Source organism: Dehalobacter sp. DCM, assembly GCF_024972775.1.
Taxonomy (GTDB): domain Bacteria; phylum Bacillota; class Desulfitobacteriia; order Desulfitobacteriales; family Syntrophobotulaceae; genus Dehalobacter.
The window spans coordinates 620,001-677,671 of record NZ_CP092282.1; the positions used below are offsets into that span (position 1 = coordinate 620,001).

Here is a 57,671-nt window from a genome sequence, read left to right on the forward strand (position 1 = left end):
ATGCTACAGAACAACGCGTTTTAGAAGAGCAAATGGAAACAGATCGAAAAACACTCAAAATGATCGTTCTTGCCGTTGCGAATAAAAATGACCTCATTGAAGTCATTCAAGAATTTTTATTATTCACTCAGGAAACGATCCACCAGTTACATGATACGCCCTGCTCATTCGATTCGGTGATGGTGGATATAAAAAGAACAGTCCATACATTTAAAGGATTATTCGGGCAGTTTGAAATATTTCGACTTGTTCGGTGTCTCCACGATGTCGAAGAGGAGTTAAAGATTTATGAAAAGCGGGAGATGCCTGACTGTTCCGGGTTGGGTGTACTCCTACACGGATTTGACCTTGAAGGTATTCTTAAAGATGAATTGAATATTCTTCAGACTGTACTTGGCATCGATTTCATGGGAAGTGAAAAAACTATTGAAATCCCTGAATCCAAATTGATTGAGCTTGAGGATCAAATAAGCGCGCATTTTTCGCCGGCCGAGGCAACCGTTCTGATTAATATGATCAAAGGACTACGGAATCGTATGTTTAGTGAACTTTTAGGGCTATATCCTAACTACGTTAAAGGATTAGCACTAAAGCTGGATAAGCCTATATACCCTCTTGAAATCATGGGCGGAGACTTTCCTGTGGATACGGCAAAATACAGAGCATTTACCAAGACTCTTGTTCACGTCTTCGCCAATTGTATTGATCATGGCATAGAAAGCAGGGAAGAACGCATCGTTAACGGGAAGGATGGCATGGGTAGGATCCTTTGCGAGATCAGCCGTGTTGGTGACAGCAGTATTGTGATAAAAATCGCGGATGATGGTAACGGTATAGATTATGAAAGGATCAGACAAAAAGCAGGTGAGCTCGGAGATAGTGGCGACGAAGTTGACACTGTAGTAGAGAAAGACGTTTATAAACTCATCTTTTTCGATGGTGTTTCAAGTAAAGAAGAAGCTTCAGATATTTCCGGACGGGGTATCGGTATGGCTGTAGTAAAACAGGAACTTGAGAAAATTGGCGGCCGTCTGGAAATTGCCTCAAGACCAGGCAAAGGAACTACATTGACATTTATCTTGCCAATCTAACAACTGAGGCAATCTATTGGAGGAAAAAATATGGCGAAAATTTTAATTGTAGACGACTCCGCGATTTTGAGAAGAAAGCTAGCCGCTATCATCCGCAATTGTGGGCATGAAGTCATCGGCGAAGCCAGTAATGGTCTTCAAGCCATGGTAGAATATGAAAATTCCCGCCCAGATCTCGTGACGATGGATATCAATATGCCCCTGACTGACGGGATAGAGGCACTGAGTATGATTCTTCGCAGACACCCTGAGGCTAAGATCATTATGATTAGCGACGTTAACCAAAAAAGTATGGTCTTTGAAGCCATTAAACTAGGAGCAAAGAATTATATCATTAAACCTTTTGAAGAAGAGAAAATCATTACCATTGTCAACAATGTCTTACGGAATAAGTAACAACAATAAATCAACAACAATAAATAAGAAATTGACGGAAAGAAATACCGAAAAAATATCGACTTATGACGGCTCAAGGATTATGCACTATATAAAAAAACTTGAAATAAAGCAGAGCACCATGATGAATGATGCTCTGCTTTGTATCGGTGTGTCTAATTTAGTTTTGACAGTTTACACTAGCCCGATTTTCAAAAGAGAGATAGCGCCATTGGTTAATGGCATACGTATGCCCCAGACCTTGGAGCTGAGCACGGGAAATCCCTAATTCCTGGCAAATGTCGGCAACAGTACGGCCGAGTTCGCCTGTCTGCTGCTCAAGCCAGGCTTTTTGTTCATCACCGGAAAGTTTTTTAAACTCATCAACAATCATTATCCACACCCCTTTCTTGATGTTATTGTTACATGATTAAGGTACGAAGAGAACTGTTCTGGAACCCAGTTCTTTCATCTTGAGGGCAAGGTCTTCCACTTTGCCGTATTCCATGACATGGGCGCAGCAATGCAAGACACAGGTCGGCGTTTTGCCTGCCTGAACCCTGTCTTCACAAAGATCGCAAAGCTTAGTTGGTACGGGCAGCCATTTGTATTCCCAGGTGTCCTCATCAATCTGCCAGGGCTTGTCGTCGATGAGTTTAATCCCATACTTCCCGTCGGGAAGATTTAGCCTTAATTTACAGGCGACTTCACAGCTGTGGCACCCGGTACAGTATTTATAGTCGATCAACAATCCATAGTCGGACATCATTCAAACCTCCTTAAATCGGGTACGAATACGATGTAGCCTCTAAACTTATCCATAATTTAGCGGTTACATGGTATTATGCCTTATAGATCTTGCACATCAGACATTTATATGGCGCACCGAAGCCCAGGATACCAACCGTCTTATACGGTGTCAGGTTATTGACATTCACCTCATAAACACCGAACAGTTCGGGCGCACTGGCATCACGTTCCGGATACCACCAGCCATGCTGAGCGGCTAAAGAGCCTTCTTTTTGACCGGGTTGCACGGAAGCTTTCATCTTGCATTTGCCGTAGGAGTTTTCCAGCCAGACCCAATCTCCGTCAATAATGCCGTATTTCTTGGCGTCTTTGGGATTGATCTCCACCAGCGGATCAGGCTCAACTTCCCGCCATTTCGGAACCTGGCGTCCTTCAGAATGAAAATAGGACCAGGTTCTTTGTCCAGTACTTAAAACGAGCGGGTATTCTGCTGCATATTCAGGAGTGGATACCGGGCTGGTCGGGGGTTCCTTGTAGTAAGGCATCGGGTCGTCGCCCCAGGCTTCAATCATTGTAGAATAAAGCTCGATTTTGCCGGTGGGTGTCATGAAGCCAGGAATTCCGTCCGCGCGCAGTTTGCCTTTGGCATATTTCTGGTATTCATAGTCGACATGCCACCAGCCATGCTCCCAAAGGTCTTCCATGGTGATGCCAAGTGTTTTTAGTTTCTGGTCATTGATGTATTCGACATCTGTGTCATATTGCCAAAGTTCCGGACGGAGCTTTTTGCCGAGGGTACGCAGGATTTCCACATCACTCTTGGCTTCACCGACGGTGATGGCTTTCTTGATGCCGCCGATCCAAAGCCCAACTGCGCCGTAATGCGTAGCGACATACATATCTCTTTCCGCATAGGTGGCTACCGGTAGGAAGAGGTCGCAGGTTGCCGAGATTGTCGGGGTCATAAATAAATCGGTAGCAACGTTGAATTCCAGTGTATTTAAAGCGTTTTCCCAGCGTTTGGGTACATTGCACGGATTGGCAATAGCGTTGGCTGAGGTGAAGAAGCCCATTTTTAGTTTGAACGGCGTACCGGATTCCAATTGGTCAAGAACACTGTCCGGATCGGTAAACTGGAGTGTCCGGACAAGGGCTGGGAATTCATCGACGCCGATTTGCTCGTTAATTTTATCCTGAGGATTTAAGTCGCTGTAGCCGGAACCTAAGCCCCCGATATCGATAGCGCCCATGACATTGCCGCCAGGGACGTCGATGCAGCCGCAAATCGCCATGATCGCGATCAGGCATTCACCCAGCTGAACGCCATTCGGATTTTGGTCAATAGCGAGGCCCCATTGGACTGCACCCGGTTTGCTCTTAGCAAAGAAACGGGCAGCACCAATGATCTTTTCTTCCGGTATGCCGCATATCTCTGCTGCCTTGGCCGGAGGCATATCCTGAATACGTTTAGCAAACTCTTCAAACCCGAAAGTCCAGTTTTCCACGAAGTCATGATCATAGAGTTCTTCATTGATAATGACATTGAGCATTGCCATCGCCAGTGCCGTATCCGTGCCCGGACGCGGCTGTAGCCAGAACTCCGAATTTGCAGCTTCAAATGTAAGTCTCGGATCTACCGTAATGAACTTTGTTCCTCTTTTCATCATATCGACGAGGGAATGGCCCCAAAAACCGTCCGGATTGGATTTGAGCGGTTCTTTTCCCCAGAGCAGAACGCATTCCGGAACCTGGTAACGCGGATCATCATAGCTGTCGGGAAACTGGGCTGCATAATCCACTTCCGGATACGGAGCGCCAAGCACGTAGGAGGTTACGGCCATACGCGGTCCATAGCAGGACCAGCCGCTTTGCATATAGCAGATATTCGGACTGTTGAAAACGCGGCAGGAAATCGTCGGTCCCCAGTTACCGGCCTCGCGGCCAGTCCCGACGAAGGTGATGATGGTATTGCTGTTAAATTGTTCGGTATACTCGTTGACTTTATTCACGATCATGTCATAGGCTTCATCCCAGGAAATTCGTTCCCAGGCGGTGTTATCACCGCGTTTTTTCGGATCGCGTTTCATCGGGTAGGTGATCCGGTCGGGGTTATAGACGTATTCGGGCAAAGCCAGCATCCGGATGGGCAGTGCTCCTTTTAAGATGGAATGTTCCGGGTCGCCTTCCACTTTCTCTAGGATACCGTCCTTGACGTAGAGCTTCATGCCGGCACCAGTCGGATGGTCGCCGGGTGCTGACCAGGAATTGGTCCGGGTTACGGTATAACCATCCTCTTCCCACTGAACAGGGGTACTCACTTTTCCAAAAGGCATTTGTTTTCGCTCCTTTCAATCTATCTATACCGTCTATCTGTACCGTCAAAACAAATTTCATTTACCGCGCTGCGTGGTATTCGGATTCTGACATCAGCAGCATTTGGGTGCAAAGAGTACGGACTTCGGGGTCACCTTCAGCTGCTCAGCCAGGTCGTCGATCGTGCCGTACTGCATGACTTTAGCTTGGCAATGGTGGACACAGGTCGGAAGTTTGCCTTCAGCGACACGCGGCGCGCAAAGAGTGCACAAGTCGGTCAGCATCGGCATATAAAAGAATTCCCATTTTTTACCTGAATTCTGGACAGGACCGTATTGGGCTACCTTGATCCCGAACTGATCCTGAGCCAGACCGAATTCTTTTTTGCAGGCCATTTCACAGCTATGGCAGCCCGTGCAAAAATCGTAATTGATCAAAAGCCCGTACTTTTGATTATCCAAGCCGTTTGCGCTCATATTTGAATCCTCCCTTATCGAGTACTTGGGCAGTCGGTGTAATCACGCTGTTTTCTTCTGTGCATTTGTAAATTTTGCAGAGCAGGCATTTATAGGCAGCACCGTAGCCGCTCTTACCGATGTCGCATTGTGTGGTCAGGTTATTGATGTTGGAATCGAAAACATTGAAAAGTCTTTCCGGATCGCTTTCCGGGAACCACCAACCATGTTCTGCGGCAACTACTCTCTTGTCCAGTCCGTTATTGTATTTGATCCGCTGACGGCAGCGCGAACGCTGGTTTTCGATCCAGACCCAATCTCCTTCTTCAAGTCCAAGATCCTTGCAGGTTTCGGAATGGACTTCGACCAACGGATCGGGATGGAAGGCCCGGATGGTCGGAAGGTTGCGGTGCTCGGAATGGAAGTATTCGTAGGAACGGGCGCCGGTTGTCAGGACCAGCGGATACTCTTTGTACAGTTCTGGCGTGGAATAGGGGCTCTCATGCGGTTCTTCGTAGAATGGTACTGGGGAAAGGCCGTTCGCTTCCAGCCAGTCCACCTTCAGTTCTATTTTACCGGTCGGTGTATTAAAGCCGGGCTGGCCGTCCCATCTAAGTAAGCCTTTCTCATGCTTGTAATAATGCCACTCCGGCCAGACAATGACTTTTTCTTTCAGATAATCAAAGTCAAAATCGGCATCAGAATGATTGGCCAGCAGGTCATTCACCCAATCAGCAACTTCGGTGCCGGGAGCCGCAGAGGGATTGAGACGGTTCACCAAGTCGAGCAGGATCTGCTCATCGCCATGCGCCTCATAGTAATCGGTAATTTTGCTAATAGCGCGCAGCGGCCACCACCATGCCCGAATGGAGTCACGTTCCGACCCCATCGCCGCAGGCAGCAAGAGATCGGCACAAGCCATAGCAGTCGGGGTCATTACCACATCAACAACAACATTGAAAGGTACTTTGCAGATAGCGTCATAAACACGTGGTGCTTCCGCTGCCATATTGGCTATCGGGTTACATCCTTGCATCCACTGCATCATGATTGGGTATTGCTCACAGTCATTGCTCGCACCGTCTGTTTCAATGGATTCCAGGACAACGTCGGTATGGGCCATCGCCGAGATGCCCGTTCCGCGCATCGGATATTTGTGCATGCCCAGGCGTTTTTCTTTTTGTTCATCGGTGATATTGTCTTCAAAACCTTCCTGGCTAAACAGGGAAATATTATAGGCACTCCGCGTGACTAAGGAACCGCCGGGGTTGTCGATCTGACCGGTTACAGCGGCGATACATATCAATGCCTGCCCTGCGGGGGTTGCACTGGGTTGCTGGTCGATAGCGACGCCCCAATGCATGGCCATTGGCTTAGCAGTCGCCATAAAGCGAGCAGCGTCAATAATATCCTGCTCCGGGATCCAGCAGATTTCAGAAGCGCGGGCCGGGGACATATCCTCGACCGCTTTGGCAATATCCTCAAAACCATAGGTCCATTTTTCAATAAAGTCATAGTCACAGAGCTTTTCCTTGATCATGACGTTTAAGATGGCCATAGCCAGCGCGGCATCCGTTCCGGGACGCAGTCTCAGCCAATGCTTGGCTTTCGCTGAAAGCCAGTTGATCCTGGGGTCGACCATCACCAGTTCCGATCCGCGCTTCATGGCTTCGACGATCCAGTGGCCAAGATAACCGTCACCGTTACTCATAATCGGGTTGCAGCCCCAAATCGTGATACACTGCGGGACAACCCATTCGTTGGACTCATAACGGTCAGGGAGCATCTGTGACATATCGGAAGTCAGATATTCACCGGACATCAGCGCCAGGATCGAGGAGCGCGGCGAATAGCAGGAATCTCCGCTTAAGAAGGCGCCGGTTTGGTTCGGGCTTTGCAGCCCGGCAAAGCATCCCCAAGGAACTTGCCACCATACATTTCGGCCTGTCCCTATTTCAGCAATGATGCTTTCATTGCCATAATTCTTTTGGATGTAACGGACTTTTTCTTCAATGATATCGTAGGCTTCATCCCAGGTTATTCTTTCCCATTTGTTTTTGCCTCGGTCTTCATAAGCCCTTTTCATCGGGTATTTGAGGCGGTTCTCATCATACATCGATTCCAGGATATCTAAACAGCGCATGCAGAGTGTTCCGCAGTTCCAGCCGTTTTGAGGGTCACCTTCAATTTTTTCAACTTTTCCGTCTTTTACATAAAACAATACACCACAACCGTTATGGCAGCCGGGGGCTGACCACTGCGTGGTGCGGAAAACCTGAAAATCGCCTTCTTGCCATGTGTGGTTGTCTTTGTAGATCTCAAGGTTATACGCATTTCCTTTAACGACCATTTTTTTACCTCCTCGTAAACTTACTTATCGAATGAGCACATCACGAAAACAGGTTAGGTATTCCTTTACTTCAAACGCATGACCTCCTATTCAAGTTGCCAAAAAGCACTTTGGTAAATATCATGTATGTGTGCATAATCCATGCCATATGCCTGTAAAAGAAAAAAAGCCTAAATAGGCTTTTTTAAAATTCCTTGAGCAGATAATTTTGTATCAGTGAACTAAAACGAACCGTCCTATTTCTGTTCACCGTAATTTATGAAGAAAGCAAAATATTTATTTTTTTTGGCGCTACCAACAAGAAGAAGTATCATCAATACAGTGGACGCAGATAGATTCTCTAGCTGTAGTTCAGATAGATTATTGCAGACGGTACTTTCGTAGTTTGCGGTAAAGTGTCGTCTTACTGATTCCCAGGATACGTGCTGTTAAGGATACATTTTTATCAGACTTCAGGAAAACGGCTTCAATGGCTTGCTTTTCTGCCTCTTCCAAAGATAGCTTGTCATTGGAGTCATTGCTCGACGGCGATATGATTTCTTTAAAAAGTCGTGGTTTCTCGCTCATAATATCTTCAGTGATTTCTAAAGGCAAATGTTCCGTTAATATCGTTTCACCGCGGGATATATTGACACTATAAATAATTGCATTTTCAAGTTGTCTCACATTACCCGGCCAGGTATAGGCATAAAGAATTTGCAGGACTTCCGGGCTGATATCCGGTATTTCCAATTTTAGTTTCCGGCAATATTGATTCAGAAAATACCGACAGAGCAGTTCGATATCGTCTTTTCTATCACGAAGCGGCGGGATATTAATTCTTAATACCGATAACCTAAAATATAAGTCTTCCCGAAACATTTTTTCTTTGACCATCTGCCGCAGGTCCTGATTTGTAGCCGCGATAAGACGAAAATCCACTTTGCGTGAGCTTTGCCCCCCAATACGTGTTACCCTTTTATCCTCCAGGACGCGAAGCAGAACGGACTGGATCTCGTAGGGCATATCCCCCATTTCATCGAGAAACAAAGTCCCGCCATGAGCTAACTCTATCTTTCCCGGCCGTCCGCTGCGGTTAGCACCGGTGAAGCTGCCACTTTCGTATCCGAACAGTTCGCTTTCAATCAGGTTTCTTGGCAATGCACCACAATTCAGGGCAATAAACGGGCCGTGCGGACAGTACGTATTGTGAACAGCTTGCGCAAACAGTTCTTTGCCAGTGCCGCTTTCACCAATCAGTAAAATATTTTCTGGCGAGAAGGCCAATTGTTTGGCAAGAGCAACCGTATTTTTAAATTGCTTACTGTCTCCGATGATGTCTGAAAAGGTGATACTTGCTTTGGTACCGGCTCTGTTCGCCGCTTTCATATTCATTTTATGAGCATGGTGAAGTCTTAATACGGCACCCTCAACCTCTGCGGTGGTTTGGTTAATAACAGGCAGAAGATTAATAATATAAGGCGGCTCTTCTTTTTTTAGTGTATCTTCAAAATCAACGGGATTCCCGCTTGTGAGCAATGGGATAACCTCATTGGATTTGGTGAGAAAGCTGCAGATATTATATATCCCGGATTTGAATGCGATGATATTCAGTATGCTCAGACCCTCTTTATTAATACTTGTAATCATCCCCGTGTGGTCCACAACAACGATACCTTCATCCAGTAAATCCAAAGTGATATTTAATTGGCTATGGGCAATACGTAAATTCTTATTAATTATTTCTTGTCTGTCTCGGCTTTTTTGCAGCATAAGCTTATTTTCCAGGGCGGTAGCCATGACGCTTAATAAGCTAAGTGTATGTGAACATATGGACTGAAAATGTGTATCCCATGGATTTGGCGGCAGGGTTTGGATCAATGATAGTATGGCAATAATGTCATTATTATCGTCAAGTATTGGTGCAGCTGAGACGATATAATCCTCATACTCCGTAGAATAATGCTCAGGCCCTTGCAATTGAATCGGTCGTTTTAAACGCCTGACAAGCATATGGGCGTTGGTGCCGATATCATTTTCATCAACGGATATACCCATTTTATTTTGCAGACCAAGGGGATAATCTCTATTTCCATCCCGTATTAAGGCTATTCCATCCTTATCATCCAAGCTTAACGTATATTCACTATTATCAGCCCAGTGGGTAAAGGTGGAAAAGAGGGGTTTAGTATGTTCGATTAGCATGCTGTTCCTGATTCTAGATTCAAATATACTGTCCGGGCTTAAAGGATGACCTTTAATGGGTTGGAAAGGATTTAAGCCTGCGTTGAAAGACATCATCCATGAGGCAGCAATTTCAGGTTCCAAGTAGGAACAAGCTGTATGGTCCTTGATTTTTCCTTCGACCAAATCTTTCTTGCATTGAATGATTCCTTCCCATCGTTCCTTGGTCATGGGCTGTCTTCCCATCTTCATTCCTCCGTTCAACTCTTTGGGGAAATATTTAAGATCGTGATAAAAATCACGAATTGCTTGTCAATGCGAAGGAGCCTGCAATAAACCGCAGGATTGCTAACACTATCCGCCAGGATATGTAAGACTTAGGGTTTACATGGTACTAGTATAGCATAGGAATTTTGAATATTCGAGAAATATAAAATACAGATTTTGGCGAAACACACTATGGAAAATATTTTTTTTCTAAGATAATTTTAAGTGGAAAAACGTATAGTAATACTGGAAGTAATTCGCTTATTTCTTCGCTGTTTTAACTGACGTCTTGTCAGCATGAAGGCGATATGAAAAAACTAGAGTGTGATAAGGAGATTGTTAATGGAATTGATTTCAACCTTTTTTAATATGCTGCTGCATATCGATAAATATTTAGACTTGTTAGTTCATAATTATGGCGGTTGGACATATTTGATCATATTCTTAATCGTATTTTGCGAAACTGGACTTGTCATTACGCCGTTTTTGCCTGGAGACTCCCTGCTTTTTGTTATAGGTGCCCTTGGGGCTTCCGGAATTATGGATATTAAGTTAGCAATGCTTCTTTTACTCATTGCGGCATTTTCTGGGAACATGACCAACTACTTTATCGGGCGGTTCATCGGGACCAAGGCATTTGATTTTAAAGACGGCAGATTGTTTAAAAAACGGTATTTAATTCAAGCACATGATTTCTACGAAAAATACGGTGGAAAAACGATTTTTCTTTCGCGTTTTCTGCCCATTATTCGTACCTTTGCTCCTTTTGTAGGAGGAATCAGCCGGATGACTTTATGGCGTTTTATGTTGTATAACTTCCTTGGGGCTTTATGTTGGATATTAGTTTTTATGTTAGCCGGTTATTTTTTTGGGAATATACCCGTTGTCGAAAAGAACTTTTCCCTGATTGTACTGGGAATTATCGTTGTTACAATATTACCCAGTGTATTTATTGCCCTGCGTCAAAAATTCTCCCGTGTCCGTTTTTAAGTCCTGAACAATCATTTAATGACCGGAATTATTACCGGAACTGATTATCAGCAGTTTAGCAATAGAACTGACCAGGAGAATAATATGGACACAGAGTAAAAAGGTAAACCCGAGGGTCAGCAGGTAATGCTGCATCCTCGGGTTTTTATGTTGGTCGATTAATGTCCCTGATCCGGATTACTAAACCGGGGGGCTTGAGGTGCAATTAGTTCGTTAAAATATTTGCCGGGTGTTGACAGATCGAAATATACTTTAGAATCCTGTGTAACTCCCCAATCCTGAAGCGAGCCGGTGTTCTGAAGGGTGTTAAATGCTTCTCGGAATAGGGTATTATGGGCTTCTTCCCGGTTCAGCAGAAAATCGATTGTTTCGCGGACACCTTTATCGTTGATCTGCCGGTAAAGGTATTCGTAGACCACCTTTGCCCGTGATTCAGCAGATATGTCCGACAACAAGTCTGCAGCAAGGTCACCCGTACATTCGATATAGGCACCTGTCCAAGGGTAGCCGGAGGCATTAGTCAGCATCGGTGCGAGACCGCCGCTGACATGGGTTTCCACCGTACCGACGTTTGTATGCATACCTTCCAGCGTATGCCCGTTCAGTAAATTGATGGTTTGAGCTACCATTTCCATATGACTTAATTCTTCTGAAGCAATATCCAAGAATAGGTCTTTTATTTTAGGATCTTTGATACGGTAACTTTGGGATAGGTACTGCATGGCGGCTTTCAGTTCACCGTGCGGTCCGCCTAATTGGTCTTGTAATAAAGAAGCATAATTCGGATTCGGACCATCGACTTTGACATCTTTTAAAAGCTGTTTATCATGTTTAAACACGGAATATACCCTCCATTTCATTTCGCAAAACTTATATTATTGAAATTAGTCTTTCTTGATCTCAATCGAATATACGAGGAAAACATAGTTAAGGGTACAAATTCCTTGCATAATTAAGCTTATTTTTCAGCAAAATATAGATGCAGTTCACAGGCATTTTAGTGCCAAACTCATGATTAAAATGGAGGGATTATTATGCAGCTCAGCCAAAAAGAACGTACTTTGCTAGAAGACTCCAAAAGCCATGAAGAGTTATGTATCAAAAAATACAATAATTATGCCAGCCAAGCTCAAGACCCACAGCTTAAACAATTATTTCAAGATTTGGCCCAAAAAGAACAGGAACATCTATCGAGCCTCGACCAGATCTTAAACGGTACTGTCCCCACTATCGGACAGGGCCAGCAACAAGGCCAGCAGCAGTATCAGTTTTCCGGAATGGGGCAGACTGGTATGGTCAACCAGCAGGATGCGGATCTATGCCATGACATGCTATCCACAGAGAAGCATATTTCCTCGGCCTACAATACTGCCATTTTTGAATTCAGAGATGGAAATATCCGTAAAGTTTTAAATCACATTCAAACAGAAGAACAACAGCATGGCGAAGCGATATTTAATTATATGCAGAGCAGAGGTATGTATCAGGTACATTAAGATTGTAAAGCAGAGCGAGGACTTCTCCGCTGTTCTGCAGAAAAAACAAGCGGTGCCACCATACTATTAATATTAGTAAGGCGGCATCGCTTATCCTCTATCGATGACTGGAAAGTTTCGTTGTTGGTGTTTTGTATCCCAAGAATAATACGTAATACAATCAGCATTTATAATTATACGTAATACATTTTGGACCTTTGTTGACTTTACCTAAGAGATCCTCTATAGTATTGACAAGAGTAATTACGGAATTTCAAGCAACGATGCTTTCCCTTTATTTTACAGAGAGGGAAAGTTTTTTTAGTATATCAGAAAGTAAATTAATTAAATTGGCTTCGCTATAATTACAGTTAAGCAAAGGCGCTTTTCACAGGTATGACCTGAATGAAAAGGGCCTTTTGTTTTATAAGAAACAATCAGAAGGAGGTATTTCAAATGAAAATGGTCAGAGCAATTGTCAGACCGGAAAAAAGCGAAAGCATTGCGGAGAAGCTAGCGGAATTTGGTATTGTATCCATGACGAAGATGCATGTATTCGGACGCGGAAAAACCAGGGGCCTGCAGGTCGGCGATATTACTTATGATGAATTCCCAAAAGTAATGCTGATGATCGTTGTTCCGGATGACGAACTGGAAAGAACAATTGACGTTATTCTGCAAAATGGAAAGACAGGTAACATCGGTGACGGAAAAATATTCGTATCTGCGGTTGAAGCAGCATACACAGTACGTACTGGTGAAGCGTCACTGTAAGGAGTGGGAACAAATGAAAGAAATTATTGCCATCGTAAGAAGACATCAGGTGCCTTCTTCAAAAAAAGCGCTGGAGGAAGCTGGATTCAATGCACTCACGATTCAAAGTGTTGAAGGGCGCGGTAAACAAAGAGGCGTCGGCGGGTGGGCTGCCGAGATCGATCCGATGCTGAATCCGTTGCTCAAATACGAAACACCGGTGCCTGAAGCCATTATGAAGTGGATCCCGAAACGGATGCTGCATCTGGTTGTTCAGGATGATGAGGTTGAAAGTGCAATTAAGGTATTAATCGAAGCTAATCAGACGGGGCATATTGGAGACGGCAAAATCTTTGTATGCCCGTTAGAAGAAGTACTGAGAGTGAGAACGGGTGAAAACGGTCCGAGAGCAGTATCCTAAAACACGGATGAATCTTCCGTTTCGTAAAATTGTAAGCAGGATAATTGCCAGATTATTTGAGAGGAGAAATGACTTATGAGACAGATTGCTATCTACGGAAAAGGGGGAATCGGCAAGTCCACGACTACCCAAAACACAGTGGCAGCTTTAGCCGAGATGGGAAAAAAGATCATGATTGTCGGCTGCGATCCTAAAGCAGATTCGACACGACTTATACTTAATATTAAAGCGCAGACCACCGTCATGGATATGGCCAGAGATAAAGGTTCAGTCGAAGATATTGAATTAGAGGATGTTCTCTATACGGGATACGGCAATGTTCGATGTGCTGAATCCGGAGGTCCCGAGCCAGGAGTCGGATGTGCAGGACGCGGGGTTATCACAGCGATCAACTTCTTGGAAGAGAACGGTGCCTATACCCCTGATTTAGATTATGTATTTTATGACGTTTTGGGTGACGTTGTCTGCGGCGGATTTGCTATGCCGATCAGGGAAAATAAAGCTCAGGAAATCTATATCGTTTGTTCCGGTGAGATGATGGCGATGTATGCAGCCAATAACATTTCTAAAGGGATCTTAAAATATGCTACATCCGGCGGCGTTCGGCTGGGAGGGCTTATCTGCAATAGTCGAAACACAGACAAGGAGTATGAACTGATTGACGCTTTAGCCAAGCGTCTGGGTACCCAACTCATTCATTTCGTTCCGCGCGATAATGAAGTTCAAAGGGCCGAACTACGCAGACAGACAGTGATCCAGTATAACGATAAGCATCCCCAGGCAGATGAGTATAGGGCTTTGGCCAAAAAGATCGATGAAAACAAGAATTTGGTGATTCCAACGCCGTTGACAATGGATGAGCTTGAAGAGCTGCTAATGGAGTTTGGAATTATCGAAGATGAAGATACGGCTGTAGCGAAATTAGGATAACGTATCTTTTATTAGAAGACATTAAAATGTAACGGAGGTGATCGCGGTGATTGAAAGACCAAATGAGGCAATGATTGAAGATATTTTATCTGCCTATCCGGAAAAGCCCCAAAAACTTAGAGCAAAGCACATAGCTATCAAAGACGAGGGCTGCTCTTGTGCTATTAAGTCAAATATCAAATGTATTCCCGGATTGATGACTGCCCGCGGTTGTGCATATGCTGGGGCAAAAGGGGTTGTATGGGGCCCGATTCGAGATATGATCCATATATCTCATGGGCCAATCGGCTGTGGTTATTATTCTTGGGGAATGCGCCGCAACCTGACTTCAGGTACCGTCGGCGTGGATACCTTTTCACCCATGATGTTTTCTTCGGATTTTTCAGAAAGCAACATCGTTTATGGCGGTGACAAGAAACTGGCCCAGGTTATGAAGGAAGTTAAAGAGTTATTTCCGACAGCTCAGGGTATTTCGATCTGTTCCGAGTGTCCGGTTGGATTGATCGGTGACGATATTGAAAGCGTAGCTAAAAAAGCCACAAAAGAACTGGATATGCCGATCGTGCCGGTTCGCTGCGAAGGATTCCGCGGCATCAGCCAATCACTTGGCCACCATATTGCCAATGACGCGGTTCGTGACTATCTGCTCGGTAAAAAGGAACGCCCCGAAGAAGTGGGACCTTACGACATTTCCCTGATCGGTGACTATAATATCGGTGGAGATGCGTGGGCTTCCAAAAAAATTCTTGAAGAAATGGGTTTGAACGTCAAAAATGTATGGACCGGTGATGGTACGACGGAAGGCATGATGGCGGCTCATCAAGTCAAGCTGAACCTTATCCACTGCTACCGCAGTATGAACTATATCTGCCGGCATATGGAAGAGACGTATGGTATACCCTGGATGGAATTTAATTTCTTTGGGCCAACCAAGATCGCAGAATCCATCCGCAAAATTGCGGCCATGTTTGATGAAACCATCCAGAAGAAAGGGGAAGAAGTTATTGCCAAGTATCAGCCTATAATGCAGAAGGTCATTGACACCTATCGTCCCCGACTGGAAGGGAAAAAAGTCATGCTGTATGTAGGAGGCCTTCGTCCCCGTCATACCATTGGTGCTTATGAAGATTTGGGTATGGAAGTCGTTGGAACGGGTTATGAATTTGCACACAAAGACGATTATGAACGCACATTCCCAGAAATGACCAATGAAACGGTTATTTACGATGATATTACCGAATACGAACTCGACGAATTTGTAAAAAGAATCAGACCGGATTTAGTCGGTTCAGGGATTAAAGAGAAATACGTTTTTGAAAAAATGGGTGTTCCTTTCCGTCAAATGCATTCTTGGGATTATTCCGGGCCCTACCATGGTTATGATGGTTTCCCTATTTTTGCCAGGGATATGGATATGGCGATTAACAACCCGGCACGGTTCTTAATAAAAGCACCGTGGAACAAAGATAAGGAGGTGTAAAAGTGGGCAAAGCTGAAAATACTTTAATCAATAAAAATGCAGGAACAAGTCCTGAAATTTGTCGTTCAGCTGAAGATACTCAGGCTGTTTTGGATTGGATGGCGACAGAAGAATATAAAGAAAAGAATTTTGCCAGAGAAGCTTTGGTCATTAACGCCCCCCGAACTTGCCAGCCTTATGGCGCAATGCTCTGTGCTTTGGGAATTGAAGGATGTCTGCCTTTTCTGCATGGATCTCAAGGTTGCGCTGCCTATTTCCGTTCAGCACTGACCAGACATACAAGAGAACCGGTACCGATGGTATCCGATTCCATGACGGAGGATGCTGCCGTTTTCGGTGGTCAGGCCAATCTGATCGAAGGTTTAAGAAATGCCTATACAACGTATAAGCCTTCAATTATTGGCATGTTTTCCAGTTGTATGGCGGAAGTCATCGGCGATGACATGAAATCCTTCATTATCAACGCCAGAACACAGGGAGCGATTCCAGAGGACTTCCCGATTGCCTATGCGAATACGCCGAGTTTTGTCGGTTCCCATATCACAGGATATGACAATATGCTGAAAGGACTGCTTAATTCTCTGGCAGATACCCGTAATGGCAAATGGACCAATGGCCGATTATATGTTGTACCAGGATTTGATCTTTATGCCGGTAACTTAAGAGAATATAAGCGGATGATCAAGGCTATGGGTATCTATATGACCATGCTGCCTGATCCGACCGAAGTGCTGGATTCCCCGAACACCGGAGAATATAAAATGTATCAACCGGGAACGACCATGGGGGAATTGGCAGATGCTCTCAATGCTTCGGGCTTCCTCTTCCTGCAAAAGTATTCTACTGCTGGGACAAGAAAATTTGTTAATAATGTTCAAAAAATAACATCTGAAACGATTACGATGCCTATTGGGGTTCAGAATACAGACGCTTTCCTGATGACTCTTCAGCAGATGACAGGAAAACCCATCCCCGCTGAACTGGAAGCAGAAAGAGGCCGGGCAGTAGATGCAGCAATCGATGCACATCAGTACATCCACGGCAAACGCTTTGCCCTCTATGGTGATCCGGATCTTCTGCTCGGACTTGTTGGATTTCTGCTGGAAATGGGTGGTATGCCTGTCCATATTCTCTGTGGTAATGGATCTGAGGCGTTTACAAAGGAAATGGAAGCCCTGCTGGCTACCAGTCCATATGGAGCAGAAGGTAAAGTTTACAGCGGCAAAGACCTATGGCATATGCGGTCCTTGTTGCTGACCGATCCGGTGGATATGCTGATTGGGGATACCCATGGCAAACAAATAGCTAAAGATGCGAAAGTTCCGTTAGCCCGTATTGGTTACTTTATGACTGACCGTGTTCATCTTCATCGTCAGCCGATCATCGGCTATCAGGGAGCAATCAATCTGATCACGACGCTGGCAAATACATTTCTCGATGAGGGTGACCGTACTTGTCCACAAGAACGTTTTGAAATGCTGAAATAAACGACAAAACAATTCTCTGAAAAATCTGTGATAGGAAGGAGAGTAAGACATGCTTATTGCTTTTGCGACGACTGGCGAAGAAAGAATTAATGCCCATTTTGGGCTGGCTGATTCTTTTGCAGTGTACGAAGTGAATCCTGCGGGCAGTGAGTTTAAAGAAATGATCACCCTTCCAAAAAGTGAACAAGAAGATGACAAAGTAGAATTAAGGGCCGAAATACTGAAACAGTGCGCTGTTGTTTATTGCACGCATATTGGTGGTCCGGCGGCGGCACGTTTGGTTCAGAGTGGTATTCAGCCACTCAAGGCGCCGGAGGGAACACCGATAACCCAGGAATTACAGCGCTTGCAAACAATGCTGAGAGATACGCCTGCACCTTGGCTGCGCAAGCGGTTGCAGGAAGAGATGAACAATAAGGAGGAGTCATGCCTATGCTCGTTTATCAAGGATTAACCTTCGGCGGGTCACCGTGGATACCACAATTTATCAAGGATATTGATCAAGAGTTATGTATCGGCTGCGGCCGTTGTGTCAAAGTGTGTTCCCAGGGTGCACTGGGTTTCGGGAATCTGAATGATGATGAAGATGCCGACAGAATGCAGTCTAAAATTGATAATAAAGATGATTGTATTGGCTGCATGGCATGCGGCAAAACCTGTGTCAAAAGAGCGATTAGTTTTGAGGCAAAAGAAATCTAATTTTTTTAAAAATAACCACGTTAGCAAGTGATAAAACGCCATAAGGAAAGGTGAGGTGAATCTGATGGAAAAAGGGTCAAATCCGGCAATTGAGGAAAGGAAGGATTCTGTTCAAACCAAAGGTGAAACAAAAATGCAGCTGAAATGCAATACAGATAGTGTAGCAGGTTGTGTAAGCCAAAGAGCCTGTGTCTATTGTGGGGCCAGAGTTGTCCTCAATCCCATCACAGATGCAATTCACCTTGTACATGGACCGATAGGCTGTGCAAGTTATACGTGGGATATCCGGGGTAGTTTAACAAGCGGAGCGGATCTATTCCGCTTCAGCTTCTCCACGGATTTGCAGGAAATGGATGTCATTTTCGGCGGTGAAAAAAAACTAACACGGGCTATTGATGATTTGGTTGAAAAATACCACCCACCGCTGATTTTTGTCTATTCCACGTGTATTGTCGGCGTGATCGGAGACGATTTGGAGGCTGTTTGTAAAGAAGCATCCAGAAAACATGGGATTCAAGTCATCCCCGTTCAGTCTAGCGGTTTTATTGGCAGCAAATCAGCTGGATATAAAGCGGCGTGCGATGCCCTAATGCGGCTGATTGAACCACCGCCTGGCGAGATAATTGAGCAAGACAAAACGATTAATTATCTTGGTGAATTTAATCTCGCGGGGGAACTATGGATCATCCAGAATTACCTGAAAGAAATTGGTATCGACATCAACGTGGCGTTGACAGGTGATTCGCGTTTTGAAACTTTGAAATTGGCGAGTAAAGCGTGTTTGAATATTGTTCAATGCGCCGGCTCGATGATATATACGGCGGAACAAATGAAGGAGCGGTTTGGCATACCCTATATGACCGTCTCATTTATTGGAATCGAAGATACCTCGGAATCGTTGCGCAGGATCGCACAAACTTTTCTGGATCCTGAAATGATGCACAGGACAGAGGAACTGATTCAAGAGAAAACTGCAGCAATTGCACCAGAAATTGCGTTTTACCGCAGCAAACTTCAGGGAAAGAAAGCTGCGATCTATGTCGGCGGTGGTTTTAAAGCAATCTCACTGATCAAACAATTCCGCGAGCTCGGTATTGAGGTAGTTATGGTGGGAACGCAAACTGGCAGACAGGAAGAATATGAGACAATCACTGATTTGGTTAAGGAAGGAACCGTCATAATGGACGACACGAATCCTTCAGAACTTGAGAAGTTTATCCTGGAAAAAGAAGCAGATCTTCTGGTAGGCGGTGTTAAAGAAAGACCGTTAGCATATAAAATGGGAATTGCGTTCATCGATCATAATCATGACCGTAAACATCCATTAAGCGGTTACGCCGGAGCAGTAAATTTTGCCGAAGAAGTCTATGCGACAGTATGTTCTCCCGTGTGGAAATATCGAAGCATTATGACTGCAGGGGAAAAGGAGGAGAAACCATGAGTATACAAAAAGAAAATTACCGCAATGTCAGTGAAAACCCTTGTAATATGTGTATGCCGCTGGGCGGGATCATCGCTTTCAAGGGGATTGAAGGTTCGATGACACTCCTCCATGGTTCTCAGGGTTGTGCAACGTATATGCGTCGAACCATATCCGAGCATTATGAAGAACCTATTGATGTCGCCTCTTCTTCGTTGAATGAGAAAGGAACTGTCTTTGGCGGCGAAGATAATTTGAAAAAAGGTTTGGATAATGTCCGTCTACTCTATAAACCCAAGATGATTGGTGTTTTAACGACCTGCTTAGCAGAAACAATCGGTGAAGACATCGGAGGAATAACAGGCCGGTATTTACAGGACAGAGGACTAACGGACCTGCCAATTGTTAATGTATCCACTCCTGGATACGGCGGTTCTCATTCAGAAGGATATTGGCATACCATATACCGCATTGTTTCTTCCCTCGCCTGTGATCGGACATCCCATTCCAAAATCAATGTTATTGTTCCTCATATCAGTGCGGCAGACTTACGAGAGATAAAACGGATGCTGCGTGAAATGGATTTAGACTTTACGCTATTACCCGACTACGCAGACACGTTAGATGCACCCTATTCGAAACCGTATAAAAAGATCCCGGATGGCGGAACAAAACTTGAGGATATACGAAGAATGCCTGGGGCCAAAGCAACTTTGGAAATTGGGTTAACGGTTGAAGATGCGCAGTCGGCAGGTAAATACCTCGAGACAGAATTTGGAGTACCCTTGTTTCGTGTACCTCTTCCTGTAGGAATCGAAAGTACGGACATCTTCTTTGACACGCTGAAAATTATCAGTGGGAAAGCGATAACGGACGAGATAACCCGGGAAAGAGGCAGACTGCTGGATGGCATGTTTGACTCCCATAAATATAACTTTCTAGGCAGAGCGGTTATTTTCGGCGAACCGGAACAGGTTTATGCAGCTACCCGGCTTTGTCTGGAGAATGGAATTCATCCACTGATTATCGCCACAGGAAGCCGTAGCAAAAAGCTTGAACAATTGCTTCATTTGGAAATCGCCAAAACAAACAGCGCCACACATGGGTATGATGAAAAATTCATTATCATGGGCGATACCGACTTTGCGCATATTCTTGAGAAAAGCAAAGAACTGAACGTCAATCTGGCGATTGGCCATTCTGAAGGCAAGATTTTAACAGAGAGAGCGGATATTCCGCTAGTCCGATACGGCTTTCCGATTATCGACCGGGTTGGCGGGCAGCGCATGGTATCTGCTGGTTATCAGGGAAGTTTGAGTTTCTTGGACAGACTGACAAATACCCTGTTAGAAAACAAGTACCGGAATTATCGTCAGACAATGTATGGGAAATATTATTCTGTCTCAGCCAAATAGACGCTCTTCGTGTTTAAAACAATAAAGCTTTATATATTAAAATAATTTTTGATAGGGTCAGGTGAATGATATGCTTAATCTTCATAACACAGATCAAATAAAAAGCAAATTAAATACAACAACCCATCCGTGTTATTCTTCCAAAGCGCAACATAAATATGCCAGGATTCACCTGCCTGTTGCTCCTGCCTGTAATATCAGCTGCAATTACTGCCGCAGAGACTATGACTGTGTTAATGAAAGCCGGCCGGGTGTGACCAGTAAGGTGTTGGATCCGGAAGCTGCATTAGAGCGCTTCCAAATTGTCCGTAAGAAACTAAACAATTTAAGTGTTGTCGGCATAGCCGGACCCGGTGATGCGTTAGCCAACTGGGAAAAAACAAAACGGACACTCGAATTAATCCTCCAGGATGAACACGAAAATAATGATGATTGCCATAGTGAAATAAATTTCTGCTTATCGACAAACGGTCTTCTTTTACCTGAACTTGCAGAACAAATCGTGGCCTTGAATGTTAGGCATGTTACAGTTACAGTCAATAGTATTGATCCGAAAATTGGCGCGCAAATTTATAACAGCGTCAATTATCACGGCATAACCTATACCGGCACTGAGGGTGCTGAACTCCTTATCCGTAACCAGCTTGAAGGAATCAAAAAACTAGTGGATCTGAAGGTCTTGGTTAAGGTTAATATTGTCATGATTGATGGAACCAATGACAGTCATATTCCCGAAATTGTCAAGAAATTAAAGGAACTCGGGGTTTTTACAACCAATATTATGGGGTTTATTCCGGTAAAAGGCAGTGTGTTCGAAAACCGTAAACCGACAGATCCAAAAAACATTATGAAAATGAGATTGATCTGTGGAAAACATTTACAGCAGATGTCACATTGCAAGCATTGCAGAGCAGATGCCGTCGGCATGCTCGGAAAAGACTGTTCAGGCGAAATCTTTGAAATAAGAAAAAAGTGTAAAAATCACGTTGAAGCTGGATAATATTCGTTAGCGAGGAGGAGTATGTATGGCCCACAAAATAACAGTCTTGCTGAATAAAGAAGGGGAAACAGGCGTATTAACAGATGATTGCCGGGCAGTAACCTACACGCGCAGTTCCGGTATCTGGAAGGAAGCCGCAGGTTGCGGTTTTACTTTAAACGGTGTGACGTCAATGAATGAATTACGGGATAGAATAGCAGAACTGGTCAATTTCATGGCGGATTACAAAATTTTTGTCGCAGCCAAAATTCAAGGAATTGCTTTAAATATATTGCAGCAGGAAAATGTTATGTGCTGGGAAATTGCTGGATATCCGCAGAATTTACTGGATGCGGTTTTAAAAGAAGCGGAAGACGCGTGGTTAAGGGAAAAGAGCGCATTGCAAAGCCAGATAAATGATGACAATGAGTTTCAGTATATTCGAGAAATATCTTCAGGCCACTATGCCATTTCACTAAAAGAAATTCAAGAAAACAATACGCAGGTGACGACGAAACAAGCTCTTCTGCCGTTTCTTCAACGACAAAAATTTAAAATTTTGGAAATAGCATGCAGTCATATTCCACAGTGGCTGGAGCCGGAACTTATGATGCGAGGCTTTGCCATGGAAGTTAATAAACAATACGGAAACGAAATGGAATTAATCGTAACATCTGATAACATCTGAACGGAGGGACTTGGATGAGGAAGGTTGACATATTCGATACGACCTTAAGAGATGGGGAACAATCATTGGAAACAACACTCAACTGCTCGGAAAAAATTGAAATTGGCAAACAGCTGGTTAAACTTGGTGTTGATGTGATTGAGGCTGGTTTTCCCGCTTCCTCACCGAATGACTTCAAATCAGTACGCGCAATTAGTCAGGAGGTTAAAGGTGCGATTGTCTGCGGCTTGGCACGGTGTGTTGCTCAAGATATCGACCTCTGCGCAGACGCTCTCAGGGGAGCAAAGAACACCCGTGTTAATATTGGCTTGGCCGTATCGCCGATTCATATGGAAAAAAAACTGCGCTTAAAACCGCAGCAGGTAATCGATAAGGCTGTATGGGCTGTAAACTATGCCAGGAAATATTTCAACGAGGTGCAGTTTTTCTTAGAGGACGCCTACCGCAGTGAATTTGATTTTTTGGTTCGTATTATGGAAGAGGTAATCAAAGCCGGGGTAACAATTGTCACTGTTTCGGATACAGTAGGCGTGGCGATGCCCTGGAAGAGTAGCGAATTAATTAAGAATTTAAAGGAAACAGTGAAACAAGTCGATAATATAAAATTAAGCGTTCATTATCATAATGATTTAGGCTTAGCGGTTGCCAACTCCCTGATGGCTTTGCTAGCAGGTGCAGACCAAGTGGAAGGAACTATCAACGGTATCGGTGAAAGGGCCGGCAATGCCTCACTCGAAGAGCTGCTTATGGCGCTTTACATGGAACAAACTACTTTCGGAATGAGTACAGGTGCCAATTACGCTGAGATTTACATGACCAGTAAAGTGGTATCTGAAATCACGGGTATTGCAATTCCCCGTTATAAAGCGGTTGTCGGAGACAATATGTTTTGCCATGCTTCTGGGATTCATCAGGACGGCGTCATCAAAGAAAAACTGACTTATGAACCCTTTGATCCGGGAATCATCGGAGCTCCTGCAGGGAAAATTGTGCTTACGTCAAAATCCGGGCGCAATGCCTTAAGGCATAAATTAAAAGAGCTTGGCTATGAATATCACCAAGCTGAATTAGATCATATTTACCGAAAATTCATTTATATCGCGGACCAAAAAAGAAGATCAGTGAATGAGCATGATTTGATCCGGCTAGTACTTTGTAACACCTAAAACTTGCATTACTCGGCGAGGAAAATTTACGTATGACAAGGCGGAGGATTGAGTAATACTGGCTGTATTACGAATGACGACAACGCAGTTTGACGGAAATTTAACCGGCGATAATGTAAGGAATTAGGTGTTACAGAGTACGAGTTTCCTTGGGATAATAATTTGACGAAATTATAGATTTTGATTTTTTCGCAAACAGATCAGTTGGGTGCCATGCCAACTGTTTTTTTTATAAAAATCCAAAGCAGGTGTGTTGTTTTTATCTGCCAGTAATTGAAAACGGCGTGCGCCTTTTTCAGCCGCCCATTGTTCTATCCGATCAAGCAGCCGTTTTCCCAGACCGTTTCCCCGTTGTTCTTTTTCGACAATTAAATCTTCGATTAAAGCTGAAGGGCCACCCTCTGCTGTCGATATCAGGATCTGGCAGGTAACCATTCCGATGATACGGTGATTCAGCTCTGCGACATAAATACACCGGTTTTCAGGGTCTTGTAGCAGCATTTCCAAACCGCGTTTTTGTAAAACATCATTGGGGGTAAAATCATTTTCAATGGAAAACAAGTCACTTAATAAATGACTGAGATCCTGTATATCAGCGTAATTCGCTTTCCTTATGAGATAGTTTGGTAGCATACGTACCGCCTTTCAAGCAATTAATTTATTGTAGAAAACAATATCCTTCAAAACCACGAGATACAGGCAGCGGCAATATCAGGAATAAGTAAAACCGAAAGATCGCGCCAAAATATCCGGACGCAGGATTCCTGAATGAAATGAATTGCCGCTATTTAAATTGGACATCCAGACAACGGCTGGCGTAAACAGATCGAGATTCATCATATATAAATTATCATGCGTCCTTTCATATTCCATATATGCTTGTCCGAATCCATCAACGGCTGCTGACGGAACATATTTTACCAAATTGCTCAGAACATCGTCATCATCTCTTAGATAATAAATGACTGTTGATCCGTAAAAAATCGCGTCATTCGTCCTACCTAAAGCACTGTGGGTATTACGGGCGACAGGCGAAACAGGACAAACACCGCTGCCGGATATGATTTTGCCTAAATCATATCCCATTCGGCGTAATCTGAATAAACCTGTCTCTAAGGCTCTTGCAGCGACTTGGACCGTTCCAACAATCGAAGCGGTCGGTGCAATTAAAATATAAAGGTTTTCCAACCTGCAGTTGCATGCCTCTGCAATATGATGAACAATATTATCGGTTGGTAGGGAATTACCTTCCAGGCAGACAACGGCAATTTCGGAAAGGTCTTCACAGCCCAGTGCCTCAAATAATTTGCCTTTATGCATAATGGCGCGGGCAGGCCCGGATGCTGCAAAAAAACAATTGTCTAATTTTATCGTCCATCCAGCGAACTGGGAAGCCATACAGGCCCGGAGCGGATGATCCGTCATGACTTCAATCGACGGCCAATGCAGACCGTTAAAATCATGCCAGTGCAATTGAACATTTGCCAGGCCGCCAAGACAGACTTTAGCAAATTGAAGGCCGGCTTCCAAACTGCCTTCGACATTGACACCACAGTCGAGAACGGTTGCTCCGTTCTTCATATGAGCCTCTATTTGAAATTGATCTGAGTTTGCTATCATTGCTTTGACGAGCGGAAAGGCCAGCATATTCGGGCTCAATTCAGGGATATAATCCAAAGGTAAAGCCATGTCGTACCCCCTATTATCGTTCTTATCCATTATATATCACGGATTTATTTCAGTTCAATAACAGGTGCCCTATTTTTATGTCTGCCCGGCATTTATTAATAATCACAGCCAGGTCAGGAATTTCAATTGAAAAATATACAGTATTCATGTTGTGCGATGTCGGACATATTTATACAAACTGGCGTTTCATGTTATAATTGGGAGAGCTAATAATTCATAAATCATAAGAGAAAATGTTCAATAATTCGCTTTATGATTGTTAATAATAATCGAAATAATTTCTGGAGGGATCCGCGTGCAGCAAAATGTGTATATTATCCTGGCAAATGGCCGGGTTTTTGAAGGAAAACCTTTTGGGGCAGAGGGAGAGACACTTGGCGAAATTGTATTTACCACGGCCATGACAGGATATCTGGAGACGCTTACCGACCCAAGCTATTATGGACAGATCGTCATTCAAACGTTTCCTTTGATCGGTAATTATGGCATTATACCCGCTGATTTTGAGAGTGATTCACCAAAACTCAAAGCCTATGTTGTTCGGGAGTGGTGTCAGGTTCCTTCCAACTTTCGCAGTGAGGGTGACCTTGACACTTTTTTAAAGCAACATAATATTGTTGGCGTATATGGCGTCGATACCCGGGAACTGACCAAAATCATCAGAGAAGTCGGGGTTATGAATGCAAAAATTACGACAAATTTGGATAATATTGAAAAGGATATTGCCGAAATCAATCACTACAAAATAACAGACGCTGTCCGGAGTGTCTCATTCCATCGTAGAGATAACCGGGAAGCAGTAAACGGACTAAATTCGGAGGAATCAGATCCTGACCACTACCGCGTCGTTTTGTGGGATTTTGGGGCGAAGGAAAATATACACCGTGAGCTGGTGAAACGAGGATGTCATGTTATAACGGTGAGTGCCGATACGTCGGCCAAAGAAATCTTGGATTTTCAACCGAATGGCATCATGCTTTCCAACGGGCCGGGCGACCCGGCGGACAATCCGGAAATTATTACTGAGCTGGCAAAACTTGCCGAATCCCGTCTGCCGATTTTTGGGATCTGTCTCGGACACCAACTGCTGGCGTTAGCGCAGGGAGCGAAAACAGCCAAACTCAAATATGGGCATCGCGGCGCGAATCAGCCGGTAAAGGACCTGAAGACCGGACGCGTCTATATTACCAGTCAGAACCATGGTTATGCCGTTATTACCGAGAGTTTGCCTTCGGATGCCCGCCTGCGTTTCCAAAATGCCAACGACGGAACATGCGAGGGGATAGAATATCAGAATATGCCTGCTTTTTCGGTACAATTCCATCCGGAAGCATCAGCAGGGCCGCTGGATACGGGTTATCTGTTTGACCAATTTATCGATTCAATGAGGAAGGACTGCTAGACATGCCGCTAAATAAAGAAATAAAAAAAGTACTCGTCATCGGCTCTGGCCCGATCGTTATTGGGCAGGCTGCCGAATTTGACTATGCAGGAACTCAGGCCTGTCGGGCTTTGAAAGAAGAAGGACTGGAAGTTGTGCTGGTCAATTCTAACCCTGCAACAATTATGACGGATAACGCGATGGCTGATCAGATTTATATAGAACCATTGACGTTAGATACGGTTAAAAGAATCATTATCAAAGAAAAACCGGACAGCATCTTGTCGACACTGGGAGGCCAAACGGGCCTGACACTTTCAATGCAGCTGGCAAAAGAAGGATTTTTAGAAGAGCAGGGCGTCAAATTACTGGGTGCAAACCCTGTCACGATTGATAAAGCGGAAGACCGCCAGATGTTTAAGGATACAATGACGGCCATCGGAGAACCAATTATTCCGTCACTGGTCGTTACGGATGTTCCTGCTGCCGTGGCTTTTGCCGAAGAGATTTCTTATCCGGTCATCGTCCGGCCTGCCTTTACCCTTGGGGGAACCGGCGGGGGTATAGTCTATAATGAAGCTGAACTACGGGAAATCGCTGCCAATGGTCTAAGACTATCCCCCATTACGCAAGTCCTCATTGAAAAATGCATTTCCGGATGGAAGGAGATTGAATTTGAAGTGATGCGTGATCGGGCAGGTAATGTGATCACCGTCTGCAGTATGGAGAATTTTGATCCGGTTGGAGTGCATACCGGCGATAGTATCGTTATCGCGCCGGCCGTTACGCTTTCAGATAAAGAGTACCAGATGCTTCGCTCGGCGGCCTTGAATATCATATCAGCGCTTGAGGTCGAAGGCGGCTGCAACTGCCAGTTTGCGCTGCATCCGGACAGTTTCGACTATGCGGTGATCGAGGTCAATCCAAGGGTTTCCCGCTCGTCCGCCTTAGCTTCCAAAGCAACCGGTTATCCGATTGCCAAGGTGGCTGCGAAAATTGCTATCGGCTATACATTGGATGAGATAAAGAATGCCGTAACCGGGAAGACGTATGCCTGCTTTGAACCGGCTTTGGACTATGTTGTGGTGAAACTGCCCAAGTGGCCGTTTGATAAATTTGTGTACGCCAAGCGTACCCTCGGAACGCAAATGAAAGCCACCGGCGAAGTGATGGCCATCGGTGTCAGTTTTGAGCAGGCCATCATGAAAGCTGTCAGAGGTGCGGAAATCTCTCTTGACAGCCTAAATTTACCCAAGCTGAGTAAACTGACAGACGCACAGATAGAAGAACAACTCTCTGTTTGCAATGATGAGCGGCTTTTTGTCGTGTTCGAAGCCTTGAAGAGAGGGATTACCTGTGAATTGATTCATGAAATAACCCAAATCGATACGTGGTTCCTTTATAAGCTTGCCCATCTTGTTGCTGTGGAAAAGGAATTGGCCGGAGGGGATGTCTCAGAGGAACTATACGAAGAAGCCAAAAAGCTGGGGTATCCCGATAAAGTAATCGAACGGCTTTCCGGCTGCAATATCAATGAGAGAATCGCCCAAGGGATATTAAAGAAACGCTGGGCTTCTTATAAAATGGTCGATACCTGTGCCGCTGAATTTGAGGCGGAAACCCCCTATTTCTATTCGACGTATGATAAGACCAATGAAGCGGAGCAATTTATTCAAGCTCGGAACAGCAGCAAAGAGACGATTGTTGTCTTTGGTTCCGGACCGATTCGGATCGGACAGGGAATCGAATTTGACTATGCTTCTGTACATTGTGTCTGGGCACTGAAAAAGGCAGGTTATGAGGTCGTCATTGTCAATAACAACCCGGAGACAGTATCGACGGACTTTGACACTGCGGATAGACTGTATTTTGAGCCACTGACCAACGAGGATGTTATGAATGTCATTCATACGGAGCAGCCATTCGGTGTTGTCGTTGCATTTGGCGGGCAAACAGCCATTAAGCTGACAAAGTTTTTAGAATCCCAGGGTGTTCGGATCTTGGGAACACCTGCCGACAGCATTGATGCCGCCGAAGACCGGGAACGTTTTGACGCTTTATTAGAGCGGCTATCGATCAAACGCCCTCAAGGGCATACGGTAATGAATACGGACGAGGCACTGCTGGCAGCCAATAAGCTTGGTTATCCGGTCTTGATGCGGCCCTCTTATGTCTTGGGTGGACAGAATATGATTATTGCCTTTAGTGATCAGGATATCTGCGAATACATGGATATTATCCTGGCTTTTAATATCGAAAATCCCGTCTTGATCGATAAATATCTTTCGGGCATTGAGATTGAGGTGGATGCGATCTGTGACGGGGAAGAAATCCTGATCCCCGGTATCATGGAGCATATTGAACGTGCCGGGATCCATTCCGGTGACTCAATCGCAGTCTATCCGGCCTGGAACCTCAGCGGAGAGTTGACGGAACGAGTCATTGACTATTCCAGGAAATTAGCATTGGCATTAAATACCCAAGGATTAGTCAATATTCAGTATGTTGTGCATGCCGGAGAGATCTTTGTTATTGAAGTAAATCCGCGTTCCTCGCGGACTATTCCCTACATCAGCAAAGTAACCGGGGTGCCGATGGTGGACCTTGCGACCCGGGCGATGCTGGGTGAGAAACTGACCGATATGGGCTTTGGTACCGGACTGTATAAGACACCGCCGTATGTTGCCGTTAAAGTTCCGGTTTTCTCTTTTGAGAAGCTGATCGATGTCGATGTCCAGCTGGGGCCGGAAATGAAGTCAACCGGAGAGGTACTCGGTATAGGCAAATCGTTAGCCGAGGCGCTTTATAAGGGACTCGTTGCGGCCGGATATAAGATGGTCAAGCAAGGTGGCGTTCTGATTACCGTGCGTAATAGCGACAAACCTGAAATCGTCGATATTGCCAGAAAATATTCCGAGCTCGGATTTAAACTCTATGCAACACGCGGTACGGCTGCCGCTTTAGAGCAGGCGGGACTGCAGGTGATTACAGTTAAAAAGATTCATGAAGCTGAACAGGATAATATCCAAACGCTTTTAGAAAGCGGCAAGATCCATTACATTATTTCGACTTCGGCCAAGGGTCGTCTGCCTGGGCTTGACAGTGTTAAGATTCGCCGCAAGGCTGTGGAAACAGCCATTCCGTGCCTGACCTCGCTGGATACGGCCAATGCATTGGCCAATAGTCTGAAGAGCCGATATTCACAATACAATACCGAACTCGTCGATATTAATGATATGCGCAGCGAAAGAAAAACATTGACCTTTACAAAAATGCAGTCCTGCGGTAATGATTATCTCTATTTCAATTGTTTTGATCAGCAAATTGACAGCCCGGAATCATTGAGTGTTTATTTATCCGATCGGCATTATGGTATTGGGGCGGATGGGATCGTACTGATCAAACGGTCGGACGTCGCCGATGCCAGAATGCAGATGTTTAACCGCGACGGCAGTGAAGGTAAAATGAGCGGCAATGCGCTGACCTGCATTGGAAAATATCTGTATGACAACCGGATCATCGTAAAAGAAGAAATTCATATTGAAACCCTGAGTGGAATCAAAAAACTTCGACTCTATATTTACAACGGAAAAGTGGATTCTGTTTGCCTTGATATGGGCAGGGCTGAGCTCCAGCCCAGTAAGATACCCGTCCGTTTAGAAGGGGAGGTCATTATTAACCAGCCGGTGACAATTGGCGACAAGGATTATCATATAACCTGCGTGTCCATGGGAAATCCGCATTGTGCTATATTCACCGAGAATTTGGACAGTATTAATATGGATACGGACGGACCGGCGTTAGAATATTCGCAATTATTTCCGGAAAGAGTCAACGTCGAATTTATTACGATGATAGACCGCAACACGTTAAAGATGCGTGTCTGGGAACGCGGCAACGGGGAAACCCTTGCTGCCGGAACCAGTGCTTGCGCCGCGGTTGTTGCTGCGGTACTAAACGGTCGCTGTCAAAAAGACCAGCATGTTTTGGTAAAGCTTAAAGGCGGTGATTTAACCGTCAGATATACGGATGACGCGGTATACATGACAGGAAAACCGGAAAAGGTATTTGAAGGCAGCGTAGACGTTTAGTGTACTGTCTCGCTGGCAATTAGGTTTACTGCTTGCCTAAATTTCCGTCTGCGTTGTTGTCGTCAGTCGCCGTAGCTACGGCTATGCCTCCCTCCTCCGCCTAGCAGGCTGAAAATTTATTCGGCGCAGTAATTCCAAATATCAACGAGATAGTACACTAGTACCATCCAGATAGGATAGAAACGGGGGCGGCGCGGATGGCTATCCAGGATAAAGTCGACTCGGGATTGAGCGGATTTGATCATATGATCGATCACCTTCGGTTGGGAGATAATGTTGTCTGGCAGGTTGATACGGTTGAGCATTATAAAACCATGGTGGGGCCATTTATCAATCAGGCTGTTGCCGACGGAAGAAATGTAGTCTATGTCCGATTTGGCAGCCATCCGCCGCTGATTGAAGAAAACCCGCATGTCATAGTCTATTCGATCGATGCCAAAAAAGGCTTTGAAAGCTTTGCGATGGCTATTCATGATCTAATCGCCAAAGAAGGCAGAAAGACCTTCTATGTATTTGACTGCTTAACCGATCTTCTAAAATATTGGCATTCCGATTTAATGATCGGCAATTTTTTCAAAGTGACATGTCCTTTCCTTTTTGAATTAGATACAATCGCTTACTTTGCATTGAGACGCAATATTCATACGAACAGCACGATTGCGACGATTCGTGATACGACGCAGCTGCTGTTAGATCTTTATTATGTCAAAAACAAATACTATATTCATCCCTTAAAGGTTTGGCAGAGGTATTCACCCACGATGTTTTTTCCGCATTTGATTGACGGCCAGGAGGCTGTTAGTATTACGGCCAGCGTAGAGGCTGCTGAACTGTTCTCGTGTATGAGCAGGGGAGAAGAACGGCTGGATTATTGGGATGCTGTTTTCCAAAAGGCTTCAAAAGCCCTTTTGCTGGAATCAAAAGAGCAAGAAGAAGCCAAAAGAATGCTAATGACGATGCTCATTGGCAGCGAATCACGGATGTTTCAGCTTTGCGACCGGTATTTTACGCTTAAAGATATTCTCAATATCGCGGCCAGGGAAGTTGGTACCGGATTCGTAGGCGGGAAAACTGTCGGTATGCTTGTTGCCAGAAAGATACTGGAGAAGGACGGTAAAGACCGGTTTATCCCAAAATTGGAACCGCATGACTCGTTTTATATCGGGTCCGATGTTTTTTACACCTATATTGTACAAAATAATTTATGGGAACTGCGTACCCGACAAAAGACAGAAGAAGGTTATTTCATATATGCTCCGGAATTGAAAGAGAAAATACTGAAAGGGCATTTCCCGGGGAATATTCAAGAACAATTTATGCAAATGCTGGAGTATTTCGGGCAGTCTCCGATTATTGTACGTTCCAGTTCCCTGTTAGAGGACAATTTTGGCAATGCTTTTGCAGGAAAATACGAGAGTGTTTTCTGTGCAAACCAGGGGACACCGGAAGAACGTTATTTGAAATTTGAGCAAGCGGTTCGTACAGTCTATGCCAGTATGATGGATGAAGATGCCTTAGCTTACAGGATGAACAGAGGGTTATTTCAAAAGGACGAACAAATGGCTGTCTTGGTACAGCGTGTTTCCGGTGATTATTATGGTGAAAGCTTTTTTCCGCATGCGGCAGGGGTCGGTAATTCGTCGAACAGCTATATCTGGGACCCGTCAATTAATATGGATGCCGGGATGCTTCGCCTTGTTTTTGGCCTGGGGACCCGGGCTGTGGACCGGACAGTTGAGGACTATGCGCGGATCGTGACGTTAGATGACCCGTTGCGTGTACCAATGGTTAATTATGGTGATCGGAACAAATTTTCCCAGCATTTTGTTGATCTTCTATCCCTTGAGTGCAATGCCTTAAGCACTGTCAGAGCGGAGGCTGTTCTGGCCTATGATTTAAAAGTTGATCAAAGGTTATTTGTTAGTATCGATTATGAAACGGTGCACTATCTGCGCCAACTTGGACGCTCTCCGATTAAGACGCCCTATATTATTGATTTTGAAACAATGCTTCGGGATACAGATTTCCCGCTTATGATGCGAGAAATGTTGGCGTTGCTGTCCAAGGTGTATAACTACCCGGTGGATATAGAATTTACGGTTAATTTTCTGAATAACAAGGAATACAGGGTAAACCTCTTACAATGCCGTCCGCTGCAGACCAGAGGTCTCGGTAAGACTGTGGAAATGCCAGTGCTGGAAAGAGGAAAGAATATCTTTCTATCCTCGCACGGCAACTTTATGGGTGGAAATGTGCGCCTTCCGATAGATTATGTCGTAATCATCAAGTCACAGGCCTATCATCGGCTGGACAATCAATCCAAGTATTCCATTGCCAGACAGGTCGGACTAATCGATAAAGCGTTGAAAGGAAAAAATGCCATGCTCATAGGCCCGGGGAGGTGGGGGACAACAACGCCTTCCCTGGGAGTACCCGTTCATTTTACCGAACTGAGCAATATGACGGTGATTTGTGAAGTGTCCTCGCGCGAGGGTTTTATGCCTGAACTATCCTATGGCAGTCATTTTTTTCAAGACTTAGTAGAAACAGGTATTTTCTATGTTGCTGTTTTTGAAGGAAAAAAAGATGTTGTATATCATCCGGAATATGTCTTAGATAAAGAGAATATCTTGGATGACATATTACCAAATAATGCTATCAATTCCGATGTGATTCATATTGCCGAAACCAAGGGTATGGAAATTTTTTCGGATATTGTCAGCCAGAAGTTAATCTGTTGCTAAACAGAATAAGAAAATGACGGTATATAATCCCTTGCCTTAGAGTGAGAACCCTGAAATTAGTTGATTCAAATTCTGGGCACTTTCAGACAGCTTTCCGGAGGATTCAGCAATTTGCGAAATTGAATTCGTTGTAATCTCCGCGCCTTTAGTAATTTCCTGAGCACCTCGTGCACTTTCATTCATATTGATGGCTACAGACTCAATTGCTTTACTTACTTCATTCACCGTCGCCAGTACCTGATTGCTCATTTCCGTGATTTTGCTTGTCGTCTGGTAGAATGTTTTCGCATCATCCGCATATCCGGCACCAATATTAACTAATGTTTCATAATCCTTAATCACTTTATTGTTAATAAAGTGCAGAATTTCATTGCTATTATCAATCAGATTCGAGATGGAATTTTGAACGTCCAGAGTGGATTTTTTTATTTGGTCAACGGTTGCTGCCGATTCTTCAGCGAGTTTGCGTACTTCTTCAGCGACGACGGCAAATCCTTTGCCATGTTCACCGGCTCTGGCGGCTTCTATAGCAGCATTGAGTGCCAGCAGATTGGTCTGGTCCGCGACTGCGGAAATGGTATCGGCTAAGGTCGATATTTGTTTTACGATATGGGCATCTTCAATGGCCTTGCCTAATTTTACCTTAATATCTTGATACAGGTCAGTTGCTTCCCTTCGGGCATTCTGAGCATCTTGTTGGATATTCAAGGCTCTTGTCTCCACTTGTTTGGCGGTTTCAGATCCTTCTTTGGACTCTCCGGCCAGCGTGCTTAGTGCTTTTGTCATATCTTCCCCCGACGCATTGATTTCTTCTGCCGAAGCGGATACGGTTTCCATACCGGCGGAGATTTCCTCGACAGAAGCCAGAACTTCTTCCATAGTTGAGGATACATTTTCAGCTGTTGCGGAAAGCTCTTCACTTGAGGCTCCTAATTTCTGTGCATTATTTGAAATCTGGCTGACGAGCTCACGAAGGTCTTTAACCATCGCGTTATTGGCTTGCGCAAGTTGACCAAACTCATCATTGGTGTTGATATCGGCGGTAACTTGCAGGTTGCCTGAAGCAATTTGCTGCATGACATTTACCAACACATTAACCGGTTTGATTGTGGATGCAATCAGCCAATACAGCAACACCATGATCAAAATCAGACCTACTATACCAAGAATGATCGAGATCATAAACATTTTGTTGACGGCGGCAAGCGCTTCCGATTTATCAATAAACATGGCAATGGTCCAGTTGGCGTTACTAATGGGTGCAGAAACCAGCCAACACTCTTTCCCATTAAATGGGTTGGTTACGGTGTGATATTGTGTATCTTTTGTATTGAGAATAGAGGAGAGCACAGCTTTGGTTTGTGCATTTTCGTTAATATTGGTGCCGAGGAGCGCATTGTCCGGAGCAGCAATATACAAGCCAGTGGGGCTTAGCAAGACAAATTGAGCGGAATCATAGGGTTTGTATGCCAGCAGCTCTTCTTGAATAGAAGCCAGGCTGCGGTCAACGCCGCTGATACCTACAAATCGATTATTAATGATAATGGGAGCAGTATAAGAGGCCATCAACGTACCTTCATAGTTAAAGGGCTCTGTGATCACAGGCTTTCTGGTTTCTTTAGGTAATTTATAAAAGTCGCTGATATCGATATCGACAATGGGATCAAGGGCTTGTTTCCCAGCTAATGTATTCCAATAGGGCGCGAAGCGTCCTTGGGTATCACTGCCGGCTTTTCCCAGCCATTCTTTATCCAGTCCGTCAGCATTAGGCTCGTAAGCAACATAGCTGCCAATAATAAGTTGCGAATTTAAAGCCTGAATCTGTTGCAGACCGCGTGCTGTTTCTGCTCGCGAACCGAATGAACCTGTTTGCTGCTGGATGACGATATTCTCAGTAATTTGAAGGGCGAGTTCATTTTCTCCGGAGAGTTCACTGGATATTTTATTGACGATTTCCTTACTGTAGGATATGATCTCATTCGTTTGACCGTTTTTGGCGGAGATAGCCATATACCCAATAATACACGACGTAACAAGAATAACCGCTATACTCGCTTTTATACAGATTTTCCATTTCACCGATGTCATTTGTAGGTACCTCCATGTTAATTTCTAAAACTAACACACCAATTTCAGCCGATTGATGATTTTAAATTGGTCGTCAAGTTCTTTGTAATTCGAAAAATTTGACTATATAAGTATTATCGTCCATAGTGATAATTTGTTTAGTAAATTTGTTTCGGAACTTAAAAATTTATTAATATAAATAAGGAATATAGCCGGAGCCCCGCGTTTTCAGGCGCTTTTAGCATTTGCCCAGATAGACAAAAAATCCTGAAAGGAAGTTAAAAGAAATTCCTTTCAGGTTTTTTCAATGTGCTAATGAAATTATATGTCGATATGTGTCGTGATGATGTTGAATTTTTTTAGTCGCCGGTGTAAAGCGGAATAGCTGATCCCCAGCAAGTCTGCAGTTACTTTTAATTGATGGTTTGCTTTAGCTAAGGCTTCCAGGATAATTTTTTTCTCCATTTCATCAATGGTCATAATATTGCCTGTGATCCCCGGCAGGTCTGGTTGAGCCTGGTGTGTGCCGTAATTTGCAGTATGCTTTAAATTAATGGGGTGTCTTAATGCGGGAAACAGCGTTTTATGTGGGAGGTGTTCCGGCTCAATCGTATGATCCGTACACATATGCATAGCATAGATGATCGTATTCTGCAATTGACGCACATTGCCCGGCCAAGCACAGGATAATAGTTCCTGTTCAGCTTCTTTACTTAACACAGGGGTGACTTTGCATTTTTGCTTAAGTGCATATTGTTTTATGAAGTGGTTTGCCAAGATTTTAATATCGCTGCCACGCACGGCCAAAGAAGGAATTTCAATATAAAGGACTGAGAGTCGGAAAAACAAGTCATTTCTAAAAGTTTTCAGCTTGGCTTGGTCAATAAGATCGCCATTGGTTGCAGCTATCAGTCTGAAGTTCACTTTATGGTACTGTTTTCCGCCCACGCGCATAATCAGCTTATCTTGGAGGACGCGAAGTAAAACCGACTGCAAATGGTACGGCATACTGCCGATTTCATCTAAAAAAAGTGTGCCGCCCTCAGCTAATTGAATCTTTCCTGTTTTTCCGTTCTTTTCTGCCCCTGTAAAAGCGCCGGCTTCATAGCCGAAAAGTTCGCTTTCTATCAATTCGTCTGGAATTGCCGAACAGTTAACAGCGATAAACGGGCCGCCTGGATTGGAATAGTTATGAATGGCTTGGGCGAACAGTTCTTTGCCAGTTCCACTTTCCCCCAACAATAATATGTTTTCGTCGCTCATAGCAAACTGCATGGCTTGGGCTTTAACCGTTTGTATGGTCTTATCCATGCCAATAATATCGTCAAAGGTGAATACAGCCCGTGTGTCACCGGATACATCAAGCAGTTGGTGCACTGGCTCTTTAGGAATCGAATATACACTGCGGGAACGCAGAACTTCATTTTTCTTCATCAGAGAGACTTGGCCCTCAATCGCGGCAGCCAGTGAACAAACCCAGCCAAGAGAATGCCTTTGCAGAGCAGGGCTAGCGTGTTTCCAGGGACTATCGCCAAGTTCCTGCGCTAAAAGCAAAGAAGCAATGGGTTTGCCGAAGTCATCTAAGATCGGGGCACAGAAGGAGATGTTGTCATGAAAGAAGTAGAGAAGCACCTCGGGCCCGATCAAACAAAATGGTTTTCGGTATTCCTTAACTAAGAATTGGCTTAGAGTTCCGACCTTCTCTTCCCGCCAATCGATAGGCGGAGTATGATCTTCGATGATCCGGCAGGCTAAATGTGAACCCAATAAGTGGCCGCCGGAAGCATCAAAAAGTTCCAAGGCAAAACCGGAACTTTGGGCCAGAGATTCGTAGGAAGAAATAATTGAAGAACATACCTCATACAGTATCCGGTTATGATTCCATTTTTCTTCCAGCTTCTTTTCGTCAAGTGCTAAATCCTTATAGTCGGAATAAGGGTTTAGGCCACGCTTCTTTGCACGTATCCAAGATCGTGCGATTTCGGGACGGACAATAGGAGACGGAGGATCAGCACTTTCAAAGCAGAAGAACTTTTCTTTGGCCTCTTTAACTCCCAGCCAATATGATTTGGAGTTAATTGGCGGCAGTAAACATAAATCAGATAGATTGTACCGGCTTTGCGCGACCCCATTCATCGTATTACCCCTTTCCAATTTACCAATAGCAAGTAAAATCGGCAGAGTTTTCTAAAACATCGACAAGACAGGAAGCATATTTTATGAATTTTACGAAGGTCTGTTTCTCTAAAACTGCTTATGTTACCTAAATATAATTATATGTTTCATAAATTTAGAAGTAAAGGCACCATAGCTAAAAGAATATAATGTCTGTTATAAATTAGAATGATGGAATAAAGGTGATTTCTTTCGAAAAAAAACGCCCCCAAATGTTGCTTTTTCTCCAACGTTTGGGGGCGTAATACGTAATGGCAAAGCCGATCTATGTTTATTTAGTCAGAAGAGCCCAGCGAGTTCCCTCTTTGATCAGGCCGACAAGTTCTTCTACCTCACCGTAATGCATGCACCAAGCCTGACAGTGTTGTACACACATCGGCATTTTCCCTTCACCAACCCGATCTTCGCATAGATTACAGGCTTTGGTTATAGTGGGCATCCAGGTCCACTCCCATTTGTTAGGACCTTTTTCTGCTTTTTCATACTGCCACGGACCCACTTCGGAAATCTTAATCCCAAATTCACCTTTAGGGAGGTCCAAGTATTTTTTGCACGCTACTTCACAACTATGGCAGCCTGTGCAAAATTCATAATTTACAAGTATCCCTTTCATTGTTGAATTCCTCCTAATTACATTTTCCCAGGTTCATAAGACCGGAACCCGCCTAGTCTCGTAACTTGTTCGCCCGGCGTGATATCACCTTCTTGGCATTTGTAAATCTTAGCGATCAAGCATTTGATAGGAGCACCGATATTCCCAGGGCCGCTTTCATAGGCGTGGGTCAGGTTGTTCGGATTATAATCGAAAGCGCCGCAAAGGTGCGGTTCGGCGATTTCCGTTTCAGGCTTCCACCATCCGTGTTCGGCACTGATGAATCGTTTGTCCATACCAGGGAAAATACTCACCATCTGTTTGCAGCGGCCATCCGGATTTTCTATCCAGATCCAGTCACCGTTTCTGAGGCCATATTCTTCGGCTGTTTCCGGAGAAATCTTGACAAGTGGTTCTGGATGGAATTCGCGCATGGTCGCAGCTTGACGGTGTTCCGTATGGAAGAATTCATATGACCGCGAACCATTGATGAAATAAAATGGATATTCTTCAAACATTTCGGGCGTCGTGTCTTTGCTCACCGATACCGGTGTATAGACGGGATAAGGAGGAATGCCCCATTCGGTAAAGATCGAAGGGATGAGCTCGATACGGCCGGTAGGCGTATTGAAGCCTGGCTGTCCGTCGGGACGGAGCAGGCCCTTCTCGTGCTTGTTATAGGTGGAATTCCATTCATCATAGAGATAGCCGCCCTTTTCGACCAGCTCCTGGAAGTTGACCGGGCAAAGTGTATTGATACTGCCTGTCAAATCATTATCATGGCCCCACGCATCGTCAGTTGCTGCGGAGAAGTTGGCTTTTTTTACTTTGCCGGATTCGTCAACAACAGCCATACTGGTCAGCATATAGGAGTTGATGAGGTCTTCGGGTGTATTCCAGTTTTTAAAGAGCTCCGGGTTAAGACGTTTGCCCAGCCAGAGTATAATTTCTTCATCGGATTTTGCTTCGTAAAAATCCGATACTTTTTTCATGGCGCGAAGCGGCGTCCACCAAGTACGAGCTGAATCGCGTTCACAGCTCATCGCTACGGGCAGTACCAGATCGGCAAAAGCAACCATGGTCGGAGTCAGGAAGGGATCCGCATAAACAATAAAGGGTATATCCCGCATATATTTATAAGCACGCGGAGCGGGTTCTTCATGACCGCAGATCTGGTTACAGGATTGTCCCCACCATATCCGGATCGGATAGGGATCACCGGTTTCCAGGCATTTCGCCATGGCATCGGGATTGGACATACCGACAAAGTCCAGACCTTCAAAGCCGGCAATCTTTTTGCTGAATTTCTTTTCCTTGGCAGACGGTCTTGCATACAGGTCCGCAGAGGAGTACCCGGCGTTGATTTCAAAGGAATTGTGAACCAGCGTATGGGTACCGGGCTTCTCAATATTGCCGCAGATCGCCATAAGGCAGCAAACGGCTTGGCACAGATGCATGGAAGAAGAGCTGGAAGCATCAAAGGGGAGACCCCATTGAATCGCACCGGCATCGGCACTCGCGTACAGGCGGGCCGAACCGATAATGTCTTCGACAGCAAGACCGGTACGTTCAGCTGCCCATTCCGGTGTAAACTGTTGAACATGCTCTTTGAGTTCATTATAGTAGGAGACCCAATTAGAAATAAATTCATGATCAACGAGGTCTTCGTTCATGATGACGTTGAGCCAAGCTAAAGCGAGACAAATGTCCGTTCCGCTGTTAATGGCCAGCCAGTACTCCGCACGCGCGCCCCACCAGGTTAAAACCGGGTCGATGGCAATAATTTTGGTGCCCATCTGAACACACACATTCAGCCAGTGACCGAGATAGCCATCGGCATTGGATTTCAGCGGTTCATTTGCCCAGATGACTAATACATCAGGATTCTTCCATTCGGCATTAGCATAGCGGTCAGGATGGATTTCTGAGGCATCAACAATCGGATAGTCACCGAGAGGACCGGCGGCGCCGCAAACACGCGGCATATAGCAGGACCATCCAGAGAAATAAACACCACCGCAGTTTGCTGTACCGAAGCAGGCCCCAGCCATAAACGGAATCTGCCAATTGATATTGCGGCCGGTTCCGTGACCGACGACAATTGATTCCCGGCCATAGCCTTCGTCATCAAGCTTTTTGATTTGCGCCTCAACAATATCAAGGGCTTCATCCCAGGTGATTCTTTCCCATTTATTCTCACCCCGTTCACCGGCACGCTTCATGGGGTATTTCAAACGCAGCGGATTGTTGACCATTTCCTCAACATCTAAGCAGCGCATACATAGCTTGCCGTTAGCATAGGGGTCAAGGGGGTCACCTTCGATTTTTTCAAATTTACCATCTTTCGTGTACAAGAGTACACCACAGGAATCGTGACAGCCAGGCGCTGAATAGTTATACGTTCTCGTAACGGTATAATCTCCTTCTTGCCATTGCCATTCGCCTTCGTGATAGGCTTTGCGATCAATACTGTCCAGGAATTTTTTGTAATCCATAAGTCATTTTCTCCTTTCTAAATCGTGTTTTCGGGAATATAGAAAAAAACAGAGTTTTTAAAATGGATATCTCCCCTGCAAGAATATGATTGCAAGAATCGTACCATAACTGTCCATGTTCAAGTAAACATATGAATACCTTGCGAATAAGCAAAATATAATGAAATCTTTATCATAGTAAAAAACAACGTACCAAGAATTTTCATTTTCACAACAGCGATAATGAAAGTAATTTCAAAATCGCAATTACAAAACCTATCGAAGAGCGTGCCGGATGGGGGTTCTGGCATAATAATTGGTCAACTCGCAAAACAACCAAAGCGAGAAATTAAAAATCCCAAGAGCCAAATGTGGACGTCTTGGGAGTAAGGGAATAAGTAAGTAAAATCAGTAACAAAGTTAGAATAAACGGTTATTCATCTCCCCGTTCAGCTTTTGCTTTAAAATATGGGCCGGTCAGGAAATATAATATTACCAGGATAAAAGGGATAAGATAGCCAGGAGCATTGTCAATAGCTTTCAGTTTAAAAGTAAAAGCAGTACTTGCCATGCTCCGAATAGCGCGCACGGGTGCTGCTAAAGCCAAATTAATGGTTAATCCTTCTGACGGGATCAGTGGGGTTTGAAAAATCTCCTGTTCAAGAGCCCTGCCGGCTTGAGGGCTAAACTGCCCAACACTTAAATCTTCTCCCCCTAAAATCTGCCGGGGAGAAGCAGTGTTGATGTACTGGTTAATTGCAGTTAGATCGGGGAAAGCTGTACTATTGCTAAGAGAATATCTATAACTTCCGGAATGAGCTGATGACCATTTGAACAACATGGCTGTCAGTAACTCGATACCGATAAGAATATAATACCCATAGGGAACTAGTGGTCTGTAAAGCGGTATTATCAAGGTACCAACCGGACTGTAGATATCGGGATGAAGACTGTTGGATATGAGCAAAGAAAAAGTAAAAGGAACAGAAGTATTAATAGCAAAAGAATCACTGCCCGGACGGTTTTTATCAGAAGAACTATTGGAATCAAAGGGCTTTTGTGAATCAAATAGCAAAGTAATGATTCTTCCCTCCTTAATATAGTTATCGATATGAATATGGGTTAATATTTAGAAAATCTAGCATTCAAGGCTAATATAAACATTCGAAAATCTAAATAAATGGTTCTCTTTGCGGGACTATATATTATCAAGAAGTTGCTGCGCTAAATTCTTAAGACAATGTGGAAGCGGAAGGCTTTCAGCACTAGGCATTCCGTAAATAGTTATGATCAAAGTCATATTTACTGTAGCCATAATTGTTTCATAGTCCTGTTGAAGTATATAAAAGTTGCGGATAGATGGATACTTACGGATAAGCTTCATTTTAAGATCTATAAGAGCAAGACTTTCTCTTTCAGATGGAATACTATTTAACCTTTGAGCTGTTGCTACTTGCATATTACTTTCTTTTTCCCTGTACTCCGCTAAGGCCTTAGCCGCTTCAGGATCATTGGCGATCTGTGCTTCAGCTTCCTTAAGGTTTCGTACCTCTGGGGTGTTCAGAAGCGCTTCCCCCAATTCTCGTGCTTTTTGAATATATTCCATCATTAATCCACTCCCTTATATTCAATATATGAACTGTATTTTTATAAGTGCTAGTGCCTTGTAAACTCTAAAACTGTAATATAATTGTGAGCAGATTTCTTGTAAGACAAGGCGGTCGCTCCTATGCCATGGATGGCATAGGAGCGACAAGACAACGCAGTATTACATGAAATCTGCCGCAAGGATGTACAGGAATTAGAGTTTACAAGGCACTTGGTTTAAATGAGTGTCTATGAAGCCCTAGTACCTTGTTAACCCTTAAAATTAAATATAATGAGTACAACATTCTTAAATTAAGTGTGCAAACTCTAGATTTCAATCTCATCCATCTTGTATTTCCAGCCATACACAACAAGTTCAGCATTGACCTCATTCGTATACTGATAAATCCGTTGAACCAATTCGTCTTTTGTTTGTGCTCGAATGCCTTTCAGGCATACGCGGGCAAACTTGCTAAAGAAACTTTCTATCATATTGAGCCACGAACCATGCTTGGGGGTGAACAAGAACTCAAACCGTCAAGGGTGTTACTCCAAGTACCTCCTGGTTTCTTTTAAGGTATGCGAACTGTGATTATCAAGTACAATCTTAATCTTCTTCTCCTTGTCGTACTTGTCATCAAGAATATTCAGGAAATCAACAAAGTCTGAACTCTTGTGAGTATCTCGTTTTTCTGCAATGTTCACATTACTTATGCCTCCTGTACTGAGAAGCAATATTTTCGCACGCTGAATCTTCTGTGCTTCGGCAGTTCTTATATTGGTAATCACAGTCAAGCGCTCAACTTCGGCATCTGAGAGTTTGGAATTTCCGTATTTTTTAGGGCGTGCCATGTTTATCTAACTCCAGAGTCTTGATAGATAAATTATTGTGCGTTGAAGATATTTGCGCGATTATTTTAAATACATTGAACTAGTCTATTGTTTTCTGACTTCCTGGGGTTATGTTTTTTTTATTATCTAAATGCTAGTGCTTGTAAGGACAAACAGTATATCGTTGGAATATATTATCGTAGAAAGGGGTGATATTGTGCCACAGCAAACAATTCCATTTACGGGGACGACATTCGTGTCCTCAGCTTTACCAAATACTAATTTGTCAGCCAGTGCCATAATAATTACAGGAAATGATGCGGTTTTTGCAAATTGCATCAGTTTTCTCACATTTATTATTCCAATTTTGCCTGTGGCTGCCGTTGATAACGCCGTTATCAGACTGTTTGTTTTTACCAAAACGGGTGTTGCAGCAAGTCCAATCAATGTAAACAGAGTAACAACGCCCTTTAGTACGGCAACGGTAACGTATAACACACAGCCAGGATATGTAGCAACCGGTTCGACCCAAAATATCTCCACCAGTGATGTATTGCAATATATTGAAATTGATATCACAATGCTGTTTAATCAATGGTTAAATGGTGCTTTTCCAAATTTCGGTATAGCATTAACAAATCCTGACGGGGTTACTGAGGTAGAATTCGGAGGTAACGGTATCGGCGCTCTGTATGAACCTGAGATTGTAGTCACATTCTCGGGTGGAGTGATTGGACCGACCGGCCCAACCGGAGCCACCGGAGCAACAGGTATCGCCGGAGCTACGGGAGCAACAGGCATAGCCGGGGCCACCGGACCGACAGGAGATACCGGAGCAACAGGGGCAACGGGTATAGCCGGAGCCACCGGACCAACGGGAGATACCGGAGCCACAGGAGCAACAGGCATAGCCGGAGCCACCGGACCGACAGGAGATACCGGAGCAACAGGGGCAACGGGTATAGCCGGAGCCACCGGACCAACGGGAGATACCGGAGCCACAGGAGCAACAGGCATAGCCGGAGCCACCGGACCGACAGGAGATACCGGAGCAACAGGGGCAACGGGTATAGCCGGAGCCACCGGACCAACGGGAGATACCGGAGCCACAGGAGCAACAGGTATAGCGGGAGCCACAGGACCGACAGGAGATACGGGAGCCACGGGCCCCACTGGAGCAGGTTTAGCTGCCTACGGTTATGTATATGACCTTACCGCAATCACAGGTCAAGTTGTAGCTGCCGGAGCAGATGTAACGTTTAGCAGCAATGGTCCGCTTGTAAATGAAACTCATACAGCCGGTACAGCCGGGGTAACTGTTACACTAGCCGGTGACTATCAGATTGACTATAGCGTAAGCATAACTGTAGGTATAGGCGCACAAATAGCTATTTCAGTGAATGGCGGCGTTGTTGACCCTTCGACTCAAATTATCGCGTTGACCGCTACTGGCCCAGTAACCGGTCAGGCAATTCTAACACTTGCAGGGGGTGATATCGTAACGCTTAATAACCCCTCCGCAACTCCGTTCACAACAACTCCTTCACCTGATGTTGGTGCACAAATGACTATCAATAAATTAGACTAATTCGTTTCAAGTCCCTTGGCAACGCCAAGGGACTTTCTATGTTACGACAGGTAGTAATATTACTTTAAACATCACATTTTAACAGTTCAATCCTTAAAATTTAGATTTAATCAAAACGCGGTCAATGCGACCGCGTTTTGATTATTTTTTTATGATTTGTCCCATTTAAAGTTGTTTTGAATATGATGAATTAAATTATTTTCTAAGGAGATTGACCCATGGAAGAAAAGGAGATCACAATCAGCTTATGTATTATCGTTAAAAATGAAGAGAAGACACTTGGCCGCTGTCTTGATTCGGTTAAAGACATGTGTGATGAAATAGTCATTGTTGATACGGGTTCTACCGATCGTACCAAGGAGATCGCTCAGCAATATACCGATCGGATTTTTGATTTTACCTGGATAGATGACTTTGCCGCCGCCCGTAATTTTGCTTTCAGTCAGGCAACCAGGGACTATATCCTTTGGTTGGATGCGGACGATATCTTACTAGATGAAGATCGAGAAAAATTATTAACACTCAAGAGAAATATCGATCCGCTGGTGGATGTGGTGAGTATGCTCTATCATTATGCTTTCGATCAATATGGGAAAGTCTCGTTTAGTTTCCGGAGGAACCGTCTGGTTAAACGAAATAAAAACTTTCGCTGGGTAGGAGCGGTGCACGAATATTTAGCCGTGTCGGGAAATACTTTGAATTCAGATATTTGTGTCACCCACCGGCGTATCCAAGGTCATAATTCTGATCGCAATCTAAAAATATTTGAGAGGCGAAAAGATAAAGGGGAGCCGTTTTATCCGAGGGATTTATACTATTATGGCAACGAATTGTTTGATCATCAGCTCCATAGCCGGGCAATTGAAGTTTATTTGGAATTTTTGGAGACAGAACAAGGCTGGGTTGAAGATAAAATTTCTGCTTGCGGAAAACTGGCCGATTGTTTTGAAGCTTTGGGGAAAAAGCAGCAACAACTTGAATATATCTTCAAATCTTTTGAATATGCCTCTCCCAGAGCTGAGTTTTGCTGTCGTTTGGGTTTCTACTTTCTGAATGAAAAACGGTATGAGCAGAGTATTTCATGGTATAAACTGGCTACCCGACTGGAAAAGCCTGCTGACAGTTCGGGATTCATGGTTGAAGCCTGTTGGACCTGGCTGCCGCATTTGCAGTTGTGCGTTTGCTATGACCGTTTAGGTCAATATGAGTTGGCCTACGAGCATAATGAGCTTGCCAGAAGGTATCATCCGGAAAATCCCCAGGTTCTGTATAACAAGACGTATCTGGAGGGTATTTTAGCTCAAAAATCTTCTGAACAGAAGAGTCATTAATAGGTGAGTGAATGATGAATTGGCTTTCAATCTACGGGCTTTATGCCATTATCAGAGAATATGCCGGCTGCCCGGCAACGCTGCCGCTGTATTGCCGCTATGAGCATGGGTGGAATCCCATACCGGAGCCTGATCCGTATGACGCTCAAACTGATAAACCCCTCATGTTGGTTTGGAGCAGAAGACGTCTGCAAGAGTGGAACGAAAAAAGCAGTATTCCCGCGGCTATTGTTGGCGCGCCATTTATCCACTACCGAAAATCAAGGAAAATAGAAAAGGATATAGACGCTAAGGGTACTATAGCCTTTCCCGCACATTCCCAGCCAACAATTGACGCGGTATTCAATATCGATGCGTACTGTAAACAGCTGCAAAGCCTTCCGAGCGAGTTTCAGCCGGTAACGATATGTTTGCATCTTCATGATATCGAAAGAAAGAAGGATGAAAAATACAAAGAATATGGGTTCAATGTTGTATCCGCCGGACCCATCTGGGTACTGGGGTTTGAATTCGTAGAAAAGTTTTATGATCTTCTCCGAGGTCATCAATATGCCACCTCGAATCAAGTCGGCTCATATTCTTTTTATGCAGTAGAAATGGGGATTCCCTTTTTTATCTATGGCGAGCAGGCTGAGCTGGAGAATAACGGCGGAGAACCGCTGATGCCCTCAAAATTCAGTTATACAGATTACCCGATGGGTCTTTTGGCAGAAAAGATGTTCTCGGGTCCCACACAAGTCATCACTGAGGAGCAAAAGCATTTTGCGGAAGAAGAACTTGGGGTCCATGACTGCCTGTCCGGCGCAGAATTAAGAGAATTGTTGACAGAAAGCAATACGCGGGCGATTGAAGCGTATCAGGAATATTTAAGGACAGGGCAGGGCGGGGTTGAAGAAAAAATTTCAACATGCAGGAAACTGGTCGATTATTTTCAGGATTCCGGAGATACGGATAAACAACTTGAATATATCTTAAAAACCTTTGCCTATGCCCCGCCCAACGCTGAGTTTTGTTGTCATTTAGGCTTATATTTCCTGAATATTCAGCACTATGAGCAGGCGGTTTTCTGGTATAAGCTGGCGGCTCAATTGGAAAAACCTTTAAACAGCCGATTAATGTGGCTGCCGCATATCCAGCTTTGTGTCTGTTATGACCGTTTAGGCCAACATCAGTTAGCCTATGAGCACAATGAGATAGCCGGGAAGTATTCCCCGGGAAACAACCAGATTCTGCACAATAAGAAATATTTGGAGCGGGTGCTGGGTATAAAATCCGGCGATCAATCTTAATAAAGTAATAAGGCGGGAAAGAGATGGAAAGAATTAACCGACCGGGAGTCATTGATGATTTCAAGTTTGAATCAGACGAATTAAACGAAAATAAGTTGGAAGCCAAATACGGTCTTCCATCCGAACTGAAGTATTGCAAGCGTTGTGTTATGTCCAATCAACGCCCAAATTCGACCGTCGAATATCAACACACCAAGAACTCCAAGAAAGAGACGATCCATTTTGATGAGGAAGGAGTGTGTGACGCCTGTCGTTTTGCTCAGTCCAAAAACAAAAGTATTGATTGGCAGGAGCGCGAGCGGGAACTGTTGGATTTATGTAACAAATACCGGAAAAGTGACGGCTCTTATGACTGCCTTGTTCCTGGATCCGGCGGCAAAGACAGCTTTTACGCGGCGCATGTTCTTAAATATAAATATGGCATGCATCCATTGACCGTAACTTGGGCGCCCCACCTTTATACACCTTGGGGATGGCATAATTTTCAGGCCTGGTTAAACGCCGGCTTTGATAATTTCCTGTGTACGCCGAATCCCCGAACCCATCGCTTGCTGACAAGGCTCGCGGTAGAGAATCTTTTCCATCCATTTCAGCCTTTTATGTTTGGACAGAAATCCCTGGCGCCGAAAATGGCTTTAGCCCATGATATAAAACTGGTTTTCTACGGTGAAAATGAGGCTGAGTACGGTAATCCGATATCCGATACTTCGTCGGCGAAAAGAGACTATAAGTATTTCACCGCGGAAGACAAAAGCAAGATTTATCTCGGCGGCGTATCTTTAGAAGCCTTAGAGAGAGAGTTCGGCGTTGAGCCGGTTGAGCTGCTTCCCTATATGCCGGCTGATCCGGATCAACTGGCGCGGAAAAAGGTCGAGGTCCACTATCTCGGGTATTATTTAAAATGGCATCCCCAAGAGTGCTATTATTACGCTGTTGAGAACGGCGGTTTTAGGCCGTCGCCGGAACGGACGGCTGGCACTTACAGCAAGTATAACAGTATTGATGATAAGATCGACGACTTCCATTACTATACAACCTTTATCAAGTTCGGGATCGGACGGGCAACCTATGACGCCGCGCAAGAAATCAGAAATCAAGAGATAACCCGTGAGGAAGGGGTAGCTCTGGTGAAAAAATTTGACGGGGAGTATCCGGAGCGTTTTGCGGAGGAAATCTTTCAATATTTAAGTATTCCTGAAAAGGAGTTTCCGTCGGCATGTAAAATGTTTGAACAACCGGTTATGGATAAGGATTATTTTATGGCGCTTGCCGACACTTTTCGATCACCTCATCTCTGGAAACGTGAAAACGGGAATTGGAAGTTGCGCCGCCCGATTTATGAAAAGTGAAAAGTGTAGACTATGAATAATATGAAGACCAGAAGTAATATTCGATTAATTGCCCGGTTAGACGTGAAAGGCCCTAATTTAGTTAAAGGCGTCCAACTTGAGGGGCTGAGAAAAATCGGCGACCCCAATGCTTATGCTAAAGCATATTACGACCAGGGAATAGACGAACTAATTTATCTCGATATCGTGGCAAGTTTATATGAACGGAATAATTTATTGGAGATCGTGCGCAGCGCGGCAAAGGACGTATTTATCCCGCTGACGGTCGGCGGCGGTATTCGTAAAGTGGAGGATGTCAGAGACGTCCTGCGGGCTGGGGCCGATAAGGTGGCGATTAATACCGCCGCGCTAAAACGGCCTGAATTAATCCGCGAAGTCGCCACAAGGTTCGGCGCCCAGTGTATGGTTTTATCCATTGAAGCCAAAAAGGTTAGTCCGGGTCACTGGGAAGCTTATTATGATAACGGCAGGGAAAAAACGGGTATTGATGCTATTGAATGGGTTAAAAGGGGATATGAACTGGGCGCCGGCGAAATACTCTTAACCTCGGTAGACCGGGAAGGTACAGCCAAAGGATTCGACGTGGACCTTGTTAAGGCTGCGTCGAATGCAGTTCCGATACCTGTGATTGCCAGCGGCGGCATGGGCGGTTTAGAGGATATGATCACGGTTGTTAACGACGGTAGCGCGGATGCGATCGCCATGGCCCATGTCCTTCATTATAATAAACTGACGGTGCAGGAGATACGGGATTATGCCGTCTCCTGCGATCTTAATGTTAGGAGAATGCAACATGGTCAAGATCACCATAGTTGACTATGGGATGGGAAATATTCTCAGCGTCCAAAGAGCCTTGGAATATTGCGGCGGTCAGGTGAGGATCTCGGATAACCCCCGCGACGTTAAAAATGCGGACTATCTGGTCTTGCCGGGAGTTGGCGCTTTTGCCGATGGCATGAGGGGATTATCCGAACGGGGTCTTAGAGAGGCGATTATTGATTTTGCTTCGCGGGAAAGGCCTTTTCTCGGCATCTGTCTGGGGATGCAAATGATGATGGGGAAAAGTGAAGAATTCGGGATTCATGAAGGCTTAGGGCTGATACAGGGCAGTGTCGTTAGGATACCGGATCACGATGTTCACGGCTTAAGACACAAAATACCGCACATCGGCTGGAATGCTTTAGCGTTACCGGGCGGGAAAGAAAGCTGGCAAGGGACCATTCTTGAAGATATTAAAATCGGCGACACGGTGTATTTTGTACATTCATATACGGCAGTACCTGCAAACGTATCGGATCGGCTGGCTGACACATTTTATAACGGGCAAATTATTGCCGCAGCGATTCAATCAGGCTACTTGTACGGCTGTCAATTTCATCCGGAAAAAAGCGGGATGACCGGATTGCGGATTATCAATAACTTTATTAAACTAACCGGAAATTCTATATAACTCTTTATATTGTTTTATGGCTAAGAAGACACTCGGCGATAGAAAAATCAGATAACGTATCGATATCGATCGATCTTTCTTTCGGCATGACGTAGGCGAAAGAGTTTCCGTCGAAGATATCGTGTGTTCGCAAAAAAAAGGAGGTTCTTACAGCATAGATGGCCCCGTTAATTCGATAGAACGCAGGAAGTTTCTGTCTGGGTTTGGCTATAATCTCCGGCTGCAGAAAACCCCTAAGAGATTCATTTTCCGGCAAGGTGTTAAACCACAACGGGGAATGCTCAGCCTCGCAAACCGACACGACGGAATCCGCGTTGGTTTGGGTCATTTTTTCAATAGCCTTGATAATATCATCAGCAGTTCGCAGCGGAGATGTCGGCTGCAGGACAACCAGGATATCATACGCTTTGCCCAGCGCCCAGAATTGTTCAAGGGCCTCTCTTACGCAATCCCAGGTCGAAGCGGAATCTGAAGCCAGCTCCGCCGATCTTAAAAATGGAACAGGGGCGCCGTATTGGATGGCGATATCGGCATATTCCAGTGAATCAGTGGAAAGGAATATTTCATCAAATATTCCTGCCTCCCGGGCTTGAATAATACTATAGGCCAGGAGGGGTTTGCCGTTAAGAAGGCGTATATTCTTGCCAGGTAATCCCTTTGAACCGCTGCGCGCGGGAATAATGGCGATTAGTCGCTGCTCATTGAACATGGTCTTGCCTCTTGACATCATAAAAACTCTTTTTTAGATTGATCTTGTTATTATCCAGAAAATCCTGAATTACCGTTGCAATTTTTTCGGAAGTTTTACCGTCGCCGTAGGGATTTTCCTGATCGGCAATTTCACGCAAAAACTGTCCGGACCTCGCTTTATTAATGCAATGGAGGATAGCGTGCTTTTCCGGTTGGCAGGATAAGACTGATCTGGCGCAGATCCTGCCTTTTTGCCTGTCGCCGATATTAATCGTGGGTTTTTTAAAGCTGGGGGTTTCAATGATGCCGCTGGAGGAATTGCCGATCACCATTTCGCAATATTTCATCGCCGAGAGGTAACGCCTTACGCCCAGAGAGGCAAAACAAATCGAATTCGCTTTGCTCTCACAGTAGGCTTCCAGTTTGTGATTGATCTCCCGGCCATATTGATCCGCGTTAGCTTTGGTAAAGATATAATTCAGCCCATCGGTCTCATCGAAAGCCGACAAAAGTATTTCCATTTGCTTCAGGGCAGTATCCTTTTCCAATGTTGCCGGGTGAAATGTGACAAGAGCATAGGGACGGTTTAAATCATAGTCGATGCTGCGCGCCAGCTCATCTTTGGTCATAAGGGACATTCGTAAAATGTTTTCCACGCCGGTTGCGCCAACATTGAATACCCGGTCCGGCGCTTCTCCCATATTAATAACCCGCTGCCGGTATGGTTCGGCAGAAGTAAAGTGCAAATAACTCATTTTGCTGATGGCGTGGCGAAAAAACTCGTCCAGCGACCCCTCTGTTGTTTCCCCGCCATGAAGATGCGCAATGGGGATACAAGCGACTGCCGCGGCCGTGGCGGCGGCGAAAATTTCAAACCGGTCCCCTAAGACGACGACTAAATCAGGCTGGGTTTTTGCGAAATACTCCGCAAAACCGATAATTCCAATTCCAATGGCCTTAGACGTAGTATTGGTGGTATTGATAGTATTAATGGTATCTAAATTATTATTAGTCTTGGCGGAACCGTTATAACGCAAAATATCTATTGTAGCGTCTATCGGGACGCCGTCGGCTTCAATCTCCTTATACGTGCAGCCAAAATCCGCAGACAGATGCATGCCGGTGGCAACAATTTTTACGACAAAACTCCTAATAGCAGCCAGCCGAAATATGACGGGCCGTAAAAGACCATATTCAGCGCGTGAACCGGTAACGATGCAAATCGTTTTTTTCATCATTCTATCAACTCATCCTCACAAAAATCACGCGTTGCGCGTAATCCCAGAACCTCAAACCATTTCATGGGAGAAATCCCATTACCGGGGCGTTTAACGGTCAAATTATCTTGGGTAAAGACCTCGCCTTTGGCAATATGGCGTTTGGCGACAATACTTTTGCGGGCGGCTTGTTTGTTGGGCTCTTCGGATTTTGATACGCGTTTGAGGCCATCCCCCAAAGCGAGTTCAATATTTCTGATCGCTGAAACCATGGCCTTAAGCTCCTTGGGATTAAGGCTTGCTTTATGGTCCGGACCTTCCAGGTTTTTATCCAGCGTAAAATGCTTTTCGATCACAGCGGCGCCCAGGGCCACTGCGGCAACGGCGGCTTCTATCCCTAAGGTATGATCGGAATAGCCGACCTCGACGCCGAAGTGTTCTTTCAGGGTTAGCATCGCTTTGATGTTGGCGTCTCCGAAAAGGGTAGGGTATTGTGTATGGCAGTGTAATAAGGTTAGCGGACCTGCGCCATTATTCTGGAGGGCTTTGAGCGCTAATCCCACCTCATCGAGATCGCTCATTCCCGTTGACAGGATCACCGGTTTGCCGGTATTGGCGATTCTTATCAGGTACGGCAGGTTGGTAATTTCTCCTGACGGCGCCTTAAATATTGGCATGCCGAGACTGTCTAAAAAATCGATGCTATCATAATCAAAGGGCGTGGAAAGAAATAGAATCTCTTTTTGATCACAATACTTTTTGAGTTCACGGAAATCGTCAAAAGAAAGCTCCAGTTTCTTTATCATGGCTAACTGGTTTTCTTCAGCTCCGGTTGTTTGTTTTTGATAGTCGGCTTTCTGCGCTACTTTGGATACGAGGTTCTCTGCCTGAAAGGTTTGAAACTTGACTGCATCCGCGCCTGCGGTTTTCGCTGCGTCTATCAATTTTTTAGCAAGATTTATATCTCCGTTGTGGTTGACGCCGGCTTCGGCAATAATAAAAACTTTAGGCATTCTTTCTCGCCGCCTTGCAGGGATTACCGTACGCCACAACCTTGTCCTGAACATCGCGGACCACAACGCTTCCGGCGCCGATTAGGCAGTCGTCGCCGATAGTGACGCCTTGAATCACCGTCGCGTTGGCGCCGATATGAGTCCGGGCGCCGATGTTGACGTCGCCGCAGATCACAGCGCCGGGCCCGATATGGGTGAATTCTTGCATACGGCAATTATGCTCCAGTATGGCGCCTGTATTAATGATCGCCATATCGCCAATAGCGCTCTTGGCATTGATGATCGTGTTCCTGCCCGCGTAAATACCCTCGCTCAGACGGACATCGCTGCCGATAGTTGCAGACGGATCGATTATCGCAGGCAGAATAAAGCCTTGACGTTTGAGTCTAAAAAAGAGGTTTTCTCGCAAAGCAGGGTTTCCGATACTTCCGACTGCAATAAAAGCATGTTTGATCCCGCTCTCAAATACAGACTGTAATACGGCGTCGGTTCCTAATATTTCATAGCCTAATAGTTTCTTGCCGATATAGTCCAATGCGGTAATTCCCACGATTTCGTATTTCCCGGCGGCATGGATGCTGTCTATCACACTAAGCGCATGTCCGCCCGCGCCGACCAGAACAATTTTTTCCATGAGCTCATACCCCTAATTCCTGCTTCATTCTTTCCAACTCTTCAAACTGTCCCATATCCAGCCAACACCGTTCGCTGACAGGAAAAATCCCGATCTTTTGCCCCAGTCTTTTTTGCTGCGCGATGATGTCGGGGAACCCTATAGCTTGATCCTTCTCCAGCGTGTTCAGAACCTCGGGTTCCACAACATAAAAGCCTGAATTAGTCAGGAAGGAGTACTCGGGTTTCTCGATCATGGAAGCTATTTCACCATTGCTGTCCATATTAATTATTCCATAAGGCAGCGTGAGATGCTTATAGGCTGCTACGATAGTAATCATATTGCCGGTTTGCTGATGATGGTCATATATCTCCTTATAGTTGGCTCTGATCAGCACATCGCAGTTCGTCAGGAAAAAGGCCGATCCCAGTTTCCCTTGAAGCAGGCTGAGCCCACCGCCTGTACCCAGCGGCGCCTCTTCCGGATGAAATTCCAGGACATAATCTTTTTCTACTTCGCTGAAATAGGACTTGATCATATTTTTTTTATGATTGACGATTAAATGAAACTCCTGGCACCCATATTCCAGAAAATTGTTAATAATATGCTCGGTGATAGGTATATCGCCGATAGGAATCAGGGGTTTGGGTAAGATTTTAGTATACGGATACAGCCGCGTCCCCAGGCCGCCGGCCATAATCACCACCGGCGCACTTACGGCATGGTGGCGTCCAATCTCGTAATCTTGGAGAAAGACGATGGATTGGATCTCCAATGTTTCACTGACAACCGGCAAAGATAAGACGGACCATTTTTTCATTAATTGCCGGGCTTGATCTTTATCTTTTTCCAAGATATAGCGTGGCTGATAATTGGCAATTTCTTTTACTTTATCCTCTAACTTTCCTCCGTGCAGCAAATGCCTTCTAATGTCGCCGTCGGTAATGATGGCTTTCAGTTTTTTATTTTCGGGAATAAGCAGAATTTGATTGGCGGTTGCATCGATCTGCTTCATCGCTTCCAGGACGCTTTGGTCTTCAGTGATATATAAGGTCTCGATATTCAATCTCCTCACCCCGTTTATTATATGAAGACTACCTTCAATGGGGGCCATAATTTACCATTATATTAAAAATATGGGATGAGCAATAAAAATGAGAGAATGACTATTTTGCAGTCTCTTGCCAAAAGGGGCTGTAACAAAACTCAGGAGCATTTTTTCAAAATCCCTGCTTGAGATCAAGACACAGTAATAAAAAATACTCTCATTAGACTTTCATGGTGAAATGAGGGTATTTTTTATTCTTTGATGGCGCTGTTTGTGGCATGGGAGTCTAATTTTGAGATACTTGGTTTGAATACAGTTTTTAAAGTGAACTTATTTTTTTTATAACCCTATCGACATCGCCGGCAGATAAATTGCTGCTGCAAGGAAGATTCACAACGCGGTTATAATAGGAAAATGCTTTTTCAATCATAAAAGCTTGGTTAGTCAAATAGGGTTTTTGTTCATGAATCAGTCCCCAGAGAGGGCGAGTTTGAATGTTATCTTGGGCCAGACTTTCCATGATTTTCTTACGGGAATATTTGTCTGGATTTTCGATGTAGAGGGAATAGAACCAGTAGTTCGGACGGATATCCTTCCGAAAGGTCAGGATCTTCAAGCCGTTTAGGCCATTGTTTATCCTGCTTTGGTATATTCTATAGTTTTGTTGCTTTATCGCTATAAAGTTCTCCAACTGCTCCAGCTGAGCAACCCCCAAGGCTGCCTGCAGGTTGGTCATACGGTAATTGTAGCCGATTTCATTATGCCGGAAATAGACGGCGTCGTCTTTGGCCTGGGTGGACAAGTATTTGGCTCTTTTCATGATGCCGGGATCACGGGAGACCAGCATGCCGCCGCCGCCGGTCGTGATAATTTTATTGCCGTTAAAGGAATAAACGCCAATATCGGCAATGGTCCCGGTATACTTGCCTTGATACCGGCCGGCAAGGGAGTAGGTTCCTAAGGCCTCAGTGGCGTCCTCAATGACTTTCAGGTTATAGGCCTGAGCGATATCCATAACCGCCTCCATATGGGCCATATTGCCGAAAATATGGACAACCACGATGGCTTTGATCTGTCTGCCGGTCGACTTATTGATTAATTGATTGTCAATAAAATGACATTCGTCCTGGCAAAACTTCTTTAATTTGGCCATATCCAGGCACAAAGAATCGTCACAATCCATAAAAACAGGATGGGCGTTTAAATATCTGACCGGATTAACGGCGGCGATAAAGGTCAGCGTCGGCGCGATCACCTCATGACCTGCTTCTACACCCGCTAAAATCAAAGCTAAATGCAAGCCGGCGGTTCCGCTTTGACAAGCAACCGCTGTTTCCGTGTTGACATAAGCGGCAAACTCGTATTCAAACCTGTCGACATAAGCCCCGCCGGCAGACACCCATTCCGTCTTAACCGCGTCAGTCAGGTATTTCAGTTCGTTACCGTTGAAGTTGGGTACGGATAACGGGATAAATTTATCCATAAGGCTCAGCCGCTTTCATTAATTAATTTTCAATTTAAGTTTAATAAAATATTTACAACCAATTACAGGTTATAAATATCCGCTTTATATCGGCCTGCATTCTCCTTGAAAAACGCTATTGTCTCAGCCAGACCCTCTTTGAGACTGTATTTCGGCACCCAGGCAGTAAGTCTCCTGATTTTCTCATTGGACCCTAAAAGCCTGTTTACCTCGCTTTTTTCCGGACGTAGTCTGTGCTGGTCACAAATCAGCGTTGCCTTAGGGTTAATCTGATTAATTAACTCCTGGGCCAGCTGACCGATGGAGATCTCTTGCTGGGTCGCAATATTGATCTCCTGACCTATGGTTTGATCAGACTTGGCGATGTCAATAAAACCTTGGACAGTATCTTTCACATAAAGAAAATCCCTGGTCGGAGTCAGAGAGCCGAGTTTTATTTCGGTCTTTCCCGCCAAGAGCTGAGTAATAACAGTCGGAATCACAGCCCTGGCCGATTGGCGCGGTCCATACGTGTTAAACGGCCGGGCGATGGTAACGGGCAGGTCGAAGCTGCGATAGAAGCTTTCCGCTAATCTGTCGGCCCCAATTTTGGTGGCCGAATACGGAGATTGCCCCTGAAACGGATGTTTCTCATCGATGGGTACGTACTGGGCCGTGCCATAAACTTCGGACGTGGAGGTCACCAGGACTCTCTTAGTTTTCAGATCTTTAGCGGCCTGCAGCACATTTAAGGCGCCTTTGATATTCGTATCGACGTAGGAATCAGGAGAATGATAACTAAATGGAATTGCGATTAAAGCCGCAAGATGGAAAACCTCATCCACTCCTCTGAGCGCTTCTCTTACGCCGTTGGGATCACGGATATCGCCCGCGAATATTTCTATATCCTCTAGGAGTTCTTTGGGGAAGGTATCGAGCCATCCCCAGGTATTAAATGAATTATAATAGACAAAAGCCCTCACCTTTTCACCATTTTTGATAAGCTGCTCCACAAGATGACTGCCAATAAAGCCGTCAGCACCGGTAACAAGAATTTTGTTCATAGCAACCTCCATTTCGCCGCTACCGCCTCCGGTATAAGTTCGTGAAGATAATTCGTTAACTCAGCTGACACATCAGCATGGCTTAGGCCGTACTCAATTGTCGCTTGGATAAAGCCAAATTTGTCTCCGACATCATATCTGCGCCCCTCAAAATCAAAGGCGATAATTTCCCCTACCTTGTTATATTCGCGCAAACCGTCAGTCAGTTGAATCTCGCCGTTCTTACCGGGTGGAAGGTTTTCCAGAATTCCAAAAATCT

The 57,671-nt window shown here is 44.8% G+C and carries 48 protein-coding genes and 1 pseudogene (2 of these 49 cut by a window edge); 25 read left to right on the top strand and 24 right to left on the bottom strand.

Annotation, left to right across the window (positions count from 1 at the left end; all coding sequences use genetic code 11):
- Both LPY66_RS03080 and LPY66_RS03085 read left to right on the top strand, forming a co-directional pair.
- A protein-coding gene (locus LPY66_RS03080) for an ATP-binding protein (protein ID WP_337986644.1) crosses the window boundary here: on the top strand, positions 1-1,091 show its 3' portion. 877 nt of this gene lie to the left of the window's left edge; 1,091 of the gene's 1,968 nt are visible here — the last part of the coding sequence; its start codon lies beyond the left edge, outside the window; the stop codon is at positions 1,089-1,091.
- Positions 1,092-1,121: 30 nt separating this feature from the next.
- Entirely contained in the window at positions 1,122-1,487 is a 366-nt protein-coding gene (locus LPY66_RS03085) for a response regulator (protein WP_337986645.1), read from the top strand.
- 160 nt (positions 1,488-1,647) lie between these two features.
- Here LPY66_RS03085 and LPY66_RS03090 read toward each other — a convergent pair whose 3' ends face one another.
- The 6 genes from LPY66_RS03090 to LPY66_RS03115 all read right to left on the bottom strand — a co-directional run bounded on the left by LPY66_RS03090 (position 1,648) and on the right by LPY66_RS03115 (position 9,743).
- A complete protein-coding gene (locus LPY66_RS03090) occupies positions 1,648-1,860 on the bottom strand; it encodes a hypothetical protein (RefSeq protein WP_337986646.1) in 213 nt (70 codons plus the stop codon).
- 36 nt (positions 1,861-1,896) lie between these two features.
- Complete coding sequence (locus LPY66_RS03095; RefSeq protein ID WP_337988011.1) at positions 1,897-2,232, bottom strand: oxidoreductase; 336 nt, start codon at positions 2,230-2,232, stop codon at positions 1,897-1,899.
- A 76-nt stretch (positions 2,233-2,308) separates the two neighbouring features.
- Positions 2,309-4,549, bottom strand: a complete 2,241-nt coding sequence (locus LPY66_RS03100; RefSeq protein WP_337986647.1) for a molybdopterin-dependent oxidoreductase — start codon at positions 4,547-4,549, stop codon at positions 2,309-2,311.
- 93 nt (positions 4,550-4,642) lie between these two features.
- On the bottom strand, positions 4,643-5,005 hold the full coding sequence (locus LPY66_RS03105) for an oxidoreductase (protein ID WP_337986648.1): 363 nt from the start codon (positions 5,003-5,005) through the stop codon (positions 4,643-4,645).
- Positions 4,983-7,334 (bottom strand): molybdopterin-dependent oxidoreductase, encoded by a 2,352-nt coding sequence (locus LPY66_RS03110; RefSeq protein ID WP_337986649.1) that lies wholly within the window; start codon positions 7,332-7,334, stop codon positions 4,983-4,985. The genes LPY66_RS03105 and LPY66_RS03110 overlap by 23 nt, the downstream gene beginning before the upstream one ends.
- Before the next feature lie 360 nt (positions 7,335-7,694).
- The gene (locus LPY66_RS03115) at positions 7,695-9,743 is read right to left on the bottom strand and encodes a sigma-54-dependent Fis family transcriptional regulator (protein ID WP_337986650.1); all 2,049 of its coding nucleotides are present in this window, start codon (positions 9,741-9,743) and stop codon (positions 7,695-7,697) included.
- Positions 9,744-10,106: 363 nt separating this feature from the next.
- Here LPY66_RS03115 and LPY66_RS03120 point away from each other — a divergent pair, with 363 nt between their 5' ends.
- Entirely contained in the window at positions 10,107-10,754 is a 648-nt protein-coding gene (locus LPY66_RS03120; protein WP_337986651.1) for a DedA family protein, read from the top strand.
- Between the two features lie 158 nt (positions 10,755-10,912).
- On the opposite strand, the gene LPY66_RS03125 is transcribed toward LPY66_RS03120, so the two are convergent.
- Positions 10,913-11,593 (bottom strand): manganese catalase family protein, encoded by a 681-nt coding sequence (locus tag LPY66_RS03125; RefSeq protein ID WP_337986652.1) that lies wholly within the window; start codon positions 11,591-11,593, stop codon positions 10,913-10,915.
- Between the two features lie 192 nt (positions 11,594-11,785).
- Here LPY66_RS03125 and LPY66_RS03130 point away from each other — a divergent pair, with 192 nt between their 5' ends.
- The 13 genes from LPY66_RS03130 (at position 11,786) to LPY66_RS03190 (ending at position 23,667) form a co-directional block, all read left to right on the top strand.
- Positions 11,786-12,250 (top strand): spore coat protein, encoded by a 465-nt coding sequence (locus tag LPY66_RS03130; RefSeq protein WP_337988012.1) that lies wholly within the window; start codon positions 11,786-11,788, stop codon positions 12,248-12,250.
- Positions 12,251-12,685: 435 nt separating this feature from the next.
- On the top strand, positions 12,686-13,003 hold the full coding sequence (locus LPY66_RS03135; RefSeq protein WP_337986653.1) for a P-II family nitrogen regulator: 318 nt from the start codon (positions 12,686-12,688) through the stop codon (positions 13,001-13,003).
- Between the two features lie 13 nt (positions 13,004-13,016).
- Positions 13,017-13,403, top strand: coding sequence for a P-II family nitrogen regulator (locus LPY66_RS03140; RefSeq protein ID WP_337986654.1), 387 nt, complete (start codon positions 13,017-13,019; stop codon positions 13,401-13,403).
- A 75-nt stretch (positions 13,404-13,478) separates the two neighbouring features.
- Positions 13,479-14,333 carry a nitrogenase iron protein gene (nifH, locus tag LPY66_RS03145; protein ID WP_337986655.1) on the top strand — a complete coding sequence of 285 codons (855 nt, stop codon included), beginning with the start codon at positions 13,479-13,481 and terminating at the stop codon, positions 14,331-14,333.
- Between the two features lie 70 nt (positions 14,334-14,403).
- Positions 14,404-15,813, top strand: a complete 1,410-nt coding sequence (gene nifD / locus LPY66_RS03150; protein ID WP_337988013.1) for a nitrogenase molybdenum-iron protein alpha chain — start codon at positions 14,404-14,406, stop codon at positions 15,811-15,813.
- 56 nt (positions 15,814-15,869) lie between these two features.
- Positions 15,870-17,300 (top strand): nitrogenase molybdenum-iron protein subunit beta, encoded by a 1,431-nt coding sequence (gene nifK / locus LPY66_RS03155; protein WP_337988014.1) that lies wholly within the window; start codon positions 15,870-15,872, stop codon positions 17,298-17,300.
- Positions 17,301-17,349: 49 nt separating this feature from the next.
- Positions 17,350-17,754, top strand: a complete 405-nt coding sequence (nifX, locus tag LPY66_RS03160; protein ID WP_337986656.1) for a nitrogen fixation protein NifX — start codon at positions 17,350-17,352, stop codon at positions 17,752-17,754.
- Positions 17,733-17,999 carry a 4Fe-4S binding protein gene (locus LPY66_RS03165; protein WP_337986657.1) on the top strand — a complete coding sequence of 89 codons (267 nt, stop codon included), beginning with the start codon at positions 17,733-17,735 and terminating at the stop codon, positions 17,997-17,999. Before nifX ends, LPY66_RS03165 begins: the two co-directional genes overlap by 22 nt.
- Before the next feature lie 64 nt (positions 18,000-18,063).
- Positions 18,064-19,440, top strand: a complete 1,377-nt coding sequence (nifE, locus tag LPY66_RS03170; protein WP_337986658.1) for a nitrogenase iron-molybdenum cofactor biosynthesis protein NifE — start codon at positions 18,064-18,066, stop codon at positions 19,438-19,440.
- Complete coding sequence (locus tag LPY66_RS03175; protein WP_337986659.1) at positions 19,437-20,834, top strand: nitrogenase component 1; 1,398 nt, start codon at positions 19,437-19,439, stop codon at positions 20,832-20,834. Before nifE ends, LPY66_RS03175 begins: the two co-directional genes overlap by 4 nt.
- A gap of 70 nt (positions 20,835-20,904) precedes the next feature.
- Complete coding sequence (gene nifB, locus LPY66_RS03180; protein WP_337986660.1) at positions 20,905-21,834, top strand: nitrogenase cofactor biosynthesis protein NifB; 930 nt, start codon at positions 20,905-20,907, stop codon at positions 21,832-21,834.
- A gap of 25 nt (positions 21,835-21,859) precedes the next feature.
- Positions 21,860-22,501 (top strand): Fe-only nitrogenase accessory AnfO family protein, encoded by a 642-nt coding sequence (locus LPY66_RS03185; protein ID WP_337986661.1) that lies wholly within the window; start codon positions 21,860-21,862, stop codon positions 22,499-22,501.
- Positions 22,502-22,515: 14 nt separating this feature from the next.
- Complete coding sequence (locus LPY66_RS03190) at positions 22,516-23,667, top strand: 2-isopropylmalate synthase (protein ID WP_337986662.1); 1,152 nt, start codon at positions 22,516-22,518, stop codon at positions 23,665-23,667.
- A gap of 171 nt (positions 23,668-23,838) precedes the next feature.
- On the opposite strand, the gene LPY66_RS03195 is transcribed toward LPY66_RS03190, so the two are convergent.
- Both LPY66_RS03195 and mch read right to left on the bottom strand, forming a co-directional pair.
- Positions 23,839-24,300, bottom strand: a complete 462-nt coding sequence (locus LPY66_RS03195) for a GNAT family N-acetyltransferase (protein WP_337986663.1) — start codon at positions 24,298-24,300, stop codon at positions 23,839-23,841.
- A 78-nt stretch (positions 24,301-24,378) separates the two neighbouring features.
- A complete protein-coding gene (gene mch / locus LPY66_RS03200) occupies positions 24,379-25,356 on the bottom strand; it encodes a methenyltetrahydromethanopterin cyclohydrolase (protein ID WP_337986664.1) in 978 nt (325 codons plus the stop codon).
- A 295-nt stretch (positions 25,357-25,651) separates the two neighbouring features.
- Here mch and LPY66_RS03205 point away from each other — a divergent pair, with 295 nt between their 5' ends.
- The 3 genes from LPY66_RS03205 (at position 25,652) to LPY66_RS03215 (ending at position 33,572) form a co-directional block, all read left to right on the top strand.
- Positions 25,652-26,758 (top strand): carbamoyl phosphate synthase small subunit, encoded by a 1,107-nt coding sequence (locus LPY66_RS03205; protein WP_337986665.1) that lies wholly within the window; start codon positions 25,652-25,654, stop codon positions 26,756-26,758.
- 2 nt (positions 26,759-26,760) lie between these two features.
- Positions 26,761-30,828 (top strand): carbamoyl-phosphate synthase large subunit, encoded by a 4,068-nt coding sequence (carB, locus tag LPY66_RS03210; RefSeq protein ID WP_337986666.1) that lies wholly within the window; start codon positions 26,761-26,763, stop codon positions 30,826-30,828.
- A 197-nt stretch (positions 30,829-31,025) separates the two neighbouring features.
- Positions 31,026-33,572: a PEP/pyruvate-binding domain-containing protein gene (locus LPY66_RS03215; protein ID WP_337986667.1), complete on the top strand. Its 2,547-nt coding sequence runs from the start codon at positions 31,026-31,028 to the stop codon at positions 33,570-33,572.
- Positions 33,573-33,608: 36 nt separating this feature from the next.
- On the opposite strand, the gene LPY66_RS03220 is transcribed toward LPY66_RS03215, so the two are convergent.
- The 7 genes and pseudogenes from LPY66_RS03220 to LPY66_RS03250 all read right to left on the bottom strand — a co-directional run bounded on the left by LPY66_RS03220 (position 33,609) and on the right by LPY66_RS03250 (position 43,319).
- On the bottom strand, positions 33,609-35,660 hold the full coding sequence (locus tag LPY66_RS03220) for a methyl-accepting chemotaxis protein (RefSeq protein WP_337986668.1): 2,052 nt from the start codon (positions 35,658-35,660) through the stop codon (positions 33,609-33,611).
- A gap of 300 nt (positions 35,661-35,960) precedes the next feature.
- Positions 35,961-37,775 carry a sigma-54 interaction domain-containing protein gene (locus tag LPY66_RS03225; protein ID WP_337986669.1) on the bottom strand — a complete coding sequence of 605 codons (1,815 nt, stop codon included), beginning with the start codon at positions 37,773-37,775 and terminating at the stop codon, positions 35,961-35,963.
- 310 nt (positions 37,776-38,085) lie between these two features.
- Complete coding sequence (locus tag LPY66_RS03230; protein ID WP_337986670.1) at positions 38,086-38,427, bottom strand: oxidoreductase; 342 nt, start codon at positions 38,425-38,427, stop codon at positions 38,086-38,088.
- Between the two features lie 17 nt (positions 38,428-38,444).
- Entirely contained in the window at positions 38,445-40,901 is a 2,457-nt protein-coding gene (locus LPY66_RS03235; RefSeq protein WP_337986671.1) for a molybdopterin-dependent oxidoreductase, read from the bottom strand.
- A gap of 412 nt (positions 40,902-41,313) precedes the next feature.
- Positions 41,314-41,955: a hypothetical protein gene (locus LPY66_RS03240; RefSeq protein ID WP_337986672.1), complete on the bottom strand. Its 642-nt coding sequence runs from the start codon at positions 41,953-41,955 to the stop codon at positions 41,314-41,316.
- Positions 41,956-42,078: 123 nt separating this feature from the next.
- Positions 42,079-42,489 carry a YlbF family regulator gene (locus tag LPY66_RS03245; protein ID WP_337986673.1) on the bottom strand — a complete coding sequence of 137 codons (411 nt, stop codon included), beginning with the start codon at positions 42,487-42,489 and terminating at the stop codon, positions 42,079-42,081.
- A gap of 305 nt (positions 42,490-42,794) precedes the next feature.
- Positions 42,795-43,319: pseudogene (locus LPY66_RS03250) on the bottom strand (transposase).
- Between the two features lie 196 nt (positions 43,320-43,515).
- Here LPY66_RS03250 and LPY66_RS03255 point away from each other — a divergent pair.
- The 6 genes from LPY66_RS03255 to hisH all read left to right on the top strand — a co-directional run bounded on the left by LPY66_RS03255 (position 43,516) and on the right by hisH (position 50,305).
- Complete coding sequence (locus LPY66_RS03255) at positions 43,516-44,886, top strand: DNRLRE domain-containing protein (protein WP_337986674.1); 1,371 nt, start codon at positions 43,516-43,518, stop codon at positions 44,884-44,886.
- A gap of 218 nt (positions 44,887-45,104) precedes the next feature.
- Positions 45,105-46,217 (top strand): tetratricopeptide repeat-containing glycosyltransferase family 2 protein, encoded by a 1,113-nt coding sequence (locus LPY66_RS03260; protein ID WP_337986675.1) that lies wholly within the window; start codon positions 45,105-45,107, stop codon positions 46,215-46,217.
- A gap of 11 nt (positions 46,218-46,228) precedes the next feature.
- On the top strand, positions 46,229-47,506 hold the full coding sequence (locus LPY66_RS03265) for a tetratricopeptide repeat protein (protein ID WP_337986676.1): 1,278 nt from the start codon (positions 46,229-46,231) through the stop codon (positions 47,504-47,506).
- Positions 47,507-47,529: 23 nt separating this feature from the next.
- Complete coding sequence (locus LPY66_RS03270) at positions 47,530-48,855, top strand: N-acetyl sugar amidotransferase (protein WP_337986677.1); 1,326 nt, start codon at positions 47,530-47,532, stop codon at positions 48,853-48,855.
- 21 nt (positions 48,856-48,876) lie between these two features.
- Positions 48,877-49,671: an imidazole glycerol phosphate synthase subunit HisF gene (gene hisF / locus LPY66_RS03275; RefSeq protein WP_337986678.1), complete on the top strand. Its 795-nt coding sequence runs from the start codon at positions 48,877-48,879 to the stop codon at positions 49,669-49,671.
- Positions 49,649-50,305: an imidazole glycerol phosphate synthase subunit HisH gene (gene hisH, locus LPY66_RS03280; protein WP_337986679.1), complete on the top strand. Its 657-nt coding sequence runs from the start codon at positions 49,649-49,651 to the stop codon at positions 50,303-50,305. The genes hisF and hisH overlap by 23 nt, the downstream gene beginning before the upstream one ends.
- A 4-nt stretch (positions 50,306-50,309) precedes the next feature.
- Here the strand turns inward: hisH and LPY66_RS03285 are convergent, their stop codons facing one another.
- The 8 genes from LPY66_RS03285 to galU form a co-directional block, all read right to left on the bottom strand.
- Complete coding sequence (locus LPY66_RS03285) at positions 50,310-51,014, bottom strand: acylneuraminate cytidylyltransferase family protein (RefSeq protein WP_337986680.1); 705 nt, start codon at positions 51,012-51,014, stop codon at positions 50,310-50,312.
- Complete coding sequence (gene neuC, locus LPY66_RS03290; protein WP_443112472.1) at positions 51,004-52,230, bottom strand: UDP-N-acetylglucosamine 2-epimerase; 1,227 nt, start codon at positions 52,228-52,230, stop codon at positions 51,004-51,006. The genes LPY66_RS03285 and neuC overlap by 11 nt, the downstream gene beginning before the upstream one ends.
- Positions 52,230-53,225: an N-acetylneuraminate synthase gene (gene neuB / locus LPY66_RS03295; protein ID WP_337986682.1), complete on the bottom strand. Its 996-nt coding sequence runs from the start codon at positions 53,223-53,225 to the stop codon at positions 52,230-52,232. The genes neuC and neuB overlap by 1 nt, the downstream gene beginning before the upstream one ends.
- Positions 53,218-53,859, bottom strand: a complete 642-nt coding sequence (locus tag LPY66_RS03300) for an acetyltransferase (protein ID WP_337986683.1) — start codon at positions 53,857-53,859, stop codon at positions 53,218-53,220. The genes neuB and LPY66_RS03300 overlap by 8 nt, the downstream gene beginning before the upstream one ends.
- Positions 53,860-53,863: 4 nt before the next feature.
- Entirely contained in the window at positions 53,864-54,913 is a 1,050-nt protein-coding gene (locus LPY66_RS03305) for a sugar phosphate nucleotidyltransferase (RefSeq protein WP_337986684.1), read from the bottom strand.
- A 292-nt stretch (positions 54,914-55,205) separates the two neighbouring features.
- A complete protein-coding gene (locus LPY66_RS03310; protein ID WP_337986685.1) occupies positions 55,206-56,369 on the bottom strand; it encodes a LegC family aminotransferase in 1,164 nt (387 codons plus the stop codon).
- A 62-nt stretch (positions 56,370-56,431) separates the two neighbouring features.
- Positions 56,432-57,412 (bottom strand): NAD-dependent 4,6-dehydratase LegB, encoded by a 981-nt coding sequence (locus LPY66_RS03315; RefSeq protein WP_337986686.1) that lies wholly within the window; start codon positions 57,410-57,412, stop codon positions 56,432-56,434.
- Positions 57,409-57,671 carry the final stretch of a UTP--glucose-1-phosphate uridylyltransferase GalU gene (galU, locus tag LPY66_RS03320; RefSeq protein WP_337986687.1) on the bottom strand. 637 nt of this gene lie beyond the right edge of the window, so the window shows 263 of its 900 coding nt (coding positions 638-900); its start codon lies off the right edge, out of view; it ends in the stop codon at positions 57,409-57,411. Before galU ends, LPY66_RS03315 begins: the two co-directional genes overlap by 4 nt.

Excerpts from the sequence above, each read along its gene's own strand:
- LPY66_RS03260 (WP_337986675.1), top strand. The coding sequence starts at position 45,105 with ATGGAAGAAAAGGAGATCACAATCAGCTTATGTATTATCGTTAAAAAT.
- LPY66_RS03115 (WP_337986650.1), bottom strand. The coding sequence starts at position 9,743 with ATGGGAAGACAGCCCATGACCAAGGAACGATGGGAAGGAATCATTCAA.
- LPY66_RS03110 (WP_337986649.1), bottom strand. The coding sequence starts at position 7,334 with ATGGTCGTTAAAGGAAATGCGTATAACCTTGAGATCTACAAAGACAAC.
- nifH (WP_337986655.1), top strand. The coding sequence starts at position 13,479 with ATGAGACAGATTGCTATCTACGGAAAAGGGGGAATCGGCAAGTCCACG.
- LPY66_RS03100 (WP_337986647.1), bottom strand. The coding sequence starts at position 4,549 with ATGCCTTTTGGAAAAGTGAGTACCCCTGTTCAGTGGGAAGAGGATGGT.
- LPY66_RS03225 (WP_337986669.1), bottom strand. The coding sequence starts at position 37,775 with ATGAATGGGGTCGCGCAAAGCCGGTACAATCTATCTGATTTATGTTTA.
- LPY66_RS03265 (WP_337986676.1), top strand. The coding sequence starts at position 46,229 with ATGATGAATTGGCTTTCAATCTACGGGCTTTATGCCATTATCAGAGAA.
- neuC (WP_443112472.1), bottom strand. The coding sequence starts at position 52,230 with ATGAAAAAAACGATTTGCATCGTTACCGGTTCACGCGCTGAATATGGT.
- LPY66_RS03095 (WP_337988011.1), bottom strand. The coding sequence starts at position 2,232 with ATGTCCGACTATGGATTGTTGATCGACTATAAATACTGTACCGGGTGC.
- carB (WP_337986666.1), top strand. The coding sequence starts at position 26,761 with ATGCCGCTAAATAAAGAAATAAAAAAAGTACTCGTCATCGGCTCTGGC.
- LPY66_RS03235 (WP_337986671.1), bottom strand. The coding sequence starts at position 40,901 with ATGGATTACAAAAAATTCCTGGACAGTATTGATCGCAAAGCCTATCAC.
- LPY66_RS03270 (WP_337986677.1), top strand. The coding sequence starts at position 47,530 with ATGGAAAGAATTAACCGACCGGGAGTCATTGATGATTTCAAGTTTGAA.
- LPY66_RS03175 (WP_337986659.1), top strand. The coding sequence starts at position 19,437 with ATGAGTATACAAAAAGAAAATTACCGCAATGTCAGTGAAAACCCTTGT.
- nifB (WP_337986660.1), top strand. The coding sequence starts at position 20,905 with ATGCTTAATCTTCATAACACAGATCAAATAAAAAGCAAATTAAATACA.
- hisF (WP_337986678.1), top strand. The coding sequence starts at position 48,877 with ATGAAGACCAGAAGTAATATTCGATTAATTGCCCGGTTAGACGTGAAA.
- LPY66_RS03090 (WP_337986646.1), bottom strand. The coding sequence starts at position 1,860 with ATGATTGTTGATGAGTTTAAAAAACTTTCCGGTGATGAACAAAAAGCC.
- LPY66_RS03300 (WP_337986683.1), bottom strand. The coding sequence starts at position 53,859 with ATGGAAAAAATTGTTCTGGTCGGCGCGGGCGGACATGCGCTTAGTGTG.
- LPY66_RS03140 (WP_337986654.1), top strand. The coding sequence starts at position 13,017 with ATGAAAGAAATTATTGCCATCGTAAGAAGACATCAGGTGCCTTCTTCA.
- LPY66_RS03245 (WP_337986673.1), bottom strand. The coding sequence starts at position 42,489 with ATGATGGAATATATTCAAAAAGCACGAGAATTGGGGGAAGCGCTTCTG.
- mch (WP_337986664.1), bottom strand. The coding sequence starts at position 25,356 with ATGGCTTTACCTTTGGATTATATCCCTGAATTGAGCCCGAATATGCTG.
- LPY66_RS03230 (WP_337986670.1), bottom strand. The coding sequence starts at position 38,427 with ATGAAAGGGATACTTGTAAATTATGAATTTTGCACAGGCTGCCATAGT.
- nifX (WP_337986656.1), top strand. The coding sequence starts at position 17,350 with ATGCTTATTGCTTTTGCGACGACTGGCGAAGAAAGAATTAATGCCCAT.
- LPY66_RS03215 (WP_337986667.1), top strand. The coding sequence starts at position 31,026 with ATGGCTATCCAGGATAAAGTCGACTCGGGATTGAGCGGATTTGATCAT.
- LPY66_RS03120 (WP_337986651.1), top strand. The coding sequence starts at position 10,107 with ATGGAATTGATTTCAACCTTTTTTAATATGCTGCTGCATATCGATAAA.
- LPY66_RS03185 (WP_337986661.1), top strand. The coding sequence starts at position 21,860 with ATGGCCCACAAAATAACAGTCTTGCTGAATAAAGAAGGGGAAACAGGC.
- LPY66_RS03310 (WP_337986685.1), bottom strand. The coding sequence starts at position 56,369 with ATGGATAAATTTATCCCGTTATCCGTACCCAACTTCAACGGTAACGAA.
- hisH (WP_337986679.1), top strand. The coding sequence starts at position 49,649 with ATGGTCAAGATCACCATAGTTGACTATGGGATGGGAAATATTCTCAGC.
- LPY66_RS03190 (WP_337986662.1), top strand. The coding sequence starts at position 22,516 with ATGAGGAAGGTTGACATATTCGATACGACCTTAAGAGATGGGGAACAA.
- LPY66_RS03195 (WP_337986663.1), bottom strand. The coding sequence starts at position 24,300 with ATGCTACCAAACTATCTCATAAGGAAAGCGAATTACGCTGATATACAG.
- LPY66_RS03285 (WP_337986680.1), bottom strand. The coding sequence starts at position 51,014 with ATGTTCAATGAGCAGCGACTAATCGCCATTATTCCCGCGCGCAGCGGT.
- neuB (WP_337986682.1), bottom strand. The coding sequence starts at position 53,225 with ATGCCTAAAGTTTTTATTATTGCCGAAGCCGGCGTCAACCACAACGGA.
- LPY66_RS03315 (WP_337986686.1), bottom strand. The coding sequence starts at position 57,412 with ATGAACAAAATTCTTGTTACCGGTGCTGACGGCTTTATTGGCAGTCAT.
- LPY66_RS03220 (WP_337986668.1), bottom strand. The coding sequence starts at position 35,660 with ATGACATCGGTGAAATGGAAAATCTGTATAAAAGCGAGTATAGCGGTT.
- LPY66_RS03135 (WP_337986653.1), top strand. The coding sequence starts at position 12,686 with ATGAAAATGGTCAGAGCAATTGTCAGACCGGAAAAAAGCGAAAGCATT.
- LPY66_RS03165 (WP_337986657.1), top strand. The coding sequence starts at position 17,733 with ATGCTCGTTTATCAAGGATTAACCTTCGGCGGGTCACCGTGGATACCA.
- LPY66_RS03105 (WP_337986648.1), bottom strand. The coding sequence starts at position 5,005 with ATGAGCGCAAACGGCTTGGATAATCAAAAGTACGGGCTTTTGATCAAT.
- LPY66_RS03085 (WP_337986645.1), top strand. The coding sequence starts at position 1,122 with ATGGCGAAAATTTTAATTGTAGACGACTCCGCGATTTTGAGAAGAAAG.
- nifE (WP_337986658.1), top strand. The coding sequence starts at position 18,064 with ATGGAAAAAGGGTCAAATCCGGCAATTGAGGAAAGGAAGGATTCTGTT.
- nifD (WP_337988013.1), top strand. The coding sequence starts at position 14,404 with ATGATTGAAGATATTTTATCTGCCTATCCGGAAAAGCCCCAAAAACTT.